Here is a 57,671-nt window from a genome sequence, read left to right as displayed (position 1 = left end):
CGCCTGTGCCAGCAGACGTTCGAGCAGAATCGCGAGGTCCGCGTCCTGGCGTGGCGGATCATTGCCGGGCGTCGGGTCTCCTGGGCGGTGTTGCTGGTTCGTCACGCCTCAGAGGATCGGCCATCGATATCTACAAGCGCAAGTAGATCGCAGACCGACAATCAGGGCTGTTAGTGCACGCCGGAGCGTTACCGGACCAGTCGCGCAATTCTGCGCCCCCCTGCGTCCTCCTTGTGCCGCCACACCCGCACCTTGCGTTCCGTGCACAACTTGACACTGTATGCATCTACGTGAAGACTGTAGATAGGCCCGGCGGCGGGTCATCCGGCTCGCGGAGGAAGTGGGCGGCAAGCGCCCTTCCGGTGAGAGTCGATGGCTCTGGGTTCCCGGCGCCTTGCGCGGCGAAGTCATGTCGTCACCCACATCTTTGATGCCGGTCGCCCCGCTCCGTCCCGTAGCGGAGCGGAGTGGCCGGATGTCCGTTCCGAAAATCTACATCTACATGCATATCGCAGATGCGGGGGCCTTCGCTCCGCACCCCCGCACGACGTCGACGGGAGTACCCGCTGTGTCCGCACCGAACAACGTCACGTCCGCTCCGGACGGCCCGGAACCCGAACTGATCGCCCGGGCCCGCGCGGGCGACCGGGAGGCGTTCGCCACCCTCTACTACGACCACTACCGCCTCGTGTACAGCTTCCTGCTGGTCCGTACCCGCAACAGACACCTCGCGGAGGACCTGACCCAGGAGGTGTTCACCCGGGCGCTGCGACGTATCGACGCATACGTCTGGCAGGGCACGGCGTTCGCCGCCTGGCTGGTCACCATCGCCAAGAACCTCTATCTCGACGAACTCGGCCGCGGCCGCACCCGGCTGGAGACCCCGGTCGCCGAGTTCCTGGACCCACAGGGACCCGGCCGTGGCCCGGAGTCGCTAGCCCTGCGCGAACTCGAGGCCGTCGAGGCGCACGAAACGGTCCGCACCGCCCTGCACACGCTCAACGACCAGCAGCGCCACTGCGTCCAGCTGCGCTTCCTCGACGAACTGACGGCGCAGGAGACGGCCCTGGCGATGGGCCGCAGCGTCGGTGCCGTCAAGGCGCTCACCCACAGGGCGCTCCAGAAGCTGCGCTGGACGGCCGGGGCGGTGGCGGTGTGAACGGGAACGTCCTGCACGCCGCGCGCGTGATCCGCACGGTGCTGGCGACCGTCCGGACCGAACAGGCGGCGGCCGTGGCACACGCGCTGGACTCCGCCCGGCTCCTGGTCGACCCCGAGCGTTCCTTCGGCGTGGTGCTGTACCGCACACCGGACGGCGGCTGGTCCCGCACCGCGCGACCGGTCACCGAGCTGGAGCGGCAGGCCCTGACCTGGGACACCTCCTGCGCACGGGCGCGTGACGTCGCGCGCGCCATCGAACGGCACCTGGACACGCACCCCGGGCCGCACGCCGTCCGCGTCGACGGCGACCGGGTACAGGTCAGGCTGCGTGTCGACGGCCCCGCCCAATGGGCGCGCTGGCGCTCGTACTTCGGCATCGCGATCGTCGGTGAGCGGACCGAGCCCCACACGCTCACGGGCGAGGGGGAACGCGACGGAGTGCGGGTGACGGTGGTGGCCCTCGGCGCCTCCACCGCACCGCCGGAGCCGGCGGCGGGCGAGGAGAAGCGCCGGTTCCGGATCGGCGAGACCCTGTACGACCTGGCCTTACCGATGCGGGACGGGTACGGGGGCGTCTGGTACTTCGAGGGCCGCCGAAGCGGCGACGGCATGCCCCTGATGGCCCTCGACGGCCGGCCCGAGCGGTGCTCCCTCGCCAACGTGGTCGCCTACCTGGGCCCGTTGTCACCGGTGGGGCCCGACGAGGACGGCACGGTCCCCGGCCCGGCGCAGACCTCGCCGGCCCTGCCGGACCTGACGGAGCCGCGGGTAGCGCCCGTACGGCTGGACCTGCCGGTACCGCGGACGCTCCCGAAGGCGGCCGTACCGCACGTGCTCCCGAGCGCTCCGGGGCCGTGGGCGGCGGTGGACGTGTCGGAGGCCGGAGTGCGGCCGGAGATGCCACGACCACGGATGACGCCGGAACCACCGGAACAGGAAAGGGAACAGGGCCGGAAACAGGGACAGGGGCAAGGACAGGGACAGGAGCAGGGACAGGAGCAGGGACGAGGACAGGATCGGGAGCGGAAACAGGAACGGGAGCAGGCACGGGCGCCGGAGCCGGGGCCGCCGGAGCCGACGGGGCCGTCGGAGCGGCCGGCCTGGGGGGCCTGGGGGGAACCGTTCGGGCCGCTCGTACCGGCGGTGCCGGCGACCGGTCCGGCGGGGCCCGTCCGATGAGCGCCGGTCGGTCGAGGGGGCCGACCGGCGCCCGGGGAACGACGGACGAGGGGACCCGGGCATGGGAGTCACGTGCCGCCTGCCGGTACCAGGACGCGGAGCTGTGGTTCTCCCGCCGGTCCTCGTCCCGTGCCGTGGCCATCTGCGCGGCCTGTCCCGTACTGGCCCCGTGCCGGGCCGCCGTGCTCACCCGTGAGAAGGGACTGCCCAAGTGCCGTCGCGAAGGTGTCATCGCCGGTCTGACCGGCCCTCAGCGCCATGCCCTGGAGCGTCAGGCGGACCGGTCGCCGCCGGAGCCGCCCGCCGGTCCCGGGGCGCCCCGCGCGCCGGGCGGTGCGCCCCGGGGCCGGCCCGCCCCGTGCGGGACCCGGGCGGCCTACCAACGGCATCTGCGTCTGCGGGAGCCCGTCGACGAGGCCTGCCGTCGGGCCAACGCGCGCAGTGCCGGCCGATACCGCCGTACCGGCTCCACCCGCGGGCGCGACGAAGCCGCCCTGAGCCGCGAACGCCTGTGGGGCCCGGCCGGACCACCCGCCCCGCCCCGGAAGTGACCCCTCGTTCCCCGCCACCGGAGTACTTCATGTCCTTACCCTCACCGTCGACGGGCCGTCCGCCCGAAGAGCCCCGGTCCGACGGCTCCCGGAACCGCGGATCCCGAGCCGCCCGTCCCACCGGCCGCACGGCCGCACTGCGCCGCCTCTTCAGGCCGCGAGGCCGCGCTCCCGGGCCGGAGACCGCGGCGCGGCACAGCCCCTCCCCGGAACTGGACGACTGCCGCCGGGAACTGGCCCGCTGGCAGCGCCATGCCGACTCCTTCGAGCGGGAGCTGACCCGCGTCTCCTTTGAACGCGCGCACCTCCTCGCCTGGCTGGCGGCGCTGCACCCGTCGAGCGCGGTCGTCACGCCGGCCGCCGGCGCCGGACCGGACGGCACGCACCTGCTGCGACTCGTGGCCGGCGGACGGCAGCTGTCCTGGCGTCTGCCGCCCAGGGACATCCCGCTGTTCGCGCATGTCCCGTACACGGAGCACGCCATGGGACACGGGCAGCGGGACGGCCCCACCGCGGTGGAGCAGGCCGCGCACATCCGCAGTCACACCCGCCTGCTGGCACTCGAGGGGACGCTGTTCGCCACCCCCGCCGAGAGGCGGCCGCAGGCGCGATCGACCGAGCACTGACGCCGCACGGGACGGGCCTCGTGGCCCACCCACGAGACTCCGGTTGGCAGGCTCGGGAGGCACGTCGGCCGGACCCACAGCGCTCCCCTGCGGGGGGACCTCCAGCAGGGGAGCGCTGCCCGCCCACGACTCCACAACCTGATCGGCCTGCGGCCTGCGACTTGCGGCCCGGTAGTCGCGATGCCGTGACCGTGCGGTCCGCCGGGGTCCTGCCTCGCTACAGCCAGCTCGCGAACTCGAGCAGCAGTTCGGCGTCCCGTGTCCGGCCGACGCGGAGCGCCCGGACTCCCGACTCCACCGCCCGGAACAGCGTCCAGCCGCGCAGCCGCCCCTGGTCCAGTTCCAGCGACTCCGCGAGCCGCTTCACCCGGCGCCGGGTCGTCGTCGCCCCGGACGGCGAGGCGATCAGGTCCTCCACCCGGTCGCGGACCAGCCGGGCCAGGTCGAAGGCGCACTCGCCGACCACCGGGTCCGGACCCACCGCCAGCCACGGCATCCGCTCACCCGCCAGCACCTTGCTCTGCCGGAACGTGCCGTGCAGCAGCCGGTGCTCGGGCGGTCCCACCAGCAGCTCCGCACGCGCGGCGAGCGCCGCGTCCACCAGGGCGGCCACCTCGGGCTCCGCCTCGGCACTCGCCCGCATCGCCTGCGCCTGGCGCCCGGTCCGGTCGGCCACGGACTCGAAGGAGTGGCCGGCCGGTGGCTCCACCCACAGCCGCCGCAGCGTCCCCGCCGCCTCCAGCAGGGCCTTCGCCTCCGCCAGCGACCGCACCGACACATCGGGATGCAGCCGCTCGAGCAGCAGTGCGCCCGCCGTCTGCGGCTCCTCCAGCAACTGGACGGCGCCCAGGCCGTCCCAGTGCGTCAGCGCGGCCCGCTCCGCCTCCGGCCGGAACCGGGGTGGGGCCAGCTTCAGCACGGCGGGTGTCCCGTCCGCGCGCCGCACGAGCACGACCATGCTGGTCCGGCCCCCCGGCACCTGCACTCGATCGACCGTCAACTCGCGTAGGGCGACGGCCTGTCGGGCCGCCTCCGGCAGCTTCTCCAACCAGTCGTCACCGTCCGGTGCCGTCTCGCCGAGCGCCCTGACCAGACGCTGCGGCGGTTCGAAAGCCATGCGCGAGTCGTTTCCTTCCTGCTTCGGGTCAAGCCGCCGGTGTGCCCGAGGGCGCTGCCGCCGCCGGAGGCGTGGCCGCTGCCGGTACGGACGGCGAGCCCGTGGCCGGATCCGTACCGGTCCGCTCGGCGAGCCCAGGGAAGGCTACGCTCCCGCCGCGCCAGCGCACCGCACGGACCGCCGCCTCCCGCAGCGCGCCCGCGGCCTCCCGGCGCCGTGCGTCCCCGGCTGCCCGCACCAGGTCCGAGTACACCCCGGCCAGGCGCTCCTCCAGCTCGGTCGCGAGCCGGACCGCCGCCGCGGAGTCCGGTACCGGGAACGGCAGCGCGTATCCGGCGCTCGCGGCGACCGGCTCGGCCCCCAGGTCGCGCACCTCGCGCGCCAGCGCGTCCCGGCGCGCCCGGTGCGCGTCGTAGGCCGCCCGCGCCTCGGCGCTCCGAACCTCCCCGATCCGGCCGCCTACGACCCCGTACCCGTACACCGCGGCGTGTTCGGCGGCCAGTGCCGCCTGGAGCGCCGTCAGCTCCGCGCTCGTGGCCTCACTCATCGCGTCCCCTCCGTCAGCAGATAGGCGTGTGCCGCGCCGGCCGCCGCCACCGACGCCAGCAACCGGGCCAGCTCGCCCGGGACGTCCAGCAGCTCCGTCGCCCTGCGGTCGGCGAGCGCCCGCTCCGCCGCGGCCAGCCCGGCGAGCGCGTCCGTGTCGGTGATCGGCACGGCGGACGCCACGGCCGATGGCTCGGTCGGCGGAACCGGGGCGGAGCCGGTCGAGGAACCCGTGGGGGAGGCGGGGGTGGGGGAGTCGGGGGCGGAACCCGTCGCGGAAGGGGTCGCCTTCGCGGTGCCTCCGAAGGCCTCCACGTGCCGCAGGACCTCCGCCCGCAGCGGCTCCAGCCGTCCCGCCAGCGCCGGATGGACAGCGAGCACGGCGTCGTACCGTGCCACCAGCCCGCCGCTGTCCCGGGCGGCACGCGCGCGTGCCCGCTCGGCGACCGACGGGCTGCCGCTCGCGCTCTCCTCGGACTTCTCCGCACCGGACGAGCAGCCCACGAGCAGCACCGCTCCCGCGGCCGACGCGAGCAGGGATCTTCTGCGCGGCCCCGAGGGGGTTCGCGAGGGGAGGGGCAACGGCACGGCGGGCGTCCTCGGGGAACTCGTACGGAACTGGCGTCCTGGTGGGCGGGCGGGCCCGTGATCACCGTACCCGCGCGGCCGCCCCGTACCACTCAGCGGCACCGCACCGCGAGGGCCGCCACCCTCCGTGCACAGGTGGACGGCAACACACCCTGCGACCGGATACCCTTTGACCAGACACGCGCCCCATCCCACAACAGCACACGCGGCCGAGGAGTCACCCGGATGAGCACCACCCAGAGCGAGAGGCTGCGAGAGCTCCTGGAACCGCTCGTCGCCTCCCAGGGACTGGACCTCGAAGAGATCACCGTGGACTCCGTCGGACGCAAGCGGGTGCTGAGCGTCGTCGTCGACTCCGACTCCGGAGCGGACCTGGACCAGATCGCCGATGTGAGCCGCGCGCTCTCGGCGAAGCTCGACGAGACGGACGCGATGGGCGAGGGCGAGTACACCCTCGAGGTCGGCACCCCGGGCGCGGAGCGCGCGCTCACCGAGCACCGCCACTACGTCCGTGCCGTCGACCGGCTGGTGCGGTTCCAGCTGACCGAGGGCGGCGAGCTGGTCGCCCGGATCCTGACGGTCGACGACGAGGGACTCGACCTCGAGGTCCCCGGTGTGAAGGGCCGCAAGGCCACCACCCGCAGACTCACCTTCGGTGACATCGACAAGGCCCGCGTGCAGGTCGAGTTCAACCGCAAGGACAAGAGCGGCCGGCACGCCGAGCACGAGCACGACGAGCACGACGACGAGAACGACGAGAACGAGATGGAAGAGGAGGCGTAGCCGTGGACATCGACATGAGTGCCCTGCGGGGCTTGGTGCGGGAGAAGGAGATCTCCTTCGACCTGCTGGTCGAGGCGATCGAGTCGGCCCTCCTCATCGCCTACCACCGCACCGAGGGAAGCCGCCGTCACGCGCGCGTGGAGCTCAACCGGGAGACCGGACATGTGACCGTGTGGGCGAAGGAGGACCCCGAAGACCTCGAGGAGGGGCAGGAGCCCCGCCCGTTCGACGACACCCCGTCCGACTTCGGCCGGATCGCCGCCACGACGGCCAAGCAGGTGATCCTCCAGCGTCTGCGCGACGCCGAGGACGACGCGACGCTCGGCGAGTACGCCGGCCGTGAGGGCGACATCGTCACCGGTGTGGTCCAGCAGGGCCGCGACCCGAAGAACGTGCTCGTGGACATCGGCAAGCTGGAGGCCATCCTGCCGGTGCAGGAGCAGGTCCCCGGCGAGACGTATCCGCACGGCCTGCGCCTGCGGTCGTACGTCGTCCGGGTGGCGAAGGGTATGCGCGGCCCGTCCGTGACGCTCTCCCGCACCCACCCCAATCTGGTGAAGAAGCTCTTCGCCCTGGAGGTGCCGGAGATCGCCGACGGTTCGGTCGAGATCGCCGCCATCGCACGTGAGGCCGGTCACCGTACGAAGATCGCCGTCAGGTCCACCCGTTCGGGTCTGAACGCCAAGGGTGCCTGCATCGGCCCCATGGGCGGCCGGGTGCGCAACGTGATGGGCGAGCTGAACGGCGAGAAGATCGACATCGTCGACTGGTCGGACGACCCGGCCGAGATGGTGGCGAACGCGCTGTCCCCGGCCCGGGTCTCCAAGGTCGAGGTCGTCGACCTCGCGGCCCGCTCCGCGCGCGTGACGGTGCCGGACTACCAGCTGTCGCTGGCGATCGGCAAGGAAGGGCAGAACGCCCGGCTCGCCGCTCGGCTGACCGGCTGGCGCATCGACATCCGTCCGGACATCGAGCAGCCCACCGAGCAGACCGGCGAGTAGTCCCGCGGGTGGCCCGGCGGGTACGTCACCTGCCAGGTCACCCGGCTGGTGCCGACGGCAGGGGAATAGATCTCGGCCTGCCGGGGCTCAGATCACGACAGATGTAACGCGGCAACTGTTCGAATCCTGGCCCAAAGGGGTGAGGTCGCCGCGGGGAGGTAGACTTAAGAGTGTCTGGCCGGACGCACACCGGAGCATGCCCTGAACGCACCTGTGTGGGGTGCCGGGAGCGGGCGGCCAAGACGGAGCTGCTGCGCATCGTGGCGATCAAGGACGCATGCGTCCCCGATCCACGCGGTACGCTGCCCGGCCGGGGTGCGTACGTGCATCCCGCCCCGGCCTGTCTCGACCAGGCGGTACGCCGCCGGGCGTTCACGAGGGCGTTGCGAGCCCCGGGAGCGCTCGACACAAAGGCGTTGCGCCAGTACGTCGAGCAGACGACCGTTGCCGAACAGGCAACACCGTAAGAAGGCGTCGCACGGAACCTCCGTGCGGCTCTGGTACCCCGCGAGTTGGAAGTAGGTCGAGATTGCGATGAGCACTCGATGAGCACGCGATGAGTACGCCCATGAAGTAGCGACGGTCCGGACACACCCGGACCTAAAAGGAGCGAAGTGGCTAAGGTCCGGGTATACGAACTCGCCAAGGAGTTCGGGGTGGAGAGCAAGGCCGTCATGGCCAAGCTCCAGGAACTCGGTGAATTCGTCCGTTCGGCGTCTTCGACCATCGAAGCGCCCGTTGTCCGCAAGTTGACAGATGCCTTCCAGGGCGGCGGCAAGCCCGCCCCGCGCAAGGCAGCCCCCAGGCCCGGCGCGCCCTCACCGGCGCAGGCGGCCCGTCCGGGCCCGGCCGCACCTCGGCCGGCCGCCCCCAAGCCTCCCGCGGCGCAGACGCCCGCGGCTCCGGCGGCTCCCGCCGCCCCCGCCGCCCCGTCGGCCCCCGCGCCGGCGGCCTCCGGCCCGCGTCCGGGCCCCAAGCCCGCGCCGCGTCCGGCCCCGGCCGCCCCGGAGTTCACCGCTCCGCCGGCCGCTCCGGCCGCCCCCGCCGCTCCGGCCCAGTCGTCCGGCCCGCGGCCGGCCTCGCAGGGCCCGCGCCCCGGCGCGCCGCGCCCCGCCGGCCGTCCCGCGCCCGGTCAGGACCGTGGCGACCGCGGCGACCGTGGTGACCGCGGCCAGCGTCCGGCCGCCGCTCAGGGGCCGCGCCCCGGTGGCGCCGGTGCCCCGCGTCCGGGCGGTGCCCGTCCCTCGGGTCCGCGTCCGGGCAACAACCCCTTCACCTCCGGCGGCAACGCCGGCATGGCGCGCCCGCAGGCGCCCCGTCCGCAGGGCGCCCCGCGTCCCGGCGGCCCCGGTGGCGCTCCCGGCGCCGGTCCCCGTCCGCAGGGCCCCGGTGGCCAGGGCGGCGGTCCTCGTCCGCAGTCCCCGGGCGGCTCCCGTCCGTCTCCGGGCGGCATGCCCCGCCCGCAGGGCGCAGGCCCCGGCGGTCCGCGTCCCGGCGGCGGTCCGCGTCCCAACCCCGGCATGATGCCGCAGCGTCCCGCTGCCGGCCCGCGTCCCGGCGGTGGCCCCGGTGGCCGCGGTCCGGGTGGCGGCGGCGGTGCGGGTCGTCCCGGCGGCGGCGGTCGTCCCGGCGGCGGCGGCTTCGCCGGCCGTCCGGCCGGTCCCGGCGGCGGCGCCCGTCCCGGTGGCGGCGGCGGTTTCGCCGGTCGCCCCGGTGGCGGTGGCCCCGGCGGTGGCGGCGGCTTCGGTGGCGGCGGTGGCCGTCCCGGATTCGGCGGTCGTCCCGGCGGTCCCGGTGGCCGTGGTGGCACGCAGGGTGCCTTCGGTCGTCCCGGTGGTCCCGCGCGTCGCGGTCGCAAGTCGAAGCGCCAGAGGCGCCAGGAGTACGAGGCCATGCAGGCCCCGTCGGTCGGCGGCGTGATGCTGCCTCGCGGCAACGGACAGTCCGTCCGCCTGTCGCGCGGTGCCTCGCTCACCGACTTCGCGGAGAAGATCGGCGCCAACCCCGCGTCGCTCGTCGGCGTGATGATGAACCTCGGCGAGATGGTCACTGCCACGCAGTCCGTCTCCGACGAGACGCTGAAGCTCCTCGCGGACGAGATGAACTTCGTCCTCGAGATCGTCAGCCCCGAGGAGGAGGACCGCGAGCTGCTCGAGTCCTTCGACATCGAGTTCGGCGAGGACGAGGGTGGCGAGGAGTTCCTCGTCGCGCGTCCGCCGGTCGTGACCGTCATGGGTCACGTCGACCACGGTAAGACCCGACTGCTCGACACCATCCGCAAGACGAACGTCATCGCGGGCGAGGCCGGCGGCATCACGCAGCACATCGGTGCGTACCAGGTCGCCACCGAGGTCAACGGTGAAGAGCGCAGGATCACCTTCATCGACACCCCGGGTCACGAGGCGTTCACCGCCATGCGTGCCCGTGGTGCCAAGTCGACCGACATCGCGATCCTCGTGGTGGCGGCCAACGACGGTGTGATGCCCCAGACGATCGAGGCGCTGAACCACGCCAAGGCGGCCGACGTGCCGATCGTGGTCGCGGTCAACAAGATCGACGTCGAGGGCGCGGACCCGACCAAGGTGCGCGGTCAGCTCACCGAGTTCGGTCTGGTGGCCGAGGAGTACGGCGGCGACACGATGTTCGTCGACATCTCCGCCAAGCAGGGCCTCAACATCGAGAGCCTGCTGGAGGCCGTGGTCCTGACCGCGGACGCCTCGCTCGACCTGCGGGCCAACCCGGAGCAGGACGCGCAGGGCATCGCGATCGAGTCCCACCTCGACCGTGGCCGCGGCGCCGTCGCGACCGTCCTGGTCCAGCGAGGCACCCTGCGGGTCGGCGACACCATGGTGGTCGGCGACGCGTACGGCCGTGTCCGCGCGATGCTCGACGACAAGGGCGAGAACGTGGAAGAGGCGGGTCCCTCGACTCCGGTCCTCGTCCTCGGTCTCACCAACGTCCCGGGCGCCGGCGACAACTTCCTCGTCGTCGACGAGGACCGCACGGCCCGTCAGATCGCCGAGAAGCGCGCGGCGCGTGAGCGCAACGCCAACTTCGCCAGGCGCGGAGTCCGGTTCTCCCTGGAGAACCTGGACGAGGCGCTCAAGGCCGGTCTGGTGCAGGAACTCAACCTCATCATCAAGGGCGACGCGTCCGGTTCGGTGGAGGCTCTCGAGTCCTCGCTGCTCCAGCTCGACGTCGGCGAAGAGGTCGACATCCGCGTCCTGCACCGCGGTGTGGGTGCGGTCACCGAGTCGGACATCGACCTGGCGACCGGCTCCGACGCCATCGTCATCGGCTTCAACGTCCGTGCGGCCGGTCGTGCCGCGCAGATGGCGGAGCGCGAGGGCGTCGACGTCCGGTACTACTCGGTGATCTACCAGGCCATCGAGGAGATCGAGGCGGCCCTGAAGGGCATGCTGAAGCCGGAGTACGAGGAGGTCGAGCTCGGCACGGCGGAGATCCGCGAGGTCTTCAAGTCGTCCAAGCTGGGCAACATCGCCGGTGTCCTGGTCCGCTCGGGCGAGGTCAAGCGCAACACCAAGGCGCGCCTCATCCGCGACGGCAAGGTCATCGCGGAGAGCCTCACCATCTCCGGGCTGCGTCGCTTCAAGGACGACGTCACCGAGATCCGCGAAGGGTTCGAGGGCGGTATCAACCTCGGAAACTTCAACGACATCAAGATCGACGACGTCATCGCGACGTACGAGATGCGGGAGAAGCCGAGGGCGTAAGCGCCCAAGGTCCGTACCGGCCGGCGGGGGATCGCTCCCCGCCGGCCGGTACGGCGTCCGGCGGACGCATGAGCGAGGGAAAACCCCGTCGAGCCACCGCCCGGATCGTTGTACCGTTCGTGATGTCCCTGTCCCATGGACGGCAGGGCCATCGATCCCGTACCGGCGGGTGAACCGGTTACACATGTACGTGGGGACTCTGTCCTTCGACCTCCTCCTCGGCGACGTACGGTCGCTGAAGGAGAAGCGCTCCGTCGTCCGTCCGATCGTCGCCGAACTCCAGCGCAAGTACGCGGTGAGCGTGGCCGAGGTGGACGACCAGGACCTCCACCGCAGGACCAGGATCGGTCTCGCCGTGGTCTCCGGTGACGCGGAGCATCTGACCGATGTGCTGGACCGGTGCGAACGGCTGGTCGCCGCCCGCCCCGAAGTGGAGCTGCTGTCGGTCAGACGCCGCTTCCACGGCGAAGACGACTGACCGACCACAGAACGCAAGAGAAGAAGAAAGAACGGGAGACGGACCAGTGGCCGACAACGCGCGTGCCAAGAGGCTGGCGGACCTCATCCAGCAGGTGGTGGCCCAGAAGCTGCAGCGCGGGATCAAGGACCCGCGGCTCGGCTCCCACGTCACCATCACGGACACCCGGGTGACGGGTGACCTCAGGGAGGCGACGGTCTTCTACACGGTGTACGGGGACGACGAGGAGCGGGCGGCCGCGGCCGCCGGGCTGGAGAGCGCCAAGGGCGTCCTGCGCTCCGAGGTGGGCCGCGCGGCCGGCGTGAAGTTCACGCCGACGCTGGCCTTCGTCGCCGACGCCCTGCCGGACAACGCCCGCACCATCGACGACCTCCTCGACAAGGCGCGTGCCGCCGACGAGAAGGTCCGCGAGGTGTCCGCGGGTGCCGGGTACGCCGGCGACGCCGACCCGTACAAGAAGCCCGGTGACGAGGACGAGACGGACGACTCCGCCTGATGAACCGCAAGCAGACCCCGCCCGACGGCCTTGTCATCGTCGACAAGCCGTCGGGCTTCACTTCGCACGACGTCGTGGCCAAGATGCGCGGGATCGCCAAGACCCGCCGCGTCGGCCACGCCGGCACGCTCGACCCGATGGCGACGGGCGTCCTCGTCCTCGGCATCGAGCGGGCGACGAAACTCCTCGGGCACCTGGCGCTCACCGAGAAGGAATACCTGGGCACGGTCCGGCTGGGCCAGACGACCCTGACCGACGACGCGGAGGGCGAGATCACGGGGTCCACGGACGCCTCGAAGGTCACCCGGGACGCGATCGACGCGGGCGTCGCCAAGCTGAGCGGCGACATCATGCAGGTGCCGTCCAAGGTCAGCGCCATCAAGATCAACGGCGTCCGCTCCTACAAGCGGGCCCGCGACGGCGAGGACTTCGAGATCCCGGCCCGCCCGGTCACGGTCTCCTCCTTCTCCGTGTACGACGTCCGGGACGCGGTCGCCGAGGACGGCACCCCGGTCCTGGACCTGGTCGTGTCCGTCGTCTGCTCCTCCGGCACCTACATCCGGGCCCTCGCCCGCGACCTGGGTGCCGACCTCGGCGTCGGCGGCCACCTCACCGCCCTGCGCCGCACCCGCGTCGGCCCCTACAAGCTGGACTCGGCGAAGACGCTCGACCAACTCCAGCAGGAGTTCGGCGTGATGCCGATCGCCGAGGCGGCCACCGCCGCGTTCCCCCGCTGGGACGTGGACGCCAAGCGGGCCCAGCTGCTCACCAACGGCGTACGCCTGGAGATGCCCGGCGCGTACGTCGGCGCGGGCGCCGTGGCCGTCTTCGACCCCGAGGGCCGCTTCCTGGCCCTGGTCGAGGAACAGAAGGGCAAGGCGAAGAGCCTGGCCGTGTTCGGCTGAGTGTCGCGAAGCGTGCCGCGCGGTGCGGTTCGGCCGGGCGGCCCGAAGCGCGTCGCGTGGTGCCCGTGGAGCGGCGAACACGGGGTTGTGCTGCGCCGCCGCTCCACGGTCCCCCCTCGGTTCCCCCACCCCTAGGGTGTATCCAGCGGCCCTCGTTCATTCACCCGTCCGGGCAGGCGCTCGGAGTGAATCCAGGGAGTGCAGGGGGGCGCGTTCGCTCCGTGATCTGTCCCGCTGATCATCCCGCCCCTACCGTCGGACCCAGGGCACGCGGGCGCGGCGGGAGGTACGACGATGGCGGGACGAGGCCCGCGGACACCGCGGCACGACTCCCTGCGGGGCGCGACCGGGTACCGCCCGGCGGATCCCCCGGGCCCTCTGGATCCCCAGGGTCCCCTGGCTCACGCGGATGCCCTTGATCCCCGGGACGCGGACTTCGCCCCGGGCTTGGCCGACACCGCGACCGCCACCCTCACCGCCGCCGGCGCCGGTGCCTCGCTCGTCAGGATCCGTGATCTCGCCGGCCGGCCGCGCGGCACCGGGTTCGTCGCCGACCACCACGGCACGGTCGTCACCAGTCACGAGGCCGTCGACGGCCTGTCCCGGCTCGTCCTGTACGCCGCAGGCGACCGCAGCTGTGTCGTGACCGACGACGCGGTCACCCCCCTGCCGGAACTCGACCTGGCTCTCGTCCGCACCGAGGGCCTCGGCGGCGTCCCGCTGCCGGTGACCGTGCGGGACGGCGTCGAGACCGGCCGGTACGTCCGGCTGGCCGCCGGCTGCTGGCGCGAGGCGCGGGTACTGGCCGAGACGTCCGCGACGTACACGGCGACGGACCGCTTCCACCTCCTCGACGACGCCCTGGAGCTGGCGATCGGCACGGCCGGCCGGGACGCGTTGCGGCTCGGTGGTGGCGCGGCCGGGGGGCCGGTCCTCGACGCGGAGACCGGCGCGGTCGTCGCCGTCCTCGGCACCGCGCTCCAGTCCGGCCACCGCGACGTCGGCTTCGCGGTGCCGCTGCGACCCCGGATCCGGACGGCCGACGACAGCCCGGCGACCGACGACAGCCCGGCGATCGACGACCTCCCGCCGGCCGGCGACAGCTCCGGCGGGCTGCCCCCGAACGACCACGTGACGCTCACGGGTGAGAGTGCGGGTGCGGGGGGCGCTCTCGGTGGTGGCGGTGGCGGTGCAGGTGGCGGTTCCGCGGGGCCGGCGCCCGGGGTCGGGGCGGGGGCTCCGGCCGACGGTCCGCTGGCCGAGCTGCTCGCGCGCAACGCGGCCACCGTGCCCGCCTACGGCGCCGACCTCAACCTGGCCGGTCTCCTCGAACTCACCGCCACGTCGGTCGGCTCGGACGGCCCGCCCGGAGCGCTCTGCGGCCACTTCGGCGACTCCGGCCGCACCGCCACCGGCTCGCTCGCGGCCGCCGCGGAGCCGATCGAACGCGACGGCCCGGCACAGGAGTTCGCCGCCTTCTCGACGAGCCCTGCGGCAGTCCTGGGCCTCGTCGGAGCACCGGGCAGCGGCCGAACGACGGAACTCGCCGCCCTCGCCGCGCGCCGCGACCGGGGTGCGCGGCCGGCCCCCACCCTGTGGCTGCGCGGCGCCGACCTGAGGGCAGGGGACGACTCCCTCGCCGACGCGGCCCGCCGCGCACTGAGCCGCGCGGCACGCATCGTGGCCGCCTCGGGCTCGTCCTCGGGTTCGGTTACGTCCTCGTCCTCGGGTTCGGGTTCGGCAGCGGTGCCGGGGCAGGGGTCGCGGGGCGTTCCGGCCGGTCTGTCCGGGGGGTCCGGGGTGTCCGGTCCCTGCGGCCTCGGTGACGTCACACCCGAGCGGCTGGCCCGCCTCGCCCGGGCTGTCGGACGCCCCCTGCTGCTGCTTCTCGACGGGCCCGAGGAGATGCCCCCGGTCCTCGCGCACCGGCTCGCCGAGTGGACCGAGGGCACGGCCGAGTGGTTGCGGGAGACGGGCACACGGCTGGTGGTGGCGTGCCGCGCGGAGTACTGGGAACGGGCCGGCGCGGAATTCCCGCCGGAGCTGCTGTACGGGACCACGGCGGCCGGGGACCCGCTCCCGCCCTGCGTCCGCCTCGGCGATCTCACCGTCGACGAGGCGCGCGAGGCCCGCGTCCGCCACGCCCTGCCCGAGGGCGCGCTCACCACCCCCGACGATAGGCATCCCCTCACCCTCCGCCTCCTCGCCGAGGTCTGTGCCGCCCTCCCCGGTCCGCAGGCCCCGCCGCCCCTCGACCGCGACGACGTCCTGTCCGCGTACCTCGACCTGATGTGTCTGCGCGTCGCGGTGCGCCTCGCCGCCGAGAACGGGCTGCGCGGCAACGCCGTACGCCGTCTCGCGGCGAAGGTCTCCGGCCAGGTGCACGAGGCCGCCCGCCGCAGCCTCGGGCCCGGCCAGGGCGAACTGGACCGGGCGTCCTTCGAGGCGGTGTTCCCCTGGGGCCAGGCGCCGGCCCGCCTCGGCGGCGGCGCCGGCTGGGCGTCCGCCGTGCTCACCGAAGGTCTCCTCGTGCCCGCGGGCCGCGGCTACCGCTTCGCCCACGAGGAACTCGCCGACTGGATCCAGGGCATCCACCTCGACCTGGACGAGGCCCTGCGCGCCCTGGTCCACCGCCGTCGCCCGTCCGACGGGGGACCACCGCTGCCCGTCCCGCACCACCGGATCGGTCCCGTCGTCCAGGCCCTGCTGCTCCTCGCCCGCCAGCAGGGCCCGCACCGACTCGCGCTACGGCTGCGGGAGTTGGTCCACGCCCTGGACGCCGACCCGGAGTCGTGGTGGGCCGCCCGGCTGCTCACCGAGACGCTGCTGGGCGTCCCGGACGCGACGCCGTACACGGGCGTCCTGCGCCTGCTTGCGGACCTGATCGGCGCGGGGGCCCAGTCGCACGGCCGGTTCGTGGACTTCGGCCCCGCGTTCTGGACCGGGCTCGCCCTGCCCGCCGACGCCCGGTTCGACCTGCTGCGCCGTCTGGTCCTCGCCGACGGCGCCCCGCACGACGCGGACGCGCCCCGCTACCTCGACGCCGTCGCCCGGCTCCTCGCCGCCGACCCCGCCGCCGTACAGCCGTGCCTCACGCACTGGTTCGACGACGAGCGGCCGCTGCCCGCGACCCCGCACGCCACCGTGGCGACGGCGGCGCAGGCGCTGCTGCACACCCACCGCCACCGGGCGCTGGACGACCTCACGGAGGCCCTCGTCGACTGCGGGCACCCGCGCGCCGACGAACTGCTCGCCGTGCTGGCGCAGGAGGAGCCGTCCGCGCTGTGCCGGGCCGTCGACCGCTGGTCGCACGACGAGCGGCAGCCCCGACGGGTCGCGGCGGCGACGTACGCACTGCGCGTCGCCCCGTACGTCCGGACGGGGGCCGACCACCGGCTGCTGCGCTACGCGGCCCTCGTCCTGCTGGCCCGCCCCGCCGATCACGCCCTGCACGGTGGCGCGCTCGCGCTCCTCGTCCGGGACCCCGAGACCCGCTCCCGGCACCTGCCGCAGGCGCTGGAGCAGTTCGCGGCGGGGGATCCGCAGCCGGCGCCGAGCGCGCTGCTCGCCGCCCTGGGCACCCACCCCGAGCCGGTCCTGGAGGCCTTCCGCTCCCGCCTGAGCGGTCCCGGCCGCGCGGACACCGGAAGCGTCCTGCGCGCCCTCGCCGACGTCACCACGCCCGCCCTGGCCCTGCGGGTCGCCGCCCTCGTCCGGGAGGTGGTGGAGCGCCGACCGGAGGCCGCCGGGCATGTGGCCGCCTACGTCGACCGGCGCCTCGACCACGGCCCCGCCGCCCGCGCCGTTCTTCTGCCGCTGGTCACGGGACTGGTGGACGGCGGCGGGCCGGAACAGGTGCGGGCCGCGCTGGCCTGCGTACTGGCCGCCCCCGGCGCCGCGGAGTCCCGCCCGCTGCGTGACGAACTGCTGGAGCACCTCCTCGCCCACGAACGCGCGCCGGAGGTCCTGGACGCCGTACTGCACGGGGCCGCCGGACGCGACGGCGAGGACCTGCGGGCCCTCGTGCACCGCACCGGCCTGCTCCTGGTCCGTACCCCCGACGGCGCGACCCGCTTCGACCGCGGTCTGGTCGAGCTGGCCCGGCATGTGCCGGGCTTCGCCGCGCGGGTGGTGGACTGGCTCACGGACGCGCCGGGGGAGTGGGCGGTGGTGGTCGGCCCCAGCGCCCGCCGGACGATCGAGAACCTGGCGGGGGCGCAGGTGCCCGCGTGAGGCGCCGCCCGCGTGGCCCGACCGCTGTGCCGCGGCTCTCGTGGCCCGACCGCTGTGCCCCGTGTCCCGTGGCGCGAATCCTGTGGTCCGACTCGCGTGGGTCGGGTCACAGCCCCCATGCCGATGCGGGCCGGGAGCACCCGGCATGGCACCCTTAGTCCTGCGTAAGAGGCAATGGTAGATACGGACACGGGTTCGAGGAGCGGTCACAGTGCAGCGCTGGCGTGGCTTGGAGGACATCCCCGAGGACTGGGGACGCAGCGTCGTCACCATCGGTTCCTACGACGGGGTCCACCGCGGGCACCAGCTGATCATCCGGCATGCCGTGGACCGCGCCCGTGAGCTGGGCGTTCCCGCCGTCGTCGTCACCTTCGACCCGCATCCCAGCGAGGTCGTCCGCCCCGGCAGCCACCCGCCGCTGCTCGCCCCGCACCACCGTCGCGCCGAGCTGATGGCCGAACTCGGGGTGGACGCGCTGCTGATCCTCCCCTTCACCACGGAGTTCTCGAAGCTGTCCCCGGCGGACTTCGTGGTCAAGGTCCTGGTCGACAAGCTGCACGCCAAGGCGGTCGTCGAGGGCCCCAACTTCCGTTTCGGCCACAAGGCGGCGGGCAACGTCGAGTTCCTCACCGAGCAGGGCAAGGTCTACGACTTCGACGTCGAGGTCGTCGACCTGGTGCTGTGCGGCGAGGCGGGCGGCGGGCAGCCGTTCTCCTCGACGCTGACCCGGCGGCTGGTCGCCGAGGGCGATGTCGCTGGTGCCGGGGAGATCCTCGGCCGCCCGCACCGGGTGGAGGGGATCGTGGTGCGCGGCGCGCAGCGGGGGCGGGAACTGGGCTTCCCGACCGCCAACGTCGAGACCCTGCCCCACACCGCGATCCCGGCGGACGGCGTCTACGCGGGCTGGCTGCACGCCAACGGCGAGGCGATGCCGGCCGCGATCTCCGTCGGCACCAACCCGCAGTTCGACGGCACCGAGCGCACGGTCGAGGCGTACGCCATCGACCGCGTCGGCCTCGACCTCTACGGCCTGCACGTAGCCGTCGACTTCCTCGCCTTCGTGCGCGGCCAGGCGAAGTTCGAGTCGCTGGACGGGCTGTTGGAGCAGATGGCCGAGGACGTGAAGCGCTGCAAGGAGCTGGTGGCGGCGCGCTAGCCGCCCCGCCCCGGCAGGACCGGCGAACGCCGAAGGGCGGCCGGTGTCCCAGGACACCGGCCGCCCTTCGGCGTTCTCACTGCTGCGGAGGCTGCCCTGCCTGCCCCGGCTGAGGGGCCTGGGGGGCTTGCGGGTAGCCGTAGCCGGCCGGGGGATACCCCGGGTTCTGCTGCTGCGGCGGCTGCGGCTGGGCGTACGGATCCTGCCCCGGCTGGGGCTGCGGGTACGGCTGTCCCGGCTGCTGCTGCGGATACGGCTGGCCCGTGGGCTGACCCTGCTGCGGAGGGTACGGCTGCCCGGGGCCGGGCTGGGGCGCCTGCGGGTACGGCTGGCCCGCCTGCTGCGGATACGGCTGCCCGGGCACCGGCTGGCCCGGCATCTGCTGGCCCGGCATCGGCGGGGCGGCCACCGGCGGCGGGTTGCCGTCGCTGGTCCACAGGCCCTGGCGCTGCTGGTGGCGGATGAAGTCCTCGGCGACCATCGCCGTGAGGTTGAAGTACGCCTCCCGGACCTTCGGCCGCATCATGTCGAGGTCGACCTCGGCGCCCGCGGCCAGGTGCTCGTCGAACGGTACGACGACGACCCCGCGGCAGCGGGTCTCGAAGTGCGACACGATGTCGTCGACCTTGATCATCTTGCCGGTCTCGCGCACCCCGGAGATGACGGTGATGGAACGCGAGACGAGCTCGGCGTATCCGTGCGCGGACAGCCAGTCCAGCGTCGTGCTGGCGCTGCTCGCACCGTCCACGGACGGCGTGGAGATGATGATGAGCTGGTCGGCGAGGTCGAGCACTCCGCGCATGGCGCTGTAGAGCAGACCGGTACCGGAGTCGGTGAGGATGATCGGGTACTGGTTGCCGAGCACGTCGATCGCGCGCCGGTAGTCCTCGTCGTTGAAGGTCGTGGACACCGCCGGGTCGACGTCGTTGGCGATGATCTCCAGGCCGGACGGCGCCTGCGAGGTGAACCGCCGGATGTCCATGTACGAGTTGAGGTACGGGATCGCCTGGACGAGGTCACGGATCGTCGCCCCGGTCTCGCGCCGCACCCGGCGGCCGAGCGTGCCGGCGTCCGGGTTGGCGTCGATCGCGAGGATCTTGTCCTGGCGTTCGGTGGCGAGGGTGGAGCCGAGCGCGGTGGTGGTCGTGGTCTTGCCCACGCCGCCCTTGAGGCTGATGACGGCGATCCGGTAGCAGGACAGCACCGGCGTGCGGATCAGCTCCAGCTTGCGCTGCCGCTCGGCCTCCTCCTTCTTGCCACCCAGCTTGAAGCGGGAGGGCGCGGCGGCGGGCCGCCCGCTCTTCGCCTTCTGCCGCTTGTTGTTGAGCAGCCGGTCGGAGGACAGCTCCACGGCTGCCGTGTAACCCAGCGGCGCCGCACCGGGGTTGACCGGCTGCCGCTGGTCGTGCTGGATCGGCTGCGGCCAGGCGGCCCCGGCCCGGGGGTCGACGGGCGGCTGGTGCTGCTGCGGAGCCTGCGGCGCGTCGGGAGCGGGCGCGTGCGGGGCATGCGGTGCCTGCGCGCCATGCGGTGCGTGGGGCTGGGGCTGGGGAGGCTGCGGCTGCCCGGGGAAGCCCTGAGGCGCACCCTGTGGGGCTCCCTGCGGGAACCCCTGGGAGGCGGCCGCCGGGGGCTGCCCGTCCGCCTGCTGCGGGACACCGGGCTGCGGGTGGCCGGGGTGCGCCTGCGGCTGCTGTGCCTGCGGCTGCTGCGCCGCCGGGGGCTGCGGGAAGCCGTAGCCGCCGGGGGCGGGAGGCGCGTCGGTGGGGTGGGGGAAGCCGTAGCCGGCGGGGGCGTGGGCGTCGGTGGGCGGTTGGGGTGCCGGAGGCGCCGGTTGCGGCGCGGGGGCGGAGGCCGGGGCGCCACCGGGGTGCGGGAAGCCGTAGCCCGGCTGCGGGGCGGCAGGCTGCTGTGCCGCCGGGACGGGAGCGGAGGGCTGCGGGAAACCGTAGCCCGGCTGGGGTGCGGCCGGGGCAGGCTCCGGGGCCGGCGGGTTCCAGCCGACCGGCGCGGGCGGAGCCGCCTGCGGCTGGACGGGCGGGTGAACGGGCGGCTGCTGGACAGGTGCCGCGGGCGCGGGGGCGTGCGTCGCGGCATCGGCGGGCTGCGGCTGGACCGGCCACCGGGCCGCCGGCGCGGGTGCCGCGGGCTGGTACGACGGCGGCAGCGGAGGCAGCTCGCCCTGCGGGGCCGGCGGGGGAGTCCAGGCGGGCTGCGCCGGGGGAGCCGGGGGAACGGCGTCCTGGGGCACGCTGCCCCGCGGCTCGGCGGGGTCCGTGGGGACGGCGTCCGAGGACTCCTCGGCGGGAGAGTCGTTGTGCGGGGCCGCGCCCTTGACGACGGCGCCGTCACGTGCGGGATCGGTCGTCACGTCCCCGGCGTCCTGGATCGTCGCCTCGTCGCCCGCGTGTGCCTCGGGGGCGCGCTCGCCGTCCGGTGCGGTACCGCTTTCGTCGGCCGTGCCTTCGGCCGTGCCCTCGGCCGGACCGTCGGTCGGGACTTCGGTCAGGCCCTCGGTCTCGGCGTGGGCACCGGTGTCGGCGGCCTTGGCCTCGGTGTCGTCCGACCTGCCCGCGTCGGCGGACGCGTCCGCCGCATCCGAGGCCTCGGACGGCACAGCGCCGGGCGAGGGGGATTCGGCGGCCCCGGCTTCGGCCTCCGCGGGCGTCCCGGGCTCGGCCTGTACGGCGGCGGCGTTCTCGGCGATCTCCCGCTTGAGCGCGGCCGCGGAGAAGCGCATGGTCGCGCCGCTCTCCAGGTCCCCGTTTCCGGAACCGCTCTGCTCGTCACCCGCCGAAGCCCCCGTGGCTCCCCACTGGGCCTCGGCGTGCTGCTGGTGAGGCTGTGCGTGTAGGTGCGGTTGCGGCTGTGACTGTGGCTCGAATCCGCTGCCCGCCGGAAGGCCGGGCACGGCGACCGACCCCGCGCCGGGAGGCGAGGCGGGAGTCGCCGGAACGGGCGGGGCGGGCGGAGCGGGCTGCGCCGGAGGAGCCGCCGGAGTGACCGGCACTCCCGGAGCGGCCAGGGGGAAACCTCCGTCCGGCACGGGCGGTGCGGCGGGAGCGAACGGAGCCTCGGGCATGGGAGTCGCCGGAGGCGCGGCCGGGGTGAACGGGGCTCCCGGCGCGGGTGCCGCCGGGGGCGAAGGCGGCGTGAACGGAGCGTCCGGCGCGGGCGGAGCGACCGGCGCCGCAGGCGCACCCGGCTCCCCGGCACCGGCTTCCGCGCCAGCCCCCGGCCCGGAGGCCGCGCCGGGTGCAGCCCCGGGGCCCGTGCCGGGTGCCGGACCACCGCCCGCGTTCTGCGTGTACCAAGCCGGCGGCGCGTAGTCGATGGTGAACTCGCCCGTCGCCTCGACGGCGGACTCCGCGTCGGGCTGGTCATCGCCGGGTGTGGCCCAGCCCCCGCGGATCCCGTCCCGATCGCTGCTCACAATTCCTCCTGGTTGGTCGAGCACCCTCATGCCGTGCCGGGGCGACCGTTCGCTTTTGTCGTCCTTGAGTGGTTCGAGGCCGTCTGACGTCGTCCGATGCGGCTTTCCCCCGGGAGACGCCGACGTCCACCCCATGGTTTCCGGTATCGCGCCCCGTACCAGCCTAATCATCAGACGACCCGCCTCGGCAGGCCCGCCCACCCCTCAGCACCAGTCCACCACGTCACGCAACCCCCCAAGAGGCCGCAAACACGCTTGAGGCCACTCGGCAAAACGGCCATAACGGCTGAAGTGCCGCACGGGCGAGGGGAGGTGAGGGAAGTCGCGTCAGTCCATCCGTCTCGGTGTGCCCAGCAACCCGATCTCCGCATCCGTGGGTTGCGTCATCACGTACTGCCGGTCACGCTCGGCGCACCACAGGGTGAACCCGTCGGCCAGCGTGGGCAGTGCCTCCACGTCCCCGCGGGGCAGCGACAACGCGCGCCCCAGTTCCGCGGCCTCGTCCGGCGAGATGCGCTGTACACCGACGAGCCGGGCCTGCCGGACCAGCCGCGGGGCCACGGGACTGAGATACGGCAGCAGCGTCAGCACGGACTGCCAGGGCCCGGAGGTGACCCGGCCGCGCGGTGGGCGCATCCCGCAGTCCCGCACCACCAGCACCGGCGTACCCGCCGAAGCGCCCTGCGGAGGCACCCGGCCGACCTCGTACACCGCGAGCCCGTTCTGCCCGCCGCCCATCGCGTGCACCATCTGCACCCAGGACTGCGGCCGTCCCGTCTCCACGGCCACCCGGGCCCCGGTGGCGGCCGTCCTCAGGGCGAGGACCTGCGCGGTCCACAGCCCGCCGATCAGGACGACGTCGTACGGCGTGGGCCGGTTGATCCCCAGCACGGCCGGCCGGCCCTCGGCGCCGACGCCGATGACGACGCCGTCGTCCCCGATGGGCAGCGCGAGCGCGGCCAGTTGGTCCGCGGACACCGAGTGACGTCCGTGCCGCGGCCCCCGCAGGCCGAAGCCGCTGCGCGGCGAGCGGCGTCCGGGCCGGCCGGCGGACCGATCCGGTTCGCCGGAAGCGGAGGCTCCGTGTGTCGTCGTCGCCGTCATCGAGCACCTCCGAGCGGCAGCGTCGCGAGGATGCCGGGCACCTGCTCGCGGTCGAGACGGGCGAGCCCGGCGCCGGTGTGCCGGGCCGCGCCCTGCACCGCCCGCCGGGCCGCCACGAGTTCGTCGTCGCTGCGCCCCGTCACCCGGATGTGCCCGGACAGCGACACCTCCTGCCGGTCGCCGCGCGCGAGGGTGACGCTGAACGTGGTGGCGAGCGCGGGAACGGCCGTGACCAGGGCGACGAACTGAGGGAGCGACGGGCCGTCGCCGCCCAGCGCGGGCCAACGCCGCAACCAGTACGTGGTGTGACGGCGGTTGTCGCAGCGCCAGCTCCGGCCGGTCTCCTCGGTCCGCCGCTCCACCGTCCCGGTCCGTCCGGCCTCCGCCGTCACCAGCGGGTTGGCGCAGGCGGACGTGGCGAAGGCGGACGTCAGCTCCTCCTCGTCGAGGACGGTCGCGCGGAATCCGGCGCCGGTCAGCCGGCTCGCCAGGTGGTCCACCGCCCGTACGACGCACTTCTGCGCTCCGACCGCACCGCCGCCGCGGACGGCCACTGCCTCCGGACACAGCTCCGGATCCAGCTTCAGGGCGATCCAGGTGATGCGGACCGCCGGTGCTCCGGTCTGCTCCTGCAGGGGTGCGTAGTTGGCCACGGCCACGGACTGCGGGGGCAGGTGCAGCGCGGGCGCGGGCTGGGTGTGCAGCACGATCTGCGCGGACTCCAGCCGGATCCCGTCCACTTCGAGGGCGTCCCGTACCAGGGCGAGCGGCAGTGGATGCCGGCCGCGCTCGGCCCGCATCGCGGTCGTGTCGGCCTCCACCTGAAGGACGGCGGTGACGAACGTGCCGTCCCCGACGATCCCCACGGGCCGCCGGTCCCGGCCGCCGTACGCGTACGTCCGCAGCCCGGGATCGCATTCCACGGCGGGCACGAACCCCGGTTCCGTCCCGGCCGGTATCTCCAGCCGAGCCGCCAGCCGGCGACGGGACTTCAACTCCCGTGCCGTGGCCAGCCACTGCGGAAGCGAGCGGCCCCGACGGCGAACGAAGGCGAGGGCGACCAGCAGGGCGGCGACGACCACCGCGGCCACGAGCGCCACCGGACCGCTCACCCAGCCGATGAGCAGGACGGCGGCCGCGATCTCCAGCAGGACGAGGCGTTGCAACCGGAATGCCCCGCCCTGTCCCGCGCGCGTCCTGAGGTGCGGTGCGCCCGGTGCCGAGGACCCGTCGGGCCGTCCGGGCGGCCGCGGACCGGTCGACGCGGAACCCCGCGTCCGCGACCGGCCGACGGAGCGCGCGCCCGTTCCCGAAACCCTCACTCCGTCCCCCCGTTCCGCTCACGAACCGCCCGTGTTCCAGCACCGCACAGGGCACTCGACGGCCCGGGAACCCTACCCGCTCCCCAAGTCCCCATGGTTACCGGGCATAGTAGGTGGCCGCTCTGACATCGGAGACGGGGAGCCGGTCGACCGTGCTGCGGACCACACGGATCGGCCGGAAATCGGGGAGAGACGGGCACAGATGGCATCTCGGCGGGACCAGCTCAACGCCTACACCTTCGCGAAGCGCCGCATGCTCGCGGCCTTCCTGCAGTCCTCGCCCGACGGTTCGGAGGAGGGGGCGCCGCGGCCGTTGCGCTCGATCCTGCCCGGAATCATCGTCGGGGTGCTCGTCATGGCCGTCTTCGGGGCATGGGGCATGTTCCGACCGACCGCGCCGAAGGGCTGGGACACACCCAACGCCAAGGTGATCGTCGCGAGCAAGTCGACCACCCGCTATGTGGTGCTGCGGACCGGCGACGAGGTCCAGCTGCACCCGGTCCTCAACATGGCCTCCGCGAAACTGCTCCTCGACGAGGGACAGGGCCAGGTGGTGACCGTCTCGGAGTCCGTCCTGGACAGCGGCAGGATCCCGCACGGCGTCACCGTGGGCATCCCGTACGCCCCCGACCGGCTGCCCTCGGCGTCCGAGGCGGGCAAGGCCAAGCGCTGGGTGGTCTGCGAGCGGCCGAGCGCGGGGGGCGGGGACTCCGTCCAGAAGGCGGCGCTGGTCCTCGCCGCCCGCGAGAAGGACGCGACCGAGGGCGCCGGGCGTCTGCACGACGGCCAACTGCTCTATGTGGCGGACCCGGACGGCGGACGCTACGTCGTGGACGCGGGCGGTACGGCCTACCCGGTGCGCAAGAGCGACGAGTTGCTGCTGCGGGCGGTGGTCGGCTCCGGCCGGGAGCCCCAGCGGGTGTCGGCGGAGTGGCTGGCGACCCTGCACCGGGGCGATCCGATCGCCTTCCCGGACGTCCCCGGGCAGCCGGGCGAAGCGGCCGGCGCACCGGGTCAACTGGACACGTCGGCGGACCGGGTCGGCATGGTGCTCAAGGCGTTCGACAACAACACCGAGCAGTACTACGTGGTGTTGAGCGGCCGCGTCGCCCCCGTGTCCGCCTTCGTCGCCCAGCTGCTGCTGTTCAGCAAGGAGCTGGCGCCCCTCGGCCAGGCCGGGCACGCCCGCGAGCTGAGCCCCGGCGCGATCGTGCCGGGCGAGGCGTTCGGCACCGAGCGCCGCTGGCCCACCGGTGATCCCGAGCCGGTCAACGAGGCGTCGGCGGCGGCCGGGAGCCGCAGCACGATCTGCAACGTCCTGCGCGGTGTCGATTCCGGCTCGGGCGCCACGACCCTCAGCACCTGGGTGGGCACGGACTTCCCGGCCAAGCTGCCCACCGGCTCCTCCAGCGCCTATGTGACGCCGGGCTCCGGCCAGCTCTACCGCCAGTTCCAGGGTGAGGCGACCAAGGCCGGCCCGGTCTTCCTCGTCACCGACACCGGCCTGCGCTACGTCCTGCAGTCCAACGGGGACAGCGCGACGGACGACGCGGGCATCGGCACCACCGCCGAGCAGCGCGAACAGCGGCAACGGGAGGCGCAGCAGGCCCAGACCCTGCTGGGCTTCAAGGACGTCGACCCGGCACCGATCCCGGCCGCCTGGTCGGAGTTCCTGCCCACCGGCCCCCGCCTGTCGACGGCGGCGGCCCGCCAGCCGCAGGGCTCGTGAGGAGGAGGACGACGGTGCAGCGGACGGCGACGACGTCGCGGACGGCGACAGCGCCGCGGACGGCCCCGGTACGGCGGACGGCCCCGGTACGGCGGACGGCATCGGTGCCGCGTAGGGCTCCGTTCCCGCGCACCGCTCTGGTGCTGACCGCGACCCTCCTCACCGCGGCCACGGCCACGGTCCTCGCGCCCCCCGCGTCGGCGGCCGACAAGCTGCCCTACTCGGACCAGTGCACGTTCCCCAACGGCGAGTACCCGGGCCGCCCCTGGGCCCTCCAGCGGGTCCTCCTGGACGAACTGTGGAGCCGCTCCAAGGGCAAGGGCGTCCGCGTGGCCGTCATCGACACCGGCGTGGACGTGAAGAACCCGCAGCTCACCGAAGCGGTGGACGCGAAGGCCGGCCGCAACCTCCTCCCGAAGAACCTCAAGGACGACGACGGCGACCCGATCGAGAGGGGCGCCGAGAACGGCACCACGGACACCGTCGGGCACGGCACCAAGATCGCCGGCATCATCGCGGCCCGCCCCCTCGACGGCACCGGCTTCGTGGGGCTGGCCCCCGAGGCGACCGTCATCCCGATCCAGCAGAACGACGCCGAGGGCCACGGCGACACCGAGTCCCTGGCCGCGGCGATCCGCTACGCCGTGCGGGCGGGGGCCGGGGTCATCAACATCTCCCAGGACACGTCCGACGCGGTCCGGCCGACCTCCGACCTGGAGCTGGCCGTCGACGAAGCCCTGGACCGCAACGTCGTGGTCGTGGCGTCGGCGGGCAACGACGGCCTGGGCGGCAACGTCAAGGAGACCTACCCGGCGTCCTACGAGGGCGTCCTCGCGGTCGCCGCCTCGGACCGCAACAACGAACGCGCCTCCTTCTCCCAGTCCGGCGACTTCGTGGGCGTGGCCGCCCCCGGCGTCGACATCGTCTCCACGGTTCCCCAGGGCGGTCACTGCGCCGACAACGGTACGAGCTTCTCGGCGCCGTACGTGGCGGGCGTGGCGGCGCTGCTCAAGGCGAGGCACCCGGACTGGACCGCACGCGAGATCGTCGCCCAGATCGAGCAGACCGCGGAACGCACCATCGCGGGCCGCGACCGGCTCGTCGGCTGGGGTGTCGTCGACCCCGTCCGCGCGCTGACGGAGGACGACCGCCCCATCGAGTCCCCGAGCCCCCGGGACGGTCTGGCCAGGGCCGAGGCCCCGAGCGCCGCGAAGTTCCACACCGGCGAGACCCCCGACGAGCGCAACACCCGCCTCGCCACCTATGTCGTGGTCGCTGCGGCGGCCCTGGTGGCGGGTCTCGGCGGCACGGCGGTGGCGATCCGCGACGCACGGAGACGGGCACGGAGGGTCGCGGGGGCGCGCTAGAGCGCGGCGGCCATGTCGCGGCGCATCGGGGCGAGTTGAGGCGTGCAGTGGCCAACGATTTGTAGGATCATCGCAATCGCAAGGGACTTGTGATGCCGACGCGACGGGGGAGGGCTGCGGCATGGGCGTGCCCGGAGCAGGCTCGGGGCAGGGAAGCGGCCCCGAGCTGAAGGTGTCCGCGCAGGACCTCACCAAACTCGCCGACGACCTCGACGACATGCAGGACCACCTCGACAAGCAGGTACAGCGCATGGACGCGGTCGTCGACGGCATCGAGGCGGGCTGGCGTGGCCCGGCGGCGTCGGCGTACCGCGACTTCCACCGTGCTGCCGCCGAGGACGCCGTACGCATCCGTGAAGTGATGAAGCTGCTGGAGGAGGCGGTGAGGCTGAGCCGTGACGGCTTCTCCCAGGACGACCTCGAGGTGCTCGCCCGGATGCGGCGGATCCAGGTCGACGTCGGGAGCGAGGTGGCGAGACTGTCGACGCCGAACACCGACGTGACCGCGCCGGTGCCGCGCAGCAGCCTCGACGACCTGTAGCCCCTTTCGACCGCAGTCGCCGAGACGAACACGGGGGAATCATGTCGACCGGCACCGCACCTGACGACGAGCCCATATCCGTTTCCTTCGCCACGCTCGAGGAGTTGGCCGCCGACCTGGAGGACATCCTCAAGAAGCTCAACGGCAAGCTGGACGACCTCTACGACCGGGTCGTGCCCGTCGTGCTGTCCTGGCGGGGCGAGACCCGTGAGGTCTTCGTCGACAAACTCGACGAGTGGGACCGCTCCGCCCAGGACCTGCAAGCGGCCCAGAAGTGGTTGCACGAGTACGTGACCACCGGCCACACCGACTACGCGGCCGCGCACCTCGCGGTGCTGCGAGGCTGGGGCGGCGCCTGATGGCCGAAGAGCGGCCCACGGACGAGGAGCGTGCACGGGAGCGGTCGGACGCCCGTACCCGTTCGCCCAAGACGGGCGGCGGCGGATTCGACGTACAACCGCAGCACGTGCACTACACCGCGCTGGTGGTGCGTGACGGGCAGTTCGACTACGACAAGGGCGCCAGGGCCCTAGTCGATGTGCTGAACCAGTACAGCCAGTCGGCCGGAACCGGCTGGGGCGCGGACTCCTTCGCGGCGGCGTACAGGTCGGTGAACGAGAAGTTCCTGGAGCTCTGGGCGAAGAGCGTGGTCTCCGTGGGCGGTGTGGCCGTCGGCCTGACGGACACGGCCAACAAGTACACCCAGGCCGACTGGTACGCCCGCAGGCTGTACGGTCCGCCGCCCGTCGAGAAACCGCCGCCCGTCGTCATCGAGAAAGAGCCGGGATACGGGCCGGTCAACGACATCAAGTGGTCCGGCACCGGTGAGGACGCGGACTCCTGGGACATCTCCGGAATCCTCGGCGAGGTCCCGGACTTCCTCGCTGACGTCATCCGGCCCGCGATCGAGCACGGCCTCAACCTCGGCAAGATGCACGAGATCACCCCGGGAGCCAGGGACGAGGAGCTCAAGGGCATGGCCACGGCCTGGCGCGCGGTCGAGAAGGACGCGAAGGCGGCGTCGGACAACTTCAACGGCGCCATCAAGTTCATCACGAACAACAAGGGCAACGACGAGTGGCAGGGCGCGATGAAGGCGTTCTGCCAGACCATCTGGGGCACCACCGAGTGGGGCAGGACCTACGACGCCCAGATGAACAGGGTCTCCATGGGCCGCAGTTGGAAGACCAACCGCAGCGTGGTGCCGGCGAAGCAGCGGCCCGTCATCGAGATTCTCCGCCAGACCGCGACCACCGTGCAGGAGACCCTCGACCATCTGGCCGCCGTCCGTCTCAAGACCGCGGAGACGACCACCCGGCTCGGCAAGGAGGCCGCGAAGGCGACGGTCAAGGACCTGACCACCGGCCTCGACCTGTTCGAGCTGACCCGGCTCGCGGCGACCATGGCGTTCGGCGAGATCGTGCTGACGTTCCGCTCGCACATGGACAAGGGGGCGGCCGACAGGGCGGTCGAGGAGTATCACCAGGCCTTCAGCGACGCCGCGACCAAGCTGAAGGCCTTGGAGCCCGAACTGAACGAGGCGCTGCTCAGCGTGCCGACGTTCCGTGCGGAGGCGGCGCGCGCCGAGGCGTACGGCGCGCGCACCCTGAACGACTTCAAGAAGGAACACAGCTGGCAGCGCACGGAGAGCCAGATTCCGTACAAGTACTCCATCGACCTGGCCACCGAGGAGGAGCTGAGCGGTGGGCACAGCATCGACAAACACGTCGGCCTGACGGACGCCCAGCTGACGCAACGGTTGCGGGACGAGGCGACGGGAGGTGGAGTGCAGCAGCTCCCGGCGGCTTCGACCTTCACCGACCTGGACTCGGCTCAGGAATACACTCAGTACAACATCCGAAGCAATTCGGCGAACATCGACAAGTGGCTGGAGAATCCGCCGCCCGATCCTCTCAAGAAAGATTTCACAGTTCCCTCGGTCACTGAGGGAGGTATGGCCACTCCGGTGGTGACGGGGCGTACGGCACCAGTGGTGGCCGGCAACCCGACATCGCCGAAAGACGCACACGGCGTCCTCACGATTCTGAAATATGACCCGAGCTTGGATCCGCCGTTCGTCGTCCTGACGTCGATGCCTGAATAATGACGATTGAGGTGACGAGAATGGCAGAACCCGATGAGCGGGCCTGGGCCGAGGCGATCGATATGTACGCGCGTCGGTACACGATCGCCAAGGTGACGGGCAGGGAGCATGAGGACTGGGTGTTCGACGTGAGCACCCTGATGCGCGGTGACACGCCGGACGCCCGCGGTTGGCGTGTGAACGACCCCCTCGCGGGCGAGCTCGAAAGGGTCGATGACCCGTACTACCCCTTCATCGAACTGCCGACTGAGCCCGTGAAAGCGGATACTCTCAGGGGCCGTTTGCATGAGATTCCACGCGCCTCGGCCAAAAAGTTCCTGGTAGCTCTTTCCACGTCCTGGCTCGATGTCGAGAAGGAGCAGGACTTCGAGGAACGCAGGGGGGGACTGGAGGCGAAGGCAGACGTCATACTGTCACGTTTCCCGAACGGGTCCCTCTTCTTTGCCAACACAGGCCGCGACAACGAAAACCGGGACTATTACAAGCGCATTTCCGGCTGCAACACCATTTCCCAACACGTCTGGGACCTGGGACTGTTCCTCGTCTCCGACTCGGAGGTCGGGATGGTCTGGTCCTTCCACGCGTGGTGAGCCTATGAACGGAGCCCGGATCGGCCGTTGGTCCTCTGTCCCAGCCCGTGCGACCGGTATCCGGGCAGGTGTCTCGTCCCAAAAAGAGAGGTCGGTATGGTCGAATCTTTCGCCCCGAAGCGACCTGGCCGCAGCTCGCCGCCCCATCGCCCCACAAGGAGTCCGTTGCGCACCCGCACTGCCGCCTACCCCGACCGTGACACCGCCCAGTGGGCGACCCAGCACGTGGTCACCCGCAACGAACAGGTCGTCCACCGCTGGCTGGCACAGTCGACCCGGCAGCGGCTGGTGATCGAAGCGTCGTGGCCGTCCCGTGAGGAGCCCGTCGGGCGGGTCCTGCTGCAGGCGATGATGCTGGCGGGGCGCGACGCCGTCGACGTACGGGCCGCTCGGGTCGTCCTGCGCCGCGAGCCGGCCGCCGCCCACGGGTTCGCCGTGCACGCCACCTTCCCGGTCTATCTGTAGAGAACCCAGAGGCTGCCCACCGTGTCCTTGAGCCCCCTCGAACACGACCGTCGCTACGGCGAGCTGGACCAGGTGATCCGCGCCCACGCAGGCCAGCCGGCGGACGACACCCCCGACAGGCCGAGCCAAGCCCTGACCGCCTACCTGCGGCAGACCTGGCACACCCGCCCCTGGGCGCTCGCCGTCGCCGAGCGGCAGCTGCGGGAGTACGCCGACAGCCCGCCCGGCCGACTCCGCCTCCGCCTGGGCGAGTTCTACGCGATCCCGGACGTCGGTCTTCCCGAGGGTGAGATCCAGCAGTGGCTGTACCGCCTGGCCGATCACATCAGGCACAGCATCGAGCAGGGCGAGGTCCCGCCCCCGGCCGTTCCGGCCACCCACTGGGAGTGGCACGCCCGCTTCCCTGAACTGGGTCAGTTCCTCGGCGGCTGGTTCTCCCAGGACATGCCGGACGAGTTCGACGACCATGACGCGGCCGTCGACGACTACCGCGCCACGACCGACCGGCACCTCGTGGCGCGCCTGGTCGGCGAGCTGCGCGAGCTGCTCGCACTCTCCCTGGACGAGTCCGACTACGCCGTGGCCGTAGCCGAGTTGGGCATGGAGGTCGACCCGCCGACGCCGTACGCACCCAGCGGCTGGCTTGCGCTGACCGCCGACCGGCTCACCTCCCCGCACCGCGGACCCGGGCCCGGGACGCCACCCCCTGCTCATCCCCCGGTCTAGCACTGACCGCACCCCGGCCAAACACCCGTGAACAACGGTTCGCGAGTACCCGGGCAAAGTCGGCGCGCGACGCTGGATGCAGGAGAAAACGCCCCGAACGTGAGGAACGGGTCACGTGAGTGTCAGCGGTAGCACGGTTGTTGCATAAGGCAGTTGGGGCTGTCAGAGGGAGTCATTACAGTGGTTGCGTTGCGGTCATGAACACTTGAAAGGCGTGGGCGGTTCCCGTCCGGGACGGGCGGCGGAAAACGGGGAGAGTGGTTGGCGTGATTCCTGCGGACATGGGCGGGGGCCCCACCGACGTACGGCGCGGATACATGGCGCTCTCGACGTTCAAAAAGCGGGTGGACGACCTGCTCACAGCCTTCGAGAAGTCGGCCGGCGGCTCGGCCAAGGTCGGGGGACACAGCCTGTCGGCGGCCACGTTCGGAGCGGGGCAGTTCCCGGAGGCAAAGGATCTCCACCTCCAGTACGAGCGCGTCCATGAACGCATCACGACCCTCTCCAAGTCCCTCGGGCTCCAGTTGGAGGCCATGCAGATCGCCGTGCACGGCGTGGACGTCACCTTCGACAACCTCGAAGAGGACCTTCGGTACCGGTTCCACGAGATCCGGACCGAGGTCAACCGCGACCGCGAAGAGGCGCTCGACCAGCAGCCCGAGCGGACCAACGACGCCGACCACACCGACGCGGGGTACTGATGGCCGACCACGAGAAGAAGTCGGACCAGTATCAGACGGAGCGCCAGGAAGCCGCCCAGCAGAACAGCGGCGTCGAGGACGCGGTGAACAAAGCCGCAGTCATCAGTCCTGGGTCCCTCAGCAGTCCCGGCGGCTTCGGCAAGACCAGCTTCGAGGGCTACGACCTCAACGCCATGATCGACATCGTCGAGTCGGCGAACCCGGAGACCCTGGAGAACGCCGCCACGGCCCTCGTCGACGCCCGGGACGCCATCAACGAGGCGGCCAACGAGCTCAGCCGCAACCTGGGCAACGTCGACTGGGAGGGCGAGGCCCACACCGCCTTCTACACCTGGGGCATGAACCTCACGACCACCGCCCTCGCGCTCGCCACCTACACCGACGAGGTCGGCACCCAGGTCCTGGCAGCAAGCTCCGGCCTCGCCTCCGTACGCAAGTCGATGCCGCCACGTGACAGCCGCGCCGACCCCAAGAAGGTCGAGGACATCCCGACACCCCAACGGGTCGAAGGCAACGAGGAGTACACGGCAGCGGTCAAGGCCGATAAGGACCGCCAGGAAGCCATCAATCAGATGTACCGGCTGGCGTCGTTCTACACGGTGTCCAGCGGGATGATGTCACTGGCGGAGGAGCCGGAGTTTCCCCAGATGCCGGGAATGGGTGTGCCGGAGCCGTCTCCGGACTATGGGAAGTTCAAGGACCCGCCGGGCCAAGGGCCGCTCTCGTCTGCCAGTGATGTGGGAACCACGAGCCATCACTCTGCAGCGACCGGGACGGAGCGACCGCGGGCAGAGAACCTGCCGTCATCCCATAGCCGCGGGGACGAAACCGTCAGGCTTCCCGAGCATCACGTGGGCACGGAGATTGACAGCGTCGGTACGTTGCCGTCTCAGGACGCTGTCAAGCCGATTGCTGTCACCGCGTCCCCGACGGCAGTTCCCAGCGCAACATCTGCGGGGACGGTTTCTCCGTTTGCCCCCACTGGCCTACCCCCCGCCCTTCGAGGGGCGGCCGGGCGTACCTCAGGGGTCGGCGGCATCCCCGCAAGCAGGGCTACCTCGGCGCAGGGGCGCGTAGGCGGTGCGCCGAGCGGCACGGCGGCAGGTCGTACGGGAGCCGGCCCCATGGGCCAGGTAGGACGTGCCGCAGCAGCGGGGAAGACGGGCGGTCGCACCACTGGCCCCATGGGGCGAGGTGTGGTCGGCGCAGCGCCGAAGACCGGTGGGCAGGCGACAGGGCGTACCGGCGGCGTGCCGCGCGGTCCTGTCACCGGCATGGGTGCCACGAATCCCGGACGTCCGGGAAGCGGGCGAACCGGCGCCGGACGCACGGGCGATGGCATCGTCGGCGGGAGGCCTGTCGCAGCGGGTGCTCCTGGTGGCAAAGCGACCAGGTTGCCGCGCGGCACGGTTGTCGGTGGTGAGAGCGCACCCGCGTCAAGGGCTGGAGGAGAGAAGCCCGGTCAGCGGGGCGTTGTCGGGACGTCCGGCTCAACGAGGGGCGCGGGAAAGGCGGCTCGTCGCGCTGCCGGTAGCCCCGATGGTGTGGTCGGAAACCCGAAGGGGCGAGTTTCCGGAAACGCCACCGGGGGACCGGGTGCGGCGCGTGGTCCTGCGCGCAACCAGGGTGGTGGCGAGGGACGCTCGAGCCGTGACAAGCGGAGTGATGACGCCTCCGTGACCGACTGACTGAACAAGAGCGAGGACAGACAGAGGCATGGTGCCAGGGATCAGCCGACGCGGCAGGTGGAGCGCGTCCTTCGCGGTACGAAGCGGCAGACGAGTCACCGCCGCCTGCTCATTGATCGGTGCCTTGACCGTCCTCTCGACGGGTCTGGCTCCGAGCGCATCGGCCGCCGATGTCCAGTCCCAGCAGTGGTACCTGTCGGCGATGAAGGCCGACGAGATGTGGAAGGTGAGTACCGGCAAAGGCATCAAGGTGGCCGTGGTCGATACCGGAGTCAACCTCAACACCCCTTCCTTGAAGGGACAGGTGCTCGCCGGCGAAGTGCCGAAAGCCGTCGGCTACAAGGCGACCGAGGACTACGACGGTCATGGGACGAGCATGGCGGAACTCATTGCCGGTACCGGTGCTGGAGACGGTCTGAAAGGACTAGCGCCGGGTGCGAAGATCGTTCCTTATCGGCTCGCGATGAAGGACATGAAGGACGGAAGCGAGAAGGAAAAGGCTCCTGAACTACCGGACGTGATCAGAGCGATCGCTGACAGCGATGCCAAAATCATCAGCATGTCCTTCGGTGAAGACATCGAAAGGCCCGATGTTCTCGCGGCCGTCGAGTACGCCAGGGCCAAGGGTAAGTTGATGGTTGCCGCCACGGGTAATGACGCCCAGGAGAAAAACTTCATCGGGTACCCGGCGGCTTACCCCTACGTAGTCGGCGTTGCTGCTTCGGACAAGTCCGGTACCGTCGGAAAATTCTCGGAACACGGCAACTACGTCGACCTGGCCGCTCCCGGTCTTGACGTCCCCACCTGGTGCGACAACACCTTCCGCTCCTACTGCAACGGCCAGGGCACCAGCCAGGCCACCGCCATCGCCTCCGCCTCCGCAGCCCTGATCTGGTCCGCCCACCCCGACTGGACGGCCAACCAGGTCCTCGCCAGCCTGATCGACACCGCCGGGCGCGACTGGGCGAAGGACGACCCGAGCACGTACCTCGGCTACGGACTGATCCGCCCCCGCATGGTGCTGGAGCAGAGCAACTTCAACCCCGGCGGGGCCGACACCGACCCGCTCGCCAGGGAGAACGCGACGGGCGTCACGGACGAGGCGGGCAACTCACCCTCCGCGCCCGCGTCGAGTTCCTCCCCGCCCTCGAAGGCCACGTCAGGCGGCCAGACCTCGGCGGCGGCATCCACCTCGGACACCTCCGACAACACCACGATGTGGATTGCGCTCGGCGCGGCAGCGGCAGTCCTGGTGATCGGGGGCGGCGCATTCGCCGTTCTCCGCTCACGGCGAGCCACGTGACCCACCCATGACGAACCACAGCTCACGAAAGGGAGTGCCGAAATGGTCGACCGTAAGCTGAACGACGGCGATGTACAGAAGCTCCAGAAGGAAGTCATCGATCGCTACGACAACATCCGGGGCTCCCTCGCGAAGCTGCAGGGCACGATCGACATGATCGAGAGGGCGTGGACGGGCCAGGGTGCCAACGCCTTCAACATCAAGCAGACGGAGATCAACGGCCATATGGTCGCGATCGGCAAGATGCTCGACGACTTCCTCGACGGCATCCACATGACCAAGACCGACAAGCAGAACCTCGAAGACCAGATCACCGCCGACATGAACAAGATCTCGGTCGAGGATCTGGGCGGCAAGACTTCGGCGCTCAACAGCTACTGACCATCAATCCGGCGAAGTCCGGCTGAAGTCTTCAAAGAAACGAGGGGAATCATGTCCGGAGCCCATTACGAGGAACTCGCCGTCACCTACGGCACCATGGACGCGCTCGCCACCGAACTCGGCGACCAGGCCAGGAAGCTCGAGGAGGACCTCGAAGCGCTGCGACAGGCCGTGCTCAACGTGTCCTCGGGCTGGGGCGGCGAGGCGTTCCAGCAGTTCCAGAGCAAGAGCGAGGAGTGGAACAAGCACGCGCGCGGCATCCACGCGGCGCTGCTCCAGATCTCCCACCAGGTCCACGGCGCCGGCGGTGACTACCGCGGCGGCGACCTGAAGGGCGCCAGCTACTTCATGTAGCGGCGCTGACGTCACACAGCACAGGGTGGGCACGCACGGGAGGTGCCCACCCTGATTTCTTCAGACTCTGCAGCCTGGTTCCCGAAGCCGCGTCGCTGCCACGGTGACCTGCGCCTGCTATTCGGCTCCTGCCTTGCAGTCCGCTGATTTTTCGACCTCATCGGTGAAGGACATGATGAGTCTCTTCATGCCTTCGGAATCCCGGCGTTCGGAACCCTCTGCCTGGATCACGGTGTACAGCTCCTGCTTGTATTCGGTGTCGACGCAGGTGCGTGTCTTGCCGAATGCCTCATACCCCGAGTACACGAACCGCCCGTTCCCCGCCGACCGGTCGGGGTCGCCAAGGGACTGTCGGGCCGCGACCAGAGATGTCGTTGTGCCCTCTTGCATCCACAATTGAGTCGTGGTCATCACCAGTTTGTCGTCGACAACGACCTCGCATCCCTTGCTGCCCGAGTAGGACCTGTCCCTGACGGTGATTTCTTTCCCCGCCGGAAGGAAAGGGGAGAGTGCGTCGGTGTCGACAGCCGTTCCGCACAGTGTGTCAGGAACCGCATATTCGCGCTTCTGCCCCTCGTCGCCGCACCCCGCCAGGAGAACGACAAGAAGCGTTAGCGTGGTGGCGGAAACCGCGCCGGACTTCCTTGCGGCTGTTCGGTGAGAGTTCATCGACGTCTTTCTGTGGGGCAAACGGGATCAGAATGCCGTATTGCTGCCAGGGGCTCCTCCGTCGACGATTGCCTGGGCATTCAGATAACCCTGCTTTGCGGCCTCGCGTGCAGTCATCCCGGCATCGCCCGCATCCATTGACTCGTACTTTTCCGCGGCGGCTCGCGCTCCGTCCTCCGCGATGGCCTGATTTCTCACCTGGCCGTCAGCCCAGAATTGCCCGCCGGTCTTCTGGGCTTTGTCCAGGGCATGGCCTTCGGCGTCCTGGAAAACCGATTCGAGGATGACGCTGGTCGCCGTCCCCGCGGCCCCACCGGCCAACGCTCCGACCCACGGTGTTGCGACGAAGGACGTGCCCACCCCGACCGCGGTGCCGACCCCACCGGAGATCCAGTTCTTGCGCTGGGCCACGGAGTGCTCGTACGCCTTGTCGTTGTCCGAGGCCTCGGACCCGATGGCTTCCCGGGCGCCGAGGTTGAGAGTGCCGGAAACCTCTCCCGACCTCGATGCGATCTGTTCGATGACGAGTTTGTGATCGTCGGAGACGCGATCGGCTTCGGGAAGGGCGGGGTCCAAATGATAATCCAGCAACTTGCCCATGTAGGCCTTCTGGCCGACCTCGACGGCGGCGTACCCCTCTTCGTTCTGTCCCACGGCGAAGAGAAGCTTGGTCACGTCATTGTGCTTGAGTTCGGCCTCGGAGCCGGCGACCGGATACAACTTCTCGACATCCCGCCACTTCTCCGTCTCCTGCCCGTCCGCGTCTACTCTCGGTACGTCGGTCATGGCCCGGTTCATGTCCGGCAGATACTCCGAGGTGATCTGGCCGATGCTGTCGGACATATATCCGTACTTGGTCAGCCGTTCGGGATCGTCCCCGATCGACGCCACCAGGCTCTGCATCAGCTTCGCCTGCTCGGCGTTGTGGGCAGGCGTGTCGACCGTCGGCATCTCTCCCGCCGGGTGCCCCGTCGTAGCCGCCTCCAGGGCAAGGGCCAGGTTGTTCCGCCCGGCCACGCTGTCCTCGCCCTTGTCGTCCTGGTCCAGCGGCCAGTCGCGCTCTTCGAAGAGGTAGTCGAAGTTGGTCAGCGACTCCCGCTTGCCCTTGTCGTCCTTGAAGTCGTGGTCCTCGTCCTTGGTGACGAAGGTGTCGTTGAAGAACTCCGTGGCCGCGTCGGGACTGTTGGAGAGGGCCTTCAGGTAGCCGGTCATCGGGTCCCAGCCGGAGTCGGTGCCCGTGCGATTGAGGAGCGGGTCAGCGCCCGTCCGCTGCCAGGTGCCGTGACGGCCGTTGCCCGTGAACTTCTTCTCCGTTTCGATCAGCTTGTCGCCGTAGTCGACGAGGAACCGGTCGTCGAAGTCACCCCACCGCATGAGGTTGGACATGACCTGTCCGCCTAGGGGGAAGCCGCCGCTACGGCCGACCGGCTTGTCGACCAGGTCGATCATCGTGGACTTCCACTGGGTCATGCCGGCGTTGTCGCTCTGCGACGCGGTGGCGAGCGTGAGACCGAGGTTCTTCTGGAGGTCGTCGTACTGGTCGACCCGCTGCTGTCCGATCTTCCACGCGCTGTGCGGGTCGTTGATGCCCGTCCAGAAGTCCAGAGTTCCCCGTGGTCCCAGCCGTGTGGCGAAGCGTTCCGCGAACAGTGGGTCGTCGGCGTACTCCTTCAGACCCTTGTTGAGTCGGTCGAACTCCTCGACCGACAGGTCCTCGGGCTTCTGCTTCGCGAGATCCGCCAGCTCCTCGGCCTCCTTCAGCGCCTTGGCCGCGGAGTCCCGGTCGGCGTAGTCGACGTCCGAGAAGCCCAGCGTGCTCTGGTCGGCGATCGCCATGAGGACACTGCTGGCCGAGGTGTCGCTCGTGGTGGCCTGCTCGAGGATCTTCTGGATCTCGTCGCGCAGCGAGGTGATGGCGCCCTTGTTGTCCTGGTCCTGCTGGGCGCGGCCTTCCGGCGGAACGTGGGTGGTGACGGTGAACCCGCCCTCGTAGCCGAGGACCGTCAGGTTCTGCTGACGACCACGCTCGATGGCGTCGTTGAGCTGCCCCTTGTACTTCTTCAGCTCGTCCCGCGTGTCCTGGAGAATCTTGTGGATGGACGAGGCCTGGCTGTGCGCGTCGGAGAACTCTCCGGCCGTCTTGCCGATGAACTCCTTGGAGACGGTGGCGTTGTACCCCGCCCAGCTCGCCTGGTTCGCGGCGCCGCGCAGGCCCTTCTCGGCCGCGTCCATCAAGGTCTCCAGATCGCCGACCATCGTCGACCAGTCTTCGACCGCGTCGTCCAGCAGGCTGAGGTCGGCGTTGCGAAGGGCGTCGAGATCCATCAGCTCTTGCCCTCTTTGTCGCTCTTCTCGCCGTACACCGGGTTGTGCTTGCCGGGTTCACCGACGCGTTCGTCGAAGCCCGCGTCCAGCACGTCGATGCTGCTCATCTGACGGCGGATGTAGTGGTCGTCGCCGGCATGCAGCTTCTTGGTGACGGTCATGTGGTTCGAGATGTGCGCGCACGCGTCTCTCAGGGAGCCCAACTGCTCGTCCCAGCGCAGCGCGACATGCTGGAGTGCGCCGCCCAGGGCGAAACCGCCCTTGCTGAGGGCACCGGCGGCGCTTTCGCTGGTGGGCACCGCCCTGCGGCCCTTGTCCCAGAGGTCGTTGTACAGCTTGAACGCGTGGGTGCCGATCTTCGCCAGGTCACCCTGATTGGCCCGCAGCTCGCCGTACTGACCGGGATCCGGCGCGGGGCGTACCGGCCCACTTCCGGGATCCAGCTGGTTCAGCCGCATATGGGGCGCGTCGCCCGGGGCCGCCTCCGCCTTGAGTTGCTCCCACTCCTCCCACGCCATGCGTGAGCCCCTTCCCCGTGTCCCTGCGTCCCCGTGTTCCCGCGTTCCGGATTCCTGTGTTCCCGTCGAGCCGCCACCTCGGCGGCCCGGTCCCTCAGCCATCAACAAGCCAGATCCATGAACCCCGTTCAAGTGAGTTCACGGATCTCACCCTACTTTCCCCAATTCCCCGTCGTACGGCTTGACGGCGGCGAAGCGGGGCCCACCGGCCCCCGTGGTCGCCAACTCCATCACCCGCCCAACTCCCGTGCTCGCCAACTGCGTTGCTCGGAAAGTCCCTTGGGGTCGAGGGGACTCCCACTCGTCACCCTCCCTCCGGCGCCAACCCCACCTGCACCAACGGCTTCCCCCGGCGCCGTGAGACGAAGATTCCCCGCCCCGCGGGCATCGGCCGCGGCCGTACCCCGCCGAGGAGGTCCCCCTCTCCGGGGTCGCCCGCCAGTACGACACCCTGGGCGCCCAGCTCCTTGATCCGCTGCATGAACGCCTCGTACGACGCCCGCCCCGCGCCCGCCGTCGACCGCGCGATGATGAAGCGCACCCCGACGTCCCGGGCGAACGGCAGCAGTTCCGTCAGGCCCGCCAGCGGATTGCCGCTCGACGTCGCCACGAGGTCGTAGTCGTCGATGACGACGAACACCGTCGGTCCACGCCACCAGCTGCGGTCCCGGAGCTGCCGTGCCGTCACCTCGGCCGTCGGAGCCCGGCGCTTCATCAGGTCGGCCAGCGCGGCCATGTGGTGGTCCATGGCGTTGGACATCGGGATGTACTCGGCCAGGTGGGTCTCCGGCGTCACGTCCAGCAGGGACCGCCGGTTGTCGACCACGAACAGCTTGCACTCGTCGCCCGAGTAGCGCTGGGTCAGCTGCCGGATCAGCAGCCGCAGCAGGTTCGACTTGCCGGACTCGCTCTCGCCGAAGACGAGGAGGAACGGATCCTGCTCGAAGTCGACGTAGACCGGTTCGAGCCGGTCCTCGTCGAGGCCGAAGGCGACCCCGCGGCGCGGGAAGCGGTCGCCCGGCGGCAGCGAGTCGGCCGGGAACTCCCTGGGCAGCAGCCGGACTTCCGGCGCGGGCGCCGCCTGCCACTGCCGGGCGACCTCCGCGGTCAGCGCCTGCGTGGCGTCGGCGAGGCCAGTGTCGGAGGCGAGGCCGTCGATACGCGGCACCGCCGCCATGAAGTGCAGTTTCTGCGGCGACTGGCCACGGCCCGGCACGCCCGCCGGGACGTTCGCGGCGACCTTGCGGTCGATCTCGGAGTCCATCGTGTCGCCGAGCCGCAGCTCCAGCCGGTTCATCAGCTGGTCCTTGAGAGCGGCCCTGACCTCCATCGAGCGCGAGGCCGTCAGCACCAGGTGGACGCCGTAGCCGAGCCCGCGCGCGGCGATGTCGAGGATCACCTGGTCCATCGCCTCGTACTCGGACCGGAAGTTGCCCCACCCGTCGACGATCAGGAACACGTCCCCCCAGGGCTGGTCCGAGACCGAGATGTCCCCGCGGGCCCGCCTGGCCCGGAACTCCGCGATCGACGGGATGCCGGCCGAGCGGAAGTACTCCTCACGGCGGGTCAGCACGCCGTACACCTCGGCCACCGTGCGCCGCACCCGCTCCGGGTCGAGCCGGGAGGCGACCCCGCCCACGTGCGGCAGGCCGGCCACCGACGCCATCGCGCCGCCACCGAAGTCGAGGCCGTAGAACTGGACCTCGTGCGGCGTGTGGGTGAGGGCGAAGGCGCAGATCAGCGAGCGAAGCAGGGTCGACTTGCCGGACTGCGGGCCGCCGACGATCTGCATATGGCCCGCGGCACCGGAGAAGTCCACCCGGAGCGAGTCACGGCGCTGCTCGAACGGCTTGTCCACCAGCCCTACCGGGACGACCAGCCGGCCCGCGCCCTCGTACCCCGGCTGGGTGAGGCCGCGGCCCGGCACCGCCGCGAGCCCCGGCAGCAGCGCGTCCAGCGACGGCGGGCTGTCCAGCGGCGGCAGCCACACCTGGTGCGCGGCCGGGCCCTGCGCCTCCAGCCGGCGCACGATCACGTCGAGCACGGTGTCCGCCAGCGCGTCGTCGATCTCCGGATCGCCGGACGGGCGGGCCTGCGGCACCTGCGCGTACCGCACGGGCACCTCCGCCGAGGTGAACAGCACCGGCCGCCGGTCCACCGGCAGCGGGCCGCCCCCCGGCGCCGTCCGCTGAGCGCCCGAGCGGTAGACCCCGGACACGTACGCCGCCTTGAACCGCACCATCTCGTCGGTGCCGAACTTCAGGAAGCCGGAACCCGGCACGTTCGGCAGGGAGTACGCGTCGGGCACACCGAGCGCCGCCCGCGACTCCGCCGCGGAGAAGGTGCGCAGACCGACGCGGTACGACAGATAGGTCTCCAGGCCGCGCAGCCGGCCCTCCTCCAGGCGCTGCGAGGCCAGCAGCAGGTGCACGCCGAGCGAGCGGCCGATCCGGCCGATCTGCACGAACATCTCGATGAAGTCCGGCTTCGCCGTCAGCAGCTCGCTGAACTCGTCGATCACCAGGACCAGGGAGGGGATCGGCTGAAGGGCGGCCCCCGCGGCCCGGGCCTTCTCGTAGTCGTGGATGTTGGCGTAGTTGCCCGCGTCCCGCAGCAGCTCCTGACGCCGGTTGAGTTCGCCCCGGATGGAGTCGCCCATCCGGTCCACCAGTGTCAGGTCGTCCGCCAGGTTGGTGATCACGGCCGCCACGTGCGGCATCTGCGCCATGCCGGCGAAGGTCGCGCCGCCCTTGAAGTCGGCGAGAACGAAGTTCAGGGTCTCGGAGGAGTGGGTGACCGCCAGGCCCAGCACCAGCGTCCGCAGCAGCTCGGACTTGCCGGAACCCGTCGCGCCCACGCACAGACCGTGCGGCCCCATGCCCTCCTGCGCCGCCTCCTTGAGGTCCAGCATCACCGGACGGCCGTCCTCGCCCACCCCGATCGGCACCCGCAGCCGCTCCGCCAGCGAACGCGGCCGCCAGGTGCGCCGGGTGTCCACGGACGCGGCGTCCCCGAGGCTCAGCAGGTCGGTGAACTCCAGGTTGGCCAGCAGCGGCTCGTCGTCGTCCCCGCCGGACGCCATCCGCAGCGGGGCGAGCTGCCGGGCGAGTGCCTCGGCGGACTCCGGCGAGAGCGTGTCCGGCGTCCCCTCGTAGACGGCGCCGTGCCCCGACTCCAGTCGCAGCGCACCGGGCTGTACGACGATGTCGAGCTCGCCGCCGGCCCCCGTCGGCTCACCGGGGACGATCTCGAGGACCGTCACGCCCTGGAGCCCCTCGGGGTTGGCCAGGACCGAGTCCGGGGGCAGGGAGACGCCGTCGAGGACGACGACGACGTGCGGCTCGTCGGGCAGCGGCGTCGCGTGCGGATGGAACCGCGGGCGGCCGGTCAGCCGAGCCCCGAGCAGGTTCTCCAGCTCACGGGTGTCGGCGCCGATCAGCCTGCGGCTGCCCGCCCCGTCCACGGCCCCGGACGCCTGGACGTGCGGCAGCCACTTCGCCCACTCCCAGTGCGGCAGTTCCTCCCGGCCCGCCGCGACGACGAGCACCAGGTCCTCGGACGAGTGCAGCGCGGCCAGCGAACCGGCCATGGCGCGGGCGCAGGAGCGCACCGAGAGCGGCTCACCGCTGACCGTGACGTGGTAGAAGGCGCGCAGCGAGACGGCCATCGGCAGGTCGTCGAGGCTGTCGTGGACGGCGAGGAAGCGCTGGAGCGCGCCCGCGGTCAGCGGCTCCAGCTGCTCCACCGGGCCGGTCTCGGGAGCGATCAGCGGGGTGGCGAGGGACTGGACGCCGAGGCCGACACGGACCTGGGCGAAGTCCTCGTCCCCGGGCCGCCGTTCCCACACCCGGCTGCCCTCGGCGACCAGCGCCCACAGCTGCTCGGGGGAGGGATGCAGGTAGTACTGCGCGTCACGCTGCGCCCGCGCGGTGTCGAGCGCGGTACGCCGGGTCTGTGCCAGATAGCTCAGGTAGTCGCGGCGCAGATCCGCCAACTGCCCCTGTGAGCCGCGCCGGAAGCGCACCACCATCGCGATCGACATGGCCACGGTCGAGGCGATCATGACCATGCCCATGATGCGCATGAACGGCTGCCCGCTCGTGAAGAAGAAGACCACCGAGCCGCCCATGCCGAGCGTCGGCAGCAGTTGCATCAGCACGCTCTCCTGATGGCCCCGCGGCAGCTCCGGCGGAGGCTGCAGAACGACCTCACCGGTGGGCACCTCGGACGGCAACACCCGTGGCTGGCGCTTCACGACGATGTGGCTCACTGCTCACCAACCCCCTTTGCGAGGCCCCGAATCCCCTTGCGCGGCCCCGGAAAACCCCGTCCGCCGCCCCCTGCCGGACGGACGCAGGCCGCCGCGTGATCCTACTGACTGCCTGTCTCACCAAGGGGCGGTAGGGTGCCGGATGTTCGCGTGAGCACACCCGCGGGCCGCGTCGCGCACCGACCGGCGCGGAACCTTCACACCGCCGACCGACACCGCACACGCGGACACCGCACACGCCGACACCGAACACGCGGACAGCGCCGACCGACACCACACATGCCGACACCACACATGCCGACACCGCACATGCCGACGCGGAACCATCACTGAGGGGGAGCAGCAGGTGAGTATCGCGGCCTCCGCGGCAGCCACCGGAGAAGGACGCGGCGCCGGAGCCGCTCCCGCGGCGGGGACGGGGCTCGGCTTCTGCCGGGTCACCATCGTCGCCCCCGACAGCCGGATCGACGTGGCGCTGCCCGACGACGTCCCCGTCGCCGACATCCACCCGGAGATCCTCAGGCTCTCCCGGCAGAGCCCCGCCGAGGGCGCTCCGGTCGGCTACCACCTCGTCCGCCGGGACGGCACCGTCCTCGACAGTTCCCGTTCGTTCGCCGCTCAGCACATCCTCGACGGCGAGCTCCTCACGCTGCGGCCCTTCTCCGAGTCGCTGCCGCCCGCCGTCTTCGACGACGTGTCGGAGGCGGTCGCCTCGGCCGTGACACGCGAGCACACCCTGTGGAGCGGCGAGCTGACCCGCGCCGCGGGCCTCGTCGGCGGAGGGGTCATGCCGGCCCTGCTCGCCTTCGTGGCCTGGACCGGCGACCCGCGTCACGACATGCACAGCCTCCCCGGGGTCCTCGCCGCGGTCGTCGGTGTCCTGCTGGTCGCCCTCGCGTGCGTCCGGGCCCGCGTGTACGACGACCGGGGCTCCGCCGTCGCCCTCGGGCTCGGCGCATTGCCGAACGTGGCCGTGGCCGGCTCCGGGCTCCTCCCGCTCGCGGACGGCCAGGGCATCGGCAGGCTGGCGTTCCTGCTGTCCTGCGCCGCGGTGCTGCTCGCCTCGGTGCTGCTCACCCTGTGCTCCCCTCGGGGGGACGGCCCGTTCGTGGCCTTCGTGGTCGCCTCCGGCGTCGGCCTGGCCGTGGTGTTCGCGGCGATCCTGGCGCACTGGACCCCGGCCGAGACCGCCGCCCTGTGCGCCCCGGTCGGCGTGGGCGCGCTGGCCTTCCTGCCCGGCCTGTCCATGCGCTTCGCCCGGCTGCCGATCGGTTTCGACACCCCGGCCACCGCGCCGCGTGGCGCGTACGGCGCCGATCCCGCCCCGCGGGAGCCGGTCGACGCCGAGCGGATCGCCGCCCAGGCCCGCCGCGGACACGAACTCCTGGTCGGTCTGGTGGGCGGCTGCGCGGTGATCACGGTCGGCGCCTGCGCGGTCCTCGGGTTCTCCGACGACGTCTGGGCCCGGCTCCTCGCCCTGGCCGCGGGCATCGCTCTGCTGATGCGCGCCCACCTGTTCCGCTACACCGCGCAGGTCGCCCCCGTACTGGCCGCGGGCCTCGGTTCCCTCGTCCTGCTCGGCCTCGGACTGGCGCTGAACCCGCCGCATTCGGTGATCCGCGACGCGCTGGCGGGCGACCGCACCGACCTGGACATCCGTACCGTCTGGCTCGTCGCGGCCATCGCGGCGGCGTCCGCGATCGTCACCGCGATCGGCCTGATCGGCTCGCGGGGCGGCCTCACGCCGTTCTGGGGGCGCTTCATGGAGCTCGCCGAGGGCTTCGTCCTGCTGACGCTCGTCCCCTTGGCGCTGGCCGTCTTCGACGTGTACGCGGCGGCCCGGTCGATGACGGGCTGACCCACGGGCAGCCGCGAAGGAACGCCGGGCGAGAGCTGCGGCGCACCCGGTCGGCCACACCGTCGCGGGCTCCGGCTGCGGCTCCGGCTTCGGTTCCGGTTCCGGTTCCGCCGGTCAGGGCGTGCGGCGCCGGTCCGGGCTCGGCGCCGCACGCGGTGCGGACGAACGGCGGCCGAGACATACCGGCCGACACCGGGCGGTGTCGGCCACACCGTCGCGGGCTCCGCCTGCGGCGCCGTTCCGGGCTCGGCGTCGCACGCGGTGCGGACGAACGGCGGCCGAGACGTACCGGCCGAGACGTACCGGCCGACACCGGGCGGCCGACACCGGGCGGCCGATACCGGGCGCCCCGCCGCCCCGGCTACCGCGCGGCGGACCCCCCGTTGTGCGGCGCCGGCTCCAGATCGAACTCGCCGTCCCGGGCACCCAGCACGAAGGCCCGCCACTCCGCCTCCGTGTAGCGCAGCACCGTCTCCGGGTCGAGCGACGACCGCATCGCCACGGCCCCCGCGGGCAGGTAGGCGATCTCGACGCGCTCCTCGTGCTCCTCGGTGCCCGGGGCGCACTGCCACTCGACGCCGGAGATGTCGAGCGCGTACAGCTCGTCCCGCTCCCGTTCCTTGCGTGCTTTGACGTCTTTGTCCTCGGCATCGGCCATGTCGGCTCCGACCCTTTCCCCTGGGTTCACACTGTTCCAACGAGCTGCGTCGTCAGCCTACTTGCCGGCGTTCCCCCAGCTCAGAGGTTCTTCCTTTACCTTCCGGACCGGCGTCGTCGCCCGTACACTGCCCCCGCGCGCCGCGGTACGGGACGAGTGCCCGCCGCGATATCCCGGACGGGCCCGGGGCCCCGGCCTGCTACGCTGGCTTTCGGCCGTTTGTGTACGCACCCCCGGAAACACCCTCAGGGAGTCCCTGAAGGTTCTGGAGGCCGCGCCCATCGGATCCCCGCCATCCGAGTAACGGAAGCTCTCCCGAGACCAAGACCGGGGGCACTCGGTGGCCACTCAAAGACTACGAGGAGTACGCGTGCCGCTCGACGCCGCTACGAAGAAGCAGCTCATCACGGAGTTCGGCCAGAAGGAGGGCGACACCGGCTCCCCCGAGGTCCAGGTCGCCATGCTGTCCCGCCGGATCTCGGACCTGACCGAGCACCTCAAGACGCACAAGCACGACCACCACTCCCGTCGTGGTCTGCTGATCCTGGTCGGTCAGCGTCGCCGCCTTCTCCAGTACCTGGCCAAGAAGGACATCCAGCGCTTCCGTGCGCTGGTCGACCGCCTCGGCATCCGCCGCGGTGCGGCGGGCGCCAAGTAGAACGCCGTGAGGGGGAGCGGTTCCCGGACCATCGGGACCGCTCCCCTTTGCCGTACGCCCGCGTACCGGCACACGGCGGTACGCATCCGCGCACGCGGATGCACGCCGACGACGGGGCCGTCGTACGCCCCGTCGCCGAGCGGAAACGTGCGGAGTGTCACCAACGCTTTGTAGTGTGGTAGCACAACGACATACGTACGACACAGCGTGATGACGTGTACTCGCTGCGGGTAAACGTCACCACGCCCACCGAACGAGGAGAAGCGCGCCTAGCCGCCGCCGGTCCTCGGTAGTGGCCCCCGGGAAAGAGAACCCCGGGTGCTTCGATCGAAGACCGGCCCGCACCGAGCGTTTCTCCGCAACCGTCCCCCTGCCACACGGGCAGCGAGGGACGAAAGACGACAAGTAACGGAGAAAATGCTAGTGGAGAACGAGACCCACTACGCCGAGGCCGTCATTGACAACGGCACCTTCGGCACCCGCACCATCCGCTTCGAGACGGGCCGCCTGGCCAAGCAGGCCGCCGGCTCCGCCGTGGCGTACCTGGACGACGACACCATGGTGCTGTCGGCCACCACCGCCTCCAAGAACCCCAAGGACCAGCTCGACTTCTTCCCCCTCACGGTGGACGTCGAGGAGCGGATGTACGCCGCCGGCAAGATCCCCGGCAGCTTCTTCCGCCGTGAGGGCCGTCCCTCCGAGGACGCCATCCTCACCTGCCGGCTGATCGACCGCCCGCTGCGCCCGTCCTTCAGGAAGGGCCTGCGCAACGAGATCCAGGTCGTCGCCACGATCATGGCGCTCAACCCCGACCACCTGTACGACGTCGTGGCGATCAACGCCGCCTCCGCGTCCACGCAGCTGGCCGGTCTGCCCTTCTCCGGCCCGATCGGCGGCGTCCGCGTCGCGCTGATCAACGGCCAGTGGGTCGCGTTCCCGACGCACACCGAGCTCGAGGACGCCGTCTTCGACATGGTCGTCGCCGGTCGCGTCCTGGAGGACGGCGACGTCGCGATCATGATGGTCGAGGCCGAGGCCACCGAGAAGACGATCCAGCTCGTCGCGGGCGGCGCCGAGGCGCCGACCGAGGAGGTCGTCGCCTCCGGTCTGGACGCCGCGAAGCCCTTCATCAAGGTGCTCTGCAAGGCCCAGGCCGACCTCGCCGCCAAGGCCGCGAAGCCGACCGGCGAGTTCCCGGTCTTCCTCGACTACCAGGACGACATCCTGGAGGCGCTGTCCGCCGCCGTCCGCCCGGAGCTCGCCTCCGCGCTGACCATCGCGGGCAAGCAGGACCGCGAGGCCGAGCTGGACCGCGTCAAGGCGCTCGCCGCCGAGAAGCTCCTGCCGGAGTTCGAGGGTCGCGAGAAGGAGATCTCCGCCGCGTACCGCTCGCTCACCAAGCAGCTGGTCCGCGAGCGCGTGATCAAGGAGAAGAAGCGCATCGACGGCCGCGGCGTCACGGACATCCGTACGCTCGCCGCCGAGGTCGAGGCCATCCCGCGCGTGCACGGTTCGGCGCTGTTCGAGCGTGGCGAGACCCAGATCCTGGGCGTCACCACCCTGAACATGCTCCGGATGGAGCAGCAGCTGGACACCCTCTCCCCGGTGACCCGCAAGCGCTACATGCACAACTACAACTTCCCGCCGTACTCCGTCGGTGAGACCGGCCGCGTCGGCTCCCCGAAGCGCCGCGAGATCGGCCACGGCGCCCTCGCCGAGCGCGCCATCGTGCCGGTCCTGCCGACGCGCGAGGAGTTCCCCTACGCGATCCGTCAGGTGTCCGAGGCCCTCGGCTCCAACGGCTCGACGTCCATGGGCTCGGTCTGCGCCTCCACCATGTCGCTGCTGAACGCCGGTGTGCCCCTCAAGGCCCCCGTCGCCGGTATCGCCATGGGCCTGATCTCCCAGGAGATCAACGGCGAGACGCACTACGTCGCCCTCACCGACATCCTCGGTGCGGAGGACGCCTTCGGCGACATGGACTTCAAGGTCGCCGGCACCAAGGAGTTCGTCACCGCCCTCCAGCTCGACACCAAGCTGGACGGCATCCCGGCCTCCGTCCTGGCCGCGGCCCTCAAGCAGGCCCGCGACGCCCGCCTCCACATCCTCGACGTGATGATGGAAGCGATCGACACGCCGGACGAGATGTCCCCGAACGCCCCGCGGATCATCACCGTCAAGATCCCCGTGGACAAGATCGGTGAGGTCATCGGCCCGAAGGGCAAGATGATCAACCAGATCCAGGAGGACACCGGCGCCGAGATCACGATCGAGGACGACGGCACCATCTACATCGGTGCCCAGGTCGGCTCGCAGGCCGAGGCCGCCCGCGCCACGATCAACGGCATCGCCAACCCGACCATGCCGGAGGTCGGCGAGCGCTACCTGGGTACGGTCGTCAAGACCACCACCTTCGGTGCGTTCGTGTCGCTGCTCCCGGGCAAGGACGGTCTGCTGCACATCTCGCAGATCCGCAAGCTCGCCGGCGGCAAGCGCGTGGAGAACGTCGAGGACGTGCTCGGTGTGGGCTCCAAGGTCCAGGTCGAGATCGCCGAGATCGACTCCCGCGGCAAGCTCTCCCTGATCCCCGTGATCGAGGGCGAGGAAGCTGATGAGGACACGAAGGACGACACCGACAAGTGACGTCGAGTAGCTCGCAGGCGACGGCCCGCACCTCTTCGGAGGCGCGGGCCGTCGCCCGTACCCAAACCCTGATCAAGGGCACGGCCGGCATCGGTGTCGTGCGCAAGACCACCCTCCCGGGCGGCCTGCGCATCGTCACCGAGACCCTCCCCTCGGTCCGCTCCGCCACCTTCGGCATCTGGGCGCACGTCGGCTCCCGCGACGAGACCCCGTCCCTGAACGGCGCCACGCACTACCTGGAGCACCTCCTCTTCAAGGGGACGAACCGCAGGTCCGCGCTGGACATCTCCTCCGCGATAGACGCCGTCGGCGGCGAGATGAACGCGTTCACGGCGAAGGAGTACACGTGCTACTACGCGCGCGTGCTCGACGCCGACCTGCCGCTCGCCATCGACGTCGTCTGTGACATGCTCACGGGCTCCCTGATCCGCGAGGAGGACGTCAACGTCGAGCGCGGCGCGATCCTCGAGGAGATCGCGATGACCGAGGACGACCCCGGCGACTGTGTGCACGACCTGTTCGCGCACACGATGTTCGGCGACAACGCCCTCGGCCGCCCGGTCCTCGGCACCGTCGACACGGTCAACGCCCTCACCGCCGACCGCATCCGCCGCTTCTACAAGAAGCACTACGACCCGACCCACCTCGTGGTCGCGGCCGCCGGCAACATCGACCACAACAAGGTCGTACGCCAGGTCCGCGCGGCCTTCGACAAGGCGGGCGCCTTCAAGAACCCGGACGCCACGCCCATCGCCCCGCGCGACGGCCGGCGCGCGATCCGCTCGGCCGGCCGCGTCGAGCTGATCGGCCGCAAGACGGAACAGGCCCATGTCGTCCTCGGCATGCCGGGTCTGGCCCGCACGGACGACCGGCGCTGGGCGCTGGGCGTGCTGAACACGGCCCTCGGCGGCGGCATGTCCTCCCGCCTCTTCCAGGAGGTCCGCGAGAAGCGCGGCCTGGCCTACAGCGTGTACTCGTACACCTCCGGCTTCGCCGACTGCGGCCTCTTCGGCGTATACGCGGGCTGCCGCCCGAGCCAGGTGCACGATGTGCTGAAGATCTGCCGGGACGAACTCGACCAGGTCGCCGAGCACGGCCTGTCCGACGAGGAGATCGTCCGCGCCATCGGACAGCTGAGGGGCTCCACGGTCCTCGGCCTGGAGGACACCGGCGCGCTCATGAACCGCATCGGCAAGAGCGAACTGTGCTGGGGCGAGCAGATGTCGGTCGACGACATGCTGACCCGGATAGCGGCGGTGACCCCGGACGAGGTCCGCGCGGTGGCCCGCGACATCCTGGGACGGCGCCCGTCGCTGTCGGTCATCGGCCCGCTCAAGGACAAACAGGCCGCCCGGCTGCACGACGCGGTCGCCTGACCCTCTTCGACAGGCCTTCGGCAACTTCGGTAAGGAAGCACAACAGATGAGCAAGCTGCGCGTGGCGGTCCTCGGCGCCAAGGGCCGGATCGGTTCCGAGGCGGTACGGGCGGTCGAGGCCGCCGAGGACATGGAGCTGGTGGCCGCCCTCGGCCGCGGTGACAGGCTCGAGACGCTGGCCGAGAACGGCGCCCAGGTCGTGGTCGAACTGACCACGCCCGCCTCGGTCATGGACAACCTCGACTACTGCGTGGGGCACGGCATCCACGCCGTGGTCGGTACGACCGGCTGGACCGAGGAGCGCCTCGCGCACCTGACGGCCCGACTGGCCGAATCTCCGCGGACGGGCGTGCTCATCGCGCCCAACTTCTCCATCGGAGCCGTCCTGACCATGAAGTTCGCGCAGATCGCCGCGCCGTACTTCGAGTCCGTCGAGGTCGTCGAACTGCACCACCCCAACAAGGTGGACGCGCCCTCCGGCACCGCCACGCGCACCGCCCAGCTCATCGCCGCGGCCCGTCGCGAGGCGGGCACGGCCCCGGCGCCGGACGCCACGGAGACGGGCCTGGACGGAGCGCGCGGCGCGAACGTCGACGGCATCCCGGTGCACGCCGTCCGGCTGCGCGGGCTGCTGGCCCACCAGGAGGTGCTGCTGGGCGGGGAGGGCGAGACCCTCACGGTCCGCCACGACTCGCTGCACCACAGCAGCTTCATGCCGGGCATCCTGCTGGGCGCCCGCCGGGTGGTGTCGACTCCGGGCCTCACCTTCGGCCTGGAAAACTTCCTCGACCTCGGCTGAGGCTGACATGCGCGCCAAGCTCTCCTACGCCGTCACGGCCGCCGTCCTGGTCTTCTACTTCGCCCTGGTCGGCAGCCGCGGCGTCATGCTCATCCAGGCCGGCACACTCCTGACCGTCACCTTCGGCATGGCGGTGCTGATCCTGCCGGTCATCGGCGTCTGGTTCCTGTGGAAGAACACCCAGTTCGTCCGCCGGGCCAACGCCCTCGCCGCCGAACTCGACGCCGAGGGCGGACTGCCCGTCGACGAACTGAAGCGCACCGCGAGCGGCCGCGTCGACCGCGACTCCGCCGACGAGGTGTTCGACCGGCGCAAGGCCGAGACCGAGGCGGCCCCCGACGACTGGCGCACCTGGTTCCGCCTCGCCGTCGCCTACCACGACGCCCGGGACACCCCGCGGGCCCGCAAGGCGATGCAACGCGCGATCAGCCTGCACGACGGCAAACCGGTGCAGACCGCCTGAGCCGTACGCCGAAGGGGCCGGCCCGCACCTGTGGCGGACCGGCCCCTTCGGCGTACGGCCGGACGTCGGATCGGTGTCCGGCGGACTCGGTTCAGCCGCGCCGGTTCTCCGCGGCCCACGCCTCGACCGCGTCCGCCGCCCGGTCGAACGCCTCGGCACGGGCCAGGAAGTCGGCCCCGTGCGTGGTCAGCAGCTGCGTGGCCTCCTGCGGGCGGTCCCGCCGTCCGACGGTCAGCGCCTGCCCCTGGACGGTCCGCGGCAGCCCCAGCCAGCGCACCGGCTGCTGCACGGTCCGCACCGCCACGACCCGCTCCCAGGGCAGCGTGCGGGTGACGAGGAAACGCACGTGCCGCAGCCCGCGGTCGCTGACCCACACACCCATGCGCAGCAGCCGCAGGGCGGCGGCGATCACGAGCAGGGAACAGCCGAAGATCACGCCGGCCTCGGACTTCGACCCGGTCAACGCGATGATGACGGCCGCGAACAGCACGTACGAGGCGAGCAGCAGCGCCAACGCGGCGACCCCGACCCGCCAGGGTCCGGGCCGGTAGGGGCGCCGCCAGCGCTCACGGTCCTCGAAGGGCAGCGCGACGTCGTCCGTCGCCTCGAATGCGCGGTCGGCCGTCAGGAAGGGCAGGGGCACGGCTGGTCCTCACTCGTCCATGCGTGGGCTGTGCCCGGTGAGGTTATCCGTCTGTGTCCCGGCTCACCACCATCGGGGGTCCGGATGGCGTCAGCGTCCCTGGGACGCCTGCGACTGCTGTGTCTCCGCCGAGTGGTCCAGGCTCAGCGCCGGCATCCCGATGACCAGGGAGCCCACCAGCGCGGCCACGATGGTGAGTCCCCACAGCCAGCGTCCGGCTATCTGACCGGCGGAGGACCGCTCGGAGGGCGGGGGAGCGACATTGCTGCGGAACCGGTCGGCCTCGGCGAGGAAGGCGAAGGGTACGGGCTCGCGCCGGCGGAACATGATGGGTACTTCCTCCTGGGGCTTTCGATCGGGCGCTTCACTGATACAGACGAGCGGGTGCCCGGAAACGTGCCCCATATCGGCAGACGTCCCGCACGAATCCGACGGCACGCCCGTGACGGACCGGCGCGGCGGCCCCCGTAGAGTTGGCGCCGCTCCGAAGACGCGACGGAAGGACCCCCGCACAGTGACCGACAGCCCCGCCGACGACCTCAAGCCCGGCTTCCGCAGCGACGTCACCGTCGAGCTGGTCAAGCACACCGCGTCCGACGCCGACGTACTCTTCGCCGCCCGCGTCTCGACCGCCGGCGAGCAGTCCCTGGACGAGCTGGGCAAGGACCCGGAGCGCTCCAAGGGTCTGATCAACTACCTGATGCGGGACCGGCACGGCAGCCCCTTCGAGCACAACTCGATGACCTTCTTCATCAGTGCCCCGATCTTCGTCTTCCGCGAGTTCATGCGCCACCGCGTGGGCTGGTCGTACAACGAGGAGTCCGGCCGCTACCGGGAGCTCCAGCCCGTCTTCTACGTCCCCGGCGAGTCCCGCAAACTCGTGCAGCAGGGCCGTCCCGGCAAGTACGTCTTCGCCGAGGGCACGCAGGCCCAGCAGGAGCTCGTCGGCCGCACCATGGAGGACTCCTACCGCCGGTCCTACGACGCCTACCAGGAGATGCTCGCCGCCGGCGTCGCCCGCGAGGTCGCCCGTGCGGTCCTCCCGGTCGGCCTGTTCTCCTCGATGTACGCGACCTGCAACGCCCGCTCGCTGATGCACTTCCTCGGTCTGCGCACCCAGCACGAGCTGGCGAAGGTCCCGTCCTTCCCCCAGCGGGAGATCGAGATGGTGGGCGAGAAGATGGAGGCCGAGTGGGCCGCGCTCATGCCCCTCACGTACGCGGCCTTCAACGCCAACGGCCGAGTGGCTCCCTGACGGACGCGGCGTACACGAGCGACGTACTGGAGCGCCGGAGACGAGCCACGGAGACGAGCGACGGAGACGTATGTACGGATCATCCGTGCGAAGTGTCCGTATTGCGGCATTTAGAGAAGTTCATCTAGCCTGATCAAACGGACCCGGCACTGCTTGAACCCCCGAGCAGGCAGTGCCGGGTTCCATCTTTGTCATGACTTTCCGTACCCCCCGCGGGCAGACCCCGCGGTGAGCAACGAGTAGCGTGTCACCCATGGCTCCGACCTCCACTCCGCAGACCCCCTTCGGGCGGGTCCTCACCGCCATGGTCACGCCCTTCACGGCGGACGGCGCACTCGACCTCGACGGCGCACAGCGGCTCGCCACCCACCTGGTGGACGCAGGCAACGACGGCCTGATCGTCAACGGCACCACCGGCGAGTCCCCCACCACCAGTGACGCGGAGAAATCGGACCTGGTACGAGCCGTCCTGGAGGCCGTCGGAGACCGTGCCCACGTCGTCGCCGGCGTCGGCACCAACGACACCCACCACAGCGTCGAGCTCGCCCGCGCTGCAGAGCAGGCGGGCGCACACGGCCTCCTGGTCGTCACCCCGTACTACAACAAGCCCCCCCAGGAGGGCCTGTACCGGCACTTCACGGCGGTCGCCGACGCCGCCGGGCTGCCGGTCATGCTCTACGACATCCCCGGCCGCAGCGGCGTCCCGATCAGCACCGAGACGCTGGTCCGCCTCGCCGCGCACCCCCGGATCGTCGCCAACAAGGACGCCAAGGGCGACCTGGGCCGCGCGAGCTGGGCCATCGCGCGCTCCGGGCTGGCCTGGTACTCCGGTGACGACATGCTGAACCTGCCGCTGCTCTCCGTGGGCGCGGTCGGCTTCGTCTCCGTCGTCGGTCACGTGGTCACCCCGGACCTGCGCGCCCTCGTCGAGGCGTTCACCGCCGGGGACGTCCAGAAGGCGGCCGAGATCCACCAGAAGCTGCTCCCGGTCTACACGGGCATGTTCCGCACCCAGGGCGTGATGACCACCAAGGCCGCTCTCACCCTGCTGGGCCTGCCCGCCGGCCCGCTGCGCTCGCCCATGGTCGAGTGCTCGCCCGAGGAGATCGAACAGCTCAAGATCGATCTTGCGGCGGGCGGGGTACAGCTCTGACAACGGACTTCACAACTGAATAGCAGGCCACCGGTGCCTGCAATCCACAACGACAACTGCTTGCACGAACGTCATGCGCGCCACGTGCCCACCGGTACGTGGCGCGTGTGGTTGAGGAGAGTCTTTTGAGTCATCCGCATCCCGAACTTGCCCCGCCCCCGCCGCTGCCGGCGGGCGGCCTCAGGGTCACCCCGCTCGGCGGCCTCGGCGAAATCGGCCGGAACATGACGGTCTTCGAATACGGCGGCCGTCTGCTGATCGTCGACTGCGGCGTGCTCTTCCCCGAGGAGGAGCAGCCCGGCATCGACCTGATCCTGCCGGACTTCACGTCCATCCGGGACCGCCTCGAGGACATCGAGGGCATCGTCCTCACCCATGGTCACGAGGACCACATCGGTGCCGTCCCCTACCTCCTCCGGGAGAAGCCGGACATCCCGCTGATCGGCTCCAAGCTGACCCTCGCGTTCATCGAGGCCAAGCTCCAGGAGCACCGGATCCGTCCGTACACCCTCGAGGTGGCGGAGGGACACCGTGAGCGCATCGGCCCCTTCGACTGCGAGTTCATCGCCGTCAACCACTCGATCCCGGACGCGCTCGCCGTCGCCATCCGCACGCCCGCGGGCATGGTGGTCCACACCGGCGACTTCAAGATGGACCAGCTCCCGCTGGACGGCCGTCTCACGGACCTGCACGCGTTCGCACGTCTGAGCGAGGAAGGTATCGACCTTCTTCTCTCCGACTCCACGAACGCCGAGGTCCCCGGTTTCGTGGCGCCCGAACGGGACATCTCCAACGTCCTGCGCACGGTCTTCGGGAACGCCCGCAAGCGGATCATCGTGGCCAGCTTCGCCAGCCACATCCACCGCATCCAGCAGATCCTGGACACGGCGCACGAGTACGGCCGCCGGGTCGCCTTCGTCGGCCGCTCGATGGTCCGCAACATGGGCATCGCCCGCGACCTGGGATACCTCAAGGTCCCGCCGGGCCTGGTGGTGGACGTCAAGACGCTCGACGACCTGCCCGACCACGAGGTGGTCCTGGTCTGCACGGGCTCCCAGGGCGAGCCGATGGCCGCCCTGTCCCGCATGGCCAACCGCGACCACCAGATCCGCATCGTCCCCGGCGACACGGTGATCCTGGCGTCCTCGCTCATCCCCGGCAACGAGAACGCGGTCTACCGCGTGATCAACGGCCTGACCCGCTGGGGCGCGCACGTCGTCCACAAGGGCAACGCCAAGGTGCACGTCTCGGGTCACGCGTCCGCGGGCGAGCTCCTGTACTTCTACAACATCTGCCGCCCGAAGAACCTGATGCCGGTCCACGGCGAATGGCGCCATCTGCGCGCCAACGCCGAGCTGGGCGCCATGACCGGCGTCCCGCACGACCGCATCGTGATCGCCGAGGACGGCGTGGTCGTCGACCTCGTCGAAGGCAAGGCGAAGATCTCCGGCAAGGTCCAGGCGGGTTACGTCTATGTCGACGGCCTCTCGGTCGGCGACGTGGGGGAGCCGGCCCTCAAGGACCGGAAGATCCTGGGCGACGAGGGCATCATCTCGGTGTTCGTCGTCGTGGACTCCTCCACCGGCAAGATCACCGGCGGCCCGCACATCCAGGCACGCGGCTCGGGCATCGACGACTCGGCCTTCTCGGCCGTCACCCCGAAGATCGCCGAGGTCCTGGAACGCTCCGCCCAGGACGGTGTGGTCGAGCCCCACCAGCTCCAGCAGCTCATCCGCCGCACGCTGGGCAAGTGGGTCTCCGACACCTATCGCCGCAGGCCGATGATCCTGCCGGTCGTGGTCGAGGTCTGAGCGCCGTACGACCGCTCGTAGACGTGAACCCGGAGCGGGGCTCCTCGATTTGCATCGAGGAGCCCCGCTCCAGTACGTTTACGTCTCCGCCCGAACGGGAACCCGGTACGCCTCGTGCCCCGGATCCACTCCCGGGAGGGGCCGGGAAAACCGACTCAGAACTTCTGATAAAGTCGGAACCGCCGGAAAGGAAACCGCGAAACAAAAGCG

General features: G+C 71.2%; 48 protein-coding genes (1 of these 48 running past the window's edge). 34 read left to right on the top strand and 14 right to left on the bottom strand.

All coding sequences use genetic code 11. The features are described 5' to 3' along the window. Window positions 1–105 carry the 5' portion of a helix-turn-helix domain-containing protein gene (locus tag ASD48_RS11310; RefSeq protein ID WP_057601431.1) on the bottom strand. The gene continues 318 nt to the left of window position 1, outside the view, so the window shows 105 of its 423 coding nt (coding positions 1–105); its start codon is at window positions 103–105; the stop codon falls past the left edge of the window. A gap of 463 nt (window positions 106–568) precedes the next feature. On the opposite strand from ASD48_RS11310, the gene ASD48_RS11305 reads away from it, so the two are divergent. From ASD48_RS11305 to ASD48_RS43200, 3 genes are all read left to right on the top strand, one after another. Beyond that, the gene (locus ASD48_RS11305) at window positions 569–1,159 is read left to right on the top strand and encodes a sigma-70 family RNA polymerase sigma factor (protein ID WP_057601430.1); all 591 of its coding nucleotides are present in this window, start codon (window positions 569–571) and stop codon (window positions 1,157–1,159) included. After that, entirely contained in the window at window positions 1,156–2,340 is a 1,185-nt protein-coding gene (locus ASD48_RS11300; protein WP_057601429.1) for a BN159_2729 family protein, read from the top strand. Before ASD48_RS11305 ends, ASD48_RS11300 begins: the two co-directional genes overlap by 4 nt. A 580-nt stretch (window positions 2,341–2,920) precedes the next feature. Next, window positions 2,921–3,517 (top strand): hypothetical protein, encoded by a 597-nt coding sequence (locus ASD48_RS43200; RefSeq protein WP_242432575.1) that lies wholly within the window; start codon window positions 2,921–2,923, stop codon window positions 3,515–3,517. Window positions 3,518–3,734: 217 nt separating this feature from the next. Here ASD48_RS43200 and ASD48_RS11285 read toward each other — a convergent pair whose 3' ends face one another. Genes ASD48_RS11285 through ASD48_RS11275 form a run of 3 tightly spaced genes read right to left on the bottom strand, consistent with a single transcriptional unit; the run spans window position 3,735 to window position 5,768 of the window. Continuing rightward, window positions 3,735–4,634 carry an aminoglycoside phosphotransferase family protein gene (locus ASD48_RS11285; protein WP_057601427.1) on the bottom strand — a complete coding sequence of 300 codons (900 nt, stop codon included), beginning with the start codon at window positions 4,632–4,634 and terminating at the stop codon, window positions 3,735–3,737. 28 nt (window positions 4,635–4,662) lie between these two features. Beyond that, the gene (locus ASD48_RS11280; protein ID WP_057601426.1) at window positions 4,663–5,181 is read right to left on the bottom strand and encodes a ferritin-like domain-containing protein; all 519 of its coding nucleotides are present in this window, start codon (window positions 5,179–5,181) and stop codon (window positions 4,663–4,665) included. Then, complete coding sequence (locus ASD48_RS11275) at window positions 5,178–5,768, bottom strand: hypothetical protein (protein ID WP_079073722.1); 591 nt, start codon at window positions 5,766–5,768, stop codon at window positions 5,178–5,180. Before ASD48_RS11275 ends, ASD48_RS11280 begins: the two co-directional genes overlap by 4 nt. Before the next feature lie 225 nt (window positions 5,769–5,993). Between ASD48_RS11275 and rimP the strand changes: the two genes are divergently transcribed. The 9 genes from rimP (at window position 5,994) to ASD48_RS11225 (ending at window position 18,554) form a co-directional block, all read left to right on the top strand. Continuing rightward, entirely contained in the window at window positions 5,994–6,551 is a 558-nt protein-coding gene (gene rimP / locus ASD48_RS11270) for a ribosome maturation factor RimP (protein ID WP_057601425.1), read from the top strand. A gap of 2 nt (window positions 6,552–6,553) precedes the next feature. Then, window positions 6,554–7,552: a transcription termination factor NusA gene (gene nusA / locus ASD48_RS11265; protein WP_057601424.1), complete on the top strand. Its 999-nt coding sequence runs from the start codon at window positions 6,554–6,556 to the stop codon at window positions 7,550–7,552. Window positions 7,553–7,722: 170 nt separating this feature from the next. After that, window positions 7,723–8,019 (top strand): YlxR family protein, encoded by a 297-nt coding sequence (locus tag ASD48_RS11260; protein ID WP_057601423.1) that lies wholly within the window; start codon window positions 7,723–7,725, stop codon window positions 8,017–8,019. A gap of 147 nt (window positions 8,020–8,166) precedes the next feature. Further along, on the top strand, window positions 8,167–11,286 hold the full coding sequence (infB, locus tag ASD48_RS41730) for a translation initiation factor IF-2 (RefSeq protein ID WP_079073721.1): 3,120 nt from the start codon (window positions 8,167–8,169) through the stop codon (window positions 11,284–11,286). A 184-nt stretch (window positions 11,287–11,470) separates the two neighbouring features. Continuing rightward, window positions 11,471–11,764, top strand: a complete 294-nt coding sequence (locus ASD48_RS11245; RefSeq protein ID WP_057601421.1) for a DUF503 domain-containing protein — start codon at window positions 11,471–11,473, stop codon at window positions 11,762–11,764. A 46-nt stretch (window positions 11,765–11,810) separates the two neighbouring features. Beyond that, a complete protein-coding gene (rbfA, locus tag ASD48_RS11240; RefSeq protein ID WP_054239652.1) occupies window positions 11,811–12,260 on the top strand; it encodes a 30S ribosome-binding factor RbfA in 450 nt (149 codons plus the stop codon). Then, complete coding sequence (truB, locus tag ASD48_RS11235) at window positions 12,260–13,165, top strand: tRNA pseudouridine(55) synthase TruB (RefSeq protein ID WP_057601420.1); 906 nt, start codon at window positions 12,260–12,262, stop codon at window positions 13,163–13,165. Before rbfA ends, truB begins: the two co-directional genes overlap by 1 nt. 294 nt (window positions 13,166–13,459) lie before the next feature. Beyond that, window positions 13,460–17,398 (top strand): trypsin-like peptidase domain-containing protein, encoded by a 3,939-nt coding sequence (locus ASD48_RS11230; RefSeq protein WP_063887436.1) that lies wholly within the window; start codon window positions 13,460–13,462, stop codon window positions 17,396–17,398. A 211-nt stretch (window positions 17,399–17,609) separates the two neighbouring features. Further along, window positions 17,610–18,554 (top strand): bifunctional riboflavin kinase/FAD synthetase, encoded by a 945-nt coding sequence (locus tag ASD48_RS11225; RefSeq protein ID WP_054239650.1) that lies wholly within the window; start codon window positions 17,610–17,612, stop codon window positions 18,552–18,554. Window positions 18,555–18,630: 76 nt separating this feature from the next. Here ASD48_RS11225 and ASD48_RS11220 read toward each other — a convergent pair whose 3' ends face one another. The 3 genes from ASD48_RS11220 to eccE form a co-directional block, all read right to left on the bottom strand. Then, a complete protein-coding gene (locus tag ASD48_RS11220) occupies window positions 18,631–21,987 on the bottom strand; it encodes an SCO5717 family growth-regulating ATPase (protein ID WP_063887435.1) in 3,357 nt (1,118 codons plus the stop codon). A gap of 327 nt (window positions 21,988–22,314) precedes the next feature. Continuing rightward, window positions 22,315–23,091, bottom strand: coding sequence for a hypothetical protein (locus tag ASD48_RS11215; protein ID WP_057601417.1), 777 nt, complete (start codon window positions 23,089–23,091; stop codon window positions 22,315–22,317). Beyond that, window positions 23,088–24,413 carry a type VII secretion protein EccE gene (gene eccE / locus ASD48_RS11210; protein WP_199875757.1) on the bottom strand — a complete coding sequence of 442 codons (1,326 nt, stop codon included), beginning with the start codon at window positions 24,411–24,413 and terminating at the stop codon, window positions 23,088–23,090. The genes ASD48_RS11215 and eccE overlap by 4 nt, the downstream gene beginning before the upstream one ends. Before the next feature lie 202 nt (window positions 24,414–24,615). On the opposite strand from eccE, the gene eccB reads away from it, so the two are divergent. The 13 genes from eccB (at window position 24,616) to ASD48_RS11150 (ending at window position 36,362) form a co-directional block, all read left to right on the top strand. Beyond that, on the top strand, window positions 24,616–26,142 hold the full coding sequence (gene eccB / locus ASD48_RS11205; RefSeq protein WP_057601415.1) for a type VII secretion protein EccB: 1,527 nt from the start codon (window positions 24,616–24,618) through the stop codon (window positions 26,140–26,142). A 137-nt stretch (window positions 26,143–26,279) separates the two neighbouring features. Beyond that, window positions 26,280–27,509 carry a type VII secretion-associated serine protease mycosin gene (gene mycP, locus ASD48_RS11200; protein ID WP_242432577.1) on the top strand — a complete coding sequence of 410 codons (1,230 nt, stop codon included), beginning with the start codon at window positions 26,280–26,282 and terminating at the stop codon, window positions 27,507–27,509. Between the two features lie 121 nt (window positions 27,510–27,630). After that, entirely contained in the window at window positions 27,631–28,050 is a 420-nt protein-coding gene (locus tag ASD48_RS11195; RefSeq protein ID WP_057601413.1) for a WXG100 family type VII secretion target, read from the top strand. A 41-nt stretch (window positions 28,051–28,091) separates the two neighbouring features. Beyond that, window positions 28,092–28,409 (top strand): WXG100 family type VII secretion target, encoded by a 318-nt coding sequence (locus ASD48_RS11190; RefSeq protein ID WP_057601412.1) that lies wholly within the window; start codon window positions 28,092–28,094, stop codon window positions 28,407–28,409. Continuing rightward, window positions 28,409–30,154 carry an RNase A-like domain-containing protein gene (locus ASD48_RS11185; RefSeq protein ID WP_057601411.1) on the top strand — a complete coding sequence of 582 codons (1,746 nt, stop codon included), beginning with the start codon at window positions 28,409–28,411 and terminating at the stop codon, window positions 30,152–30,154. Before ASD48_RS11190 ends, ASD48_RS11185 begins: the two co-directional genes overlap by 1 nt. 20 nt (window positions 30,155–30,174) lie before the next feature. Continuing rightward, window positions 30,175–30,744, top strand: a complete 570-nt coding sequence (locus tag ASD48_RS11180) for a hypothetical protein (RefSeq protein ID WP_063887438.1) — start codon at window positions 30,175–30,177, stop codon at window positions 30,742–30,744. Between the two features lie 165 nt (window positions 30,745–30,909). Continuing rightward, the gene (locus ASD48_RS11175) at window positions 30,910–31,209 is read left to right on the top strand and encodes an RNase A-like domain-containing protein (protein ID WP_057601409.1); all 300 of its coding nucleotides are present in this window, start codon (window positions 30,910–30,912) and stop codon (window positions 31,207–31,209) included. Between the two features lie 21 nt (window positions 31,210–31,230). Further along, complete coding sequence (locus tag ASD48_RS11170) at window positions 31,231–31,935, top strand: contact-dependent growth inhibition system immunity protein (protein ID WP_057601408.1); 705 nt, start codon at window positions 31,231–31,233, stop codon at window positions 31,933–31,935. Between the two features lie 266 nt (window positions 31,936–32,201). Further along, a complete protein-coding gene (locus ASD48_RS11165) occupies window positions 32,202–32,636 on the top strand; it encodes a hypothetical protein (RefSeq protein ID WP_242432574.1) in 435 nt (144 codons plus the stop codon). Continuing rightward, window positions 32,636–34,324 (top strand): hypothetical protein, encoded by a 1,689-nt coding sequence (locus ASD48_RS44150; RefSeq protein WP_157880617.1) that lies wholly within the window; start codon window positions 32,636–32,638, stop codon window positions 34,322–34,324. Before ASD48_RS11165 ends, ASD48_RS44150 begins: the two co-directional genes overlap by 1 nt. A 124-nt stretch (window positions 34,325–34,448) precedes the next feature. Continuing rightward, entirely contained in the window at window positions 34,449–35,627 is a 1,179-nt protein-coding gene (locus tag ASD48_RS11160) for a S8 family serine peptidase (protein WP_242432573.1), read from the top strand. Window positions 35,628–35,669: 42 nt separating this feature from the next. Next, complete coding sequence (locus tag ASD48_RS11155) at window positions 35,670–36,008, top strand: WXG100 family type VII secretion target (protein ID WP_057601406.1); 339 nt, start codon at window positions 35,670–35,672, stop codon at window positions 36,006–36,008. A 51-nt stretch (window positions 36,009–36,059) separates the two neighbouring features. Further along, window positions 36,060–36,362, top strand: coding sequence for a WXG100 family type VII secretion target (locus ASD48_RS11150; RefSeq protein ID WP_020128583.1), 303 nt, complete (start codon window positions 36,060–36,062; stop codon window positions 36,360–36,362). 117 nt (window positions 36,363–36,479) lie between these two features. Here the strand turns inward: ASD48_RS11150 and ASD48_RS11145 are convergent, their stop codons facing one another. The 4 genes from ASD48_RS11145 to eccCa form a co-directional block, all read right to left on the bottom strand. Next, window positions 36,480–37,031, bottom strand: coding sequence for a hypothetical protein (locus ASD48_RS11145; RefSeq protein WP_063887437.1), 552 nt, complete (start codon window positions 37,029–37,031; stop codon window positions 36,480–36,482). Between the two features lie 27 nt (window positions 37,032–37,058). Continuing rightward, the gene (locus ASD48_RS11140) at window positions 37,059–39,356 is read right to left on the bottom strand and encodes a hypothetical protein (protein WP_057601404.1); all 2,298 of its coding nucleotides are present in this window, start codon (window positions 39,354–39,356) and stop codon (window positions 37,059–37,061) included. After that, window positions 39,356–39,874, bottom strand: coding sequence for a hypothetical protein (locus tag ASD48_RS11135; RefSeq protein ID WP_057601403.1), 519 nt, complete (start codon window positions 39,872–39,874; stop codon window positions 39,356–39,358). Before ASD48_RS11135 ends, ASD48_RS11140 begins: the two co-directional genes overlap by 1 nt. Before the next feature lie 304 nt (window positions 39,875–40,178). After that, window positions 40,179–44,144, bottom strand: a complete 3,966-nt coding sequence (eccCa, locus tag ASD48_RS11130) for a type VII secretion protein EccCa (RefSeq protein WP_079073718.1) — start codon at window positions 44,142–44,144, stop codon at window positions 40,179–40,181. 346 nt (window positions 44,145–44,490) lie between these two features. Here eccCa and eccD point away from each other — a divergent pair, with 346 nt between their 5' ends. After that, on the top strand, window positions 44,491–46,002 hold the full coding sequence (gene eccD, locus ASD48_RS11125; protein WP_057601402.1) for a type VII secretion integral membrane protein EccD: 1,512 nt from the start codon (window positions 44,491–44,493) through the stop codon (window positions 46,000–46,002). A gap of 361 nt (window positions 46,003–46,363) precedes the next feature. On the opposite strand, the gene ASD48_RS11120 is transcribed toward eccD, so the two are convergent. Then, window positions 46,364–46,660 (bottom strand): DUF397 domain-containing protein, encoded by a 297-nt coding sequence (locus ASD48_RS11120; RefSeq protein WP_020128576.1) that lies wholly within the window; start codon window positions 46,658–46,660, stop codon window positions 46,364–46,366. 370 nt (window positions 46,661–47,030) lie between these two features. Here ASD48_RS11120 and rpsO point away from each other — a divergent pair, with 370 nt between their 5' ends. The 5 genes from rpsO to ASD48_RS11095 all read left to right on the top strand — a co-directional run bounded on the left by rpsO (window position 47,031) and on the right by ASD48_RS11095 (window position 52,599). Then, window positions 47,031–47,318, top strand: a complete 288-nt coding sequence (gene rpsO / locus ASD48_RS11115) for a 30S ribosomal protein S15 (protein WP_020128575.1) — start codon at window positions 47,031–47,033, stop codon at window positions 47,316–47,318. A 423-nt stretch (window positions 47,319–47,741) separates the two neighbouring features. Beyond that, complete coding sequence (locus tag ASD48_RS11110; protein WP_057601401.1) at window positions 47,742–49,961, top strand: polyribonucleotide nucleotidyltransferase; 2,220 nt, start codon at window positions 47,742–47,744, stop codon at window positions 49,959–49,961. After that, window positions 49,958–51,337 (top strand): pitrilysin family protein, encoded by a 1,380-nt coding sequence (locus tag ASD48_RS11105; RefSeq protein ID WP_057601400.1) that lies wholly within the window; start codon window positions 49,958–49,960, stop codon window positions 51,335–51,337. The genes ASD48_RS11110 and ASD48_RS11105 overlap by 4 nt, the downstream gene beginning before the upstream one ends. 46 nt (window positions 51,338–51,383) lie before the next feature. Beyond that, window positions 51,384–52,136 (top strand): 4-hydroxy-tetrahydrodipicolinate reductase, encoded by a 753-nt coding sequence (gene dapB / locus ASD48_RS11100; RefSeq protein WP_057601399.1) that lies wholly within the window; start codon window positions 51,384–51,386, stop codon window positions 52,134–52,136. A 7-nt stretch (window positions 52,137–52,143) separates the two neighbouring features. Beyond that, window positions 52,144–52,599 (top strand): hypothetical protein, encoded by a 456-nt coding sequence (locus ASD48_RS11095; RefSeq protein ID WP_057601398.1) that lies wholly within the window; start codon window positions 52,144–52,146, stop codon window positions 52,597–52,599. 91 nt (window positions 52,600–52,690) lie between these two features. On the opposite strand, the gene ASD48_RS11090 is transcribed toward ASD48_RS11095, so the two are convergent. Both ASD48_RS11090 and ASD48_RS11085 read right to left on the bottom strand, forming a co-directional pair. Next, entirely contained in the window at window positions 52,691–53,242 is a 552-nt protein-coding gene (locus tag ASD48_RS11090) for a hypothetical protein (protein ID WP_057601397.1), read from the bottom strand. A 90-nt stretch (window positions 53,243–53,332) separates the two neighbouring features. Continuing rightward, entirely contained in the window at window positions 53,333–53,569 is a 237-nt protein-coding gene (locus ASD48_RS11085; RefSeq protein ID WP_199875753.1) for a hypothetical protein, read from the bottom strand. A gap of 187 nt (window positions 53,570–53,756) precedes the next feature. On the opposite strand from ASD48_RS11085, the gene thyX reads away from it, so the two are divergent. From thyX to ASD48_RS11070, 3 genes are all read left to right on the top strand, one after another. After that, a complete protein-coding gene (thyX, locus tag ASD48_RS11080) occupies window positions 53,757–54,497 on the top strand; it encodes an FAD-dependent thymidylate synthase (RefSeq protein WP_057601396.1) in 741 nt (246 codons plus the stop codon). Between the two features lie 253 nt (window positions 54,498–54,750). After that, window positions 54,751–55,650, top strand: coding sequence for a 4-hydroxy-tetrahydrodipicolinate synthase (dapA, locus tag ASD48_RS11075; RefSeq protein WP_057601395.1), 900 nt, complete (start codon window positions 54,751–54,753; stop codon window positions 55,648–55,650). 125 nt (window positions 55,651–55,775) lie between these two features. Continuing rightward, window positions 55,776–57,461, top strand: coding sequence for a ribonuclease J (locus ASD48_RS11070; RefSeq protein ID WP_057601394.1), 1,686 nt, complete (start codon window positions 55,776–55,778; stop codon window positions 57,459–57,461). Window positions 57,462–57,671 lie beyond the last annotated feature (210 nt).

Origin of the sequence: Streptomyces sp. Root1310, assembly GCF_001426425.1 — a bacterium.
In the GTDB taxonomy this organism is placed as follows: Bacteria; Actinomycetota; Actinomycetes; order Streptomycetales; family Streptomycetaceae; genus Streptomyces.
Note: the sequence above shows the minus strand (reverse complement) of the source record. Positions and strands in the feature narration are given on the sequence as shown.

What these genes read in the sequence shown, in the direction of transcription:
- ASD48_RS43200 (WP_242432575.1), top strand. Translation starts at nt 2,921, where the DNA reads ATGTCCTTACCCTCACCGTCGACGGGCCGTCCGCCCGAAGAGCCCCGG.
- ASD48_RS11285 (WP_057601427.1), bottom strand. Translation starts at nt 4,634, where the DNA reads ATGGCTTTCGAACCGCCGCAGCGTCTGGTCAGGGCGCTCGGCGAGACG.
- ASD48_RS11280 (WP_057601426.1), bottom strand. Translation starts at nt 5,181, where the DNA reads ATGAGTGAGGCCACGAGCGCGGAGCTGACGGCGCTCCAGGCGGCACTG.
- rimP (WP_057601425.1), top strand. Translation starts at nt 5,994, where the DNA reads ATGAGCACCACCCAGAGCGAGAGGCTGCGAGAGCTCCTGGAACCGCTC.
- ASD48_RS11245 (WP_057601421.1), top strand. Translation starts at nt 11,471, where the DNA reads ATGTACGTGGGGACTCTGTCCTTCGACCTCCTCCTCGGCGACGTACGG.
- truB (WP_057601420.1), top strand. Translation starts at nt 12,260, where the DNA reads ATGAACCGCAAGCAGACCCCGCCCGACGGCCTTGTCATCGTCGACAAG.
- ASD48_RS11230 (WP_063887436.1), top strand. Translation starts at nt 13,460, where the DNA reads ATGGCGGGACGAGGCCCGCGGACACCGCGGCACGACTCCCTGCGGGGC.
- ASD48_RS11215 (WP_057601417.1), bottom strand. Translation starts at nt 23,091, where the DNA reads ATGACGGCGACGACGACACACGGAGCCTCCGCTTCCGGCGAACCGGAT.
- eccB (WP_057601415.1), top strand. Translation starts at nt 24,616, where the DNA reads ATGGCATCTCGGCGGGACCAGCTCAACGCCTACACCTTCGCGAAGCGC.
- ASD48_RS11195 (WP_057601413.1), top strand. Translation starts at nt 27,631, where the DNA reads ATGGGCGTGCCCGGAGCAGGCTCGGGGCAGGGAAGCGGCCCCGAGCTG.
- ASD48_RS11190 (WP_057601412.1), top strand. Translation starts at nt 28,092, where the DNA reads ATGTCGACCGGCACCGCACCTGACGACGAGCCCATATCCGTTTCCTTC.
- ASD48_RS11185 (WP_057601411.1), top strand. Translation starts at nt 28,409, where the DNA reads ATGGCCGAAGAGCGGCCCACGGACGAGGAGCGTGCACGGGAGCGGTCG.
- ASD48_RS11180 (WP_063887438.1), top strand. Translation starts at nt 30,175, where the DNA reads ATGGCAGAACCCGATGAGCGGGCCTGGGCCGAGGCGATCGATATGTAC.
- ASD48_RS44150 (WP_157880617.1), top strand. Translation starts at nt 32,636, where the DNA reads ATGGCCGACCACGAGAAGAAGTCGGACCAGTATCAGACGGAGCGCCAG.
- ASD48_RS11155 (WP_057601406.1), top strand. Translation starts at nt 35,670, where the DNA reads ATGGTCGACCGTAAGCTGAACGACGGCGATGTACAGAAGCTCCAGAAG.
- ASD48_RS11150 (WP_020128583.1), top strand. Translation starts at nt 36,060, where the DNA reads ATGTCCGGAGCCCATTACGAGGAACTCGCCGTCACCTACGGCACCATG.
- ASD48_RS11145 (WP_063887437.1), bottom strand. Translation starts at nt 37,031, where the DNA reads ATGAACTCTCACCGAACAGCCGCAAGGAAGTCCGGCGCGGTTTCCGCC.
- ASD48_RS11140 (WP_057601404.1), bottom strand. Translation starts at nt 39,356, where the DNA reads ATGGATCTCGACGCCCTTCGCAACGCCGACCTCAGCCTGCTGGACGAC.
- ASD48_RS11135 (WP_057601403.1), bottom strand. Translation starts at nt 39,874, where the DNA reads ATGGCGTGGGAGGAGTGGGAGCAACTCAAGGCGGAGGCGGCCCCGGGC.
- ASD48_RS11120 (WP_020128576.1), bottom strand. Translation starts at nt 46,660, where the DNA reads ATGGCCGATGCCGAGGACAAAGACGTCAAAGCACGCAAGGAACGGGAG.
- dapB (WP_057601399.1), top strand. Translation starts at nt 51,384, where the DNA reads ATGAGCAAGCTGCGCGTGGCGGTCCTCGGCGCCAAGGGCCGGATCGGT.
- ASD48_RS11095 (WP_057601398.1), top strand. Translation starts at nt 52,144, where the DNA reads ATGCGCGCCAAGCTCTCCTACGCCGTCACGGCCGCCGTCCTGGTCTTC.
- ASD48_RS11085 (WP_199875753.1), bottom strand. Translation starts at nt 53,569, where the DNA reads ATGTTCCGCCGGCGCGAGCCCGTACCCTTCGCCTTCCTCGCCGAGGCC.
- dapA (WP_057601395.1), top strand. Translation starts at nt 54,751, where the DNA reads ATGGCTCCGACCTCCACTCCGCAGACCCCCTTCGGGCGGGTCCTCACC.